39 protein-coding genes and 1 tRNA gene (1 of these 40 cut by a window edge) are annotated in these 57671 nt (G+C 34.2%); 21 read left to right on the top strand and 19 right to left on the bottom strand.

All coding sequences use genetic code 11. The features are described 5' to 3' along the window. The first annotated feature begins 679 nt into the window (after positions 1-679). A complete protein-coding gene (locus tag LNP81_RS10945; protein ID WP_230035751.1) occupies positions 680-1444 on the top strand; it encodes a phosphatase PAP2 family protein in 765 nt (254 codons plus the stop codon). A gap of 122 nt (positions 1445-1566) precedes the next feature. On the opposite strand, the gene LNP81_RS10940 is transcribed toward LNP81_RS10945, so the two are convergent. After that, positions 1567-2340, bottom strand: a complete 774-nt coding sequence (locus tag LNP81_RS10940) for an XRE family transcriptional regulator (RefSeq protein ID WP_230035750.1) — start codon at positions 2338-2340, stop codon at positions 1567-1569. A gap of 85 nt (positions 2341-2425) precedes the next feature. Between LNP81_RS10940 and dinB the strand changes: the two genes are divergently transcribed. From dinB to LNP81_RS10910, 6 genes are all read left to right on the top strand, one after another. Beyond that, complete coding sequence (dinB, locus tag LNP81_RS10935; protein ID WP_230035749.1) at positions 2426-3607, top strand: DNA polymerase IV; 1182 nt, start codon at positions 2426-2428, stop codon at positions 3605-3607. 4 nt (positions 3608-3611) lie between these two features. Next, entirely contained in the window at positions 3612-6671 is a 3060-nt protein-coding gene (locus LNP81_RS10930; protein ID WP_230035748.1) for a DNA polymerase III subunit alpha, read from the top strand. 199 nt (positions 6672-6870) lie between these two features. After that, on the top strand, positions 6871-8250 hold the full coding sequence (locus tag LNP81_RS10925) for an exonuclease domain-containing protein (protein WP_230035747.1): 1380 nt from the start codon (positions 6871-6873) through the stop codon (positions 8248-8250). Between the two features lie 47 nt (positions 8251-8297). Continuing rightward, positions 8298-9098, top strand: a complete 801-nt coding sequence (gene xth, locus LNP81_RS10920; protein ID WP_230035746.1) for an exodeoxyribonuclease III — start codon at positions 8298-8300, stop codon at positions 9096-9098. 7 nt (positions 9099-9105) lie between these two features. After that, on the top strand, positions 9106-9732 hold the full coding sequence (locus LNP81_RS10915) for an alpha-ketoglutarate-dependent dioxygenase AlkB family protein (RefSeq protein ID WP_230035745.1): 627 nt from the start codon (positions 9106-9108) through the stop codon (positions 9730-9732). Between the two features lie 155 nt (positions 9733-9887). Then, on the top strand, positions 9888-10349 hold the full coding sequence (locus tag LNP81_RS10910; protein ID WP_230035744.1) for a DUF1810 domain-containing protein: 462 nt from the start codon (positions 9888-9890) through the stop codon (positions 10347-10349). Positions 10350-10623: 274 nt separating this feature from the next. Here LNP81_RS10910 and LNP81_RS10905 read toward each other — a convergent pair whose 3' ends face one another. Further along, the gene (locus tag LNP81_RS10905; RefSeq protein ID WP_230035743.1) at positions 10624-12036 is read right to left on the bottom strand and encodes an APC family permease; all 1413 of its coding nucleotides are present in this window, start codon (positions 12034-12036) and stop codon (positions 10624-10626) included. Positions 12037-12391: 355 nt separating this feature from the next. On the opposite strand from LNP81_RS10905, the gene LNP81_RS10900 reads away from it, so the two are divergent. The 5 genes from LNP81_RS10900 to LNP81_RS10880 all read left to right on the top strand — a co-directional run bounded on the left by LNP81_RS10900 (position 12392) and on the right by LNP81_RS10880 (position 16317). Continuing rightward, on the top strand, positions 12392-12952 hold the full coding sequence (locus LNP81_RS10900; RefSeq protein ID WP_230035742.1) for a hypothetical protein: 561 nt from the start codon (positions 12392-12394) through the stop codon (positions 12950-12952). A gap of 34 nt (positions 12953-12986) precedes the next feature. Continuing rightward, entirely contained in the window at positions 12987-13601 is a 615-nt protein-coding gene (locus LNP81_RS10895) for a hypothetical protein (protein WP_230035741.1), read from the top strand. A 111-nt stretch (positions 13602-13712) separates the two neighbouring features. Next, entirely contained in the window at positions 13713-14123 is a 411-nt protein-coding gene (locus LNP81_RS10890) for a DUF5958 family protein (RefSeq protein ID WP_230035740.1), read from the top strand. A 513-nt stretch (positions 14124-14636) separates the two neighbouring features. Then, positions 14637-15932 (top strand): sensor histidine kinase, encoded by a 1296-nt coding sequence (locus LNP81_RS10885; RefSeq protein WP_230035739.1) that lies wholly within the window; start codon positions 14637-14639, stop codon positions 15930-15932. Position 15933: 1 nt separating this feature from the next. Beyond that, positions 15934-16317: a response regulator gene (locus LNP81_RS10880; protein WP_230035738.1), complete on the top strand. Its 384-nt coding sequence runs from the start codon at positions 15934-15936 to the stop codon at positions 16315-16317. Between the two features lie 10 nt (positions 16318-16327). Here the strand turns inward: LNP81_RS10880 and LNP81_RS10875 are convergent, their stop codons facing one another. Further along, positions 16328-18052, bottom strand: a complete 1725-nt coding sequence (locus LNP81_RS10875) for a peptidoglycan endopeptidase (protein WP_230035737.1) — start codon at positions 18050-18052, stop codon at positions 16328-16330. Between the two features lie 435 nt (positions 18053-18487). Between LNP81_RS10875 and LNP81_RS27455 the strand changes: the two genes are divergently transcribed. After that, complete coding sequence (locus tag LNP81_RS27455) at positions 18488-19870, top strand: carboxypeptidase-like regulatory domain-containing protein (protein ID WP_230035736.1); 1383 nt, start codon at positions 18488-18490, stop codon at positions 19868-19870. 245 nt (positions 19871-20115) lie between these two features. Here the strand turns inward: LNP81_RS27455 and LNP81_RS10865 are convergent, their stop codons facing one another. Together LNP81_RS10865 and LNP81_RS10860 are read right to left on the bottom strand one after the other, a co-directional pair. Continuing rightward, positions 20116-22380, bottom strand: a complete 2265-nt coding sequence (locus tag LNP81_RS10865) for an aconitate hydratase (RefSeq protein WP_230035735.1) — start codon at positions 22378-22380, stop codon at positions 20116-20118. 129 nt (positions 22381-22509) lie between these two features. Then, positions 22510-25281 (bottom strand): bifunctional aconitate hydratase 2/2-methylisocitrate dehydratase, encoded by a 2772-nt coding sequence (locus LNP81_RS10860; RefSeq protein WP_230035734.1) that lies wholly within the window; start codon positions 25279-25281, stop codon positions 22510-22512. Positions 25282-25725: 444 nt separating this feature from the next. Between LNP81_RS10860 and LNP81_RS10855 the strand changes: the two genes are divergently transcribed. Beyond that, entirely contained in the window at positions 25726-28332 is a 2607-nt protein-coding gene (locus LNP81_RS10855) for an XrtN system VIT domain-containing protein (RefSeq protein WP_230035733.1), read from the top strand. Further along, positions 28332-29567 carry an exosortase N gene (gene xrtN, locus LNP81_RS10850; RefSeq protein WP_230035732.1) on the top strand — a complete coding sequence of 412 codons (1236 nt, stop codon included), beginning with the start codon at positions 28332-28334 and terminating at the stop codon, positions 29565-29567. Before LNP81_RS10855 ends, xrtN begins: the two co-directional genes overlap by 1 nt. A gap of 44 nt (positions 29568-29611) precedes the next feature. On the opposite strand, the gene LNP81_RS10845 is transcribed toward xrtN, so the two are convergent. Both LNP81_RS10845 and LNP81_RS10840 read right to left on the bottom strand, forming a co-directional pair. Beyond that, positions 29612-30565 (bottom strand): AAA family ATPase, encoded by a 954-nt coding sequence (locus LNP81_RS10845; RefSeq protein WP_230035730.1) that lies wholly within the window; start codon positions 30563-30565, stop codon positions 29612-29614. A 78-nt stretch (positions 30566-30643) separates the two neighbouring features. Next, positions 30644-32071 (bottom strand): peptidylprolyl isomerase, encoded by a 1428-nt coding sequence (locus LNP81_RS10840; RefSeq protein ID WP_230035729.1) that lies wholly within the window; start codon positions 32069-32071, stop codon positions 30644-30646. A gap of 538 nt (positions 32072-32609) precedes the next feature. On the opposite strand from LNP81_RS10840, the gene LNP81_RS10835 reads away from it, so the two are divergent. Both LNP81_RS10835 and LNP81_RS10830 read left to right on the top strand, forming a co-directional pair. Next, entirely contained in the window at positions 32610-34049 is a 1440-nt protein-coding gene (locus LNP81_RS10835; protein WP_230035728.1) for an alpha-amylase, read from the top strand. A 156-nt stretch (positions 34050-34205) separates the two neighbouring features. Next, positions 34206-35795: a peptide chain release factor 3 gene (locus tag LNP81_RS10830; RefSeq protein WP_065448355.1), complete on the top strand. Its 1590-nt coding sequence runs from the start codon at positions 34206-34208 to the stop codon at positions 35793-35795. An 80-nt stretch (positions 35796-35875) separates the two neighbouring features. Here LNP81_RS10830 and LNP81_RS10825 read toward each other — a convergent pair whose 3' ends face one another. Beyond that, on the bottom strand, positions 35876-36607 hold the full coding sequence (locus LNP81_RS10825; protein WP_230035721.1) for a hypothetical protein: 732 nt from the start codon (positions 36605-36607) through the stop codon (positions 35876-35878). A 677-nt stretch (positions 36608-37284) separates the two neighbouring features. On the opposite strand from LNP81_RS10825, the gene LNP81_RS10820 reads away from it, so the two are divergent. The 4 genes from LNP81_RS10820 (at position 37285) to LNP81_RS10805 (ending at position 45190) form a co-directional block, all read left to right on the top strand. After that, a complete protein-coding gene (locus LNP81_RS10820; RefSeq protein ID WP_230035720.1) occupies positions 37285-41595 on the top strand; it encodes a PAAR-like protein in 4311 nt (1436 codons plus the stop codon). A gap of 5 nt (positions 41596-41600) precedes the next feature. After that, positions 41601-42725 carry a hypothetical protein gene (locus LNP81_RS10815; protein WP_230035716.1) on the top strand — a complete coding sequence of 375 codons (1125 nt, stop codon included), beginning with the start codon at positions 41601-41603 and terminating at the stop codon, positions 42723-42725. 115 nt (positions 42726-42840) lie between these two features. After that, positions 42841-43992, top strand: a complete 1152-nt coding sequence (locus tag LNP81_RS10810) for a TIGR02594 family protein (protein WP_230035714.1) — start codon at positions 42841-42843, stop codon at positions 43990-43992. Between the two features lie 13 nt (positions 43993-44005). After that, complete coding sequence (locus LNP81_RS10805; RefSeq protein ID WP_230035712.1) at positions 44006-45190, top strand: hypothetical protein; 1185 nt, start codon at positions 44006-44008, stop codon at positions 45188-45190. A gap of 96 nt (positions 45191-45286) precedes the next feature. Here LNP81_RS10805 and LNP81_RS10800 read toward each other — a convergent pair whose 3' ends face one another. From LNP81_RS10800 to tuf, 11 genes are all read right to left on the bottom strand, one after another. Then, positions 45287-45595 (bottom strand): DUF3467 domain-containing protein, encoded by a 309-nt coding sequence (locus LNP81_RS10800; RefSeq protein ID WP_173969914.1) that lies wholly within the window; start codon positions 45593-45595, stop codon positions 45287-45289. An 11-nt stretch (positions 45596-45606) separates the two neighbouring features. After that, the gene (rpoC, locus tag LNP81_RS10795; RefSeq protein ID WP_230035710.1) at positions 45607-49917 is read right to left on the bottom strand and encodes a DNA-directed RNA polymerase subunit beta'; all 4311 of its coding nucleotides are present in this window, start codon (positions 49915-49917) and stop codon (positions 45607-45609) included. 265 nt (positions 49918-50182) lie between these two features. Continuing rightward, on the bottom strand, positions 50183-53995 hold the full coding sequence (gene rpoB, locus LNP81_RS10790) for a DNA-directed RNA polymerase subunit beta (RefSeq protein ID WP_230035708.1): 3813 nt from the start codon (positions 53993-53995) through the stop codon (positions 50183-50185). Between the two features lie 265 nt (positions 53996-54260). Next, positions 54261-54632 (bottom strand): 50S ribosomal protein L7/L12, encoded by a 372-nt coding sequence (rplL, locus tag LNP81_RS10785; protein WP_007807437.1) that lies wholly within the window; start codon positions 54630-54632, stop codon positions 54261-54263. Positions 54633-54723: 91 nt separating this feature from the next. Further along, the gene (gene rplJ, locus LNP81_RS10780; protein WP_056195154.1) at positions 54724-55227 is read right to left on the bottom strand and encodes a 50S ribosomal protein L10; all 504 of its coding nucleotides are present in this window, start codon (positions 55225-55227) and stop codon (positions 54724-54726) included. 22 nt (positions 55228-55249) lie between these two features. Then, the gene (gene rplA, locus LNP81_RS10775) at positions 55250-55939 is read right to left on the bottom strand and encodes a 50S ribosomal protein L1 (protein WP_007807440.1); all 690 of its coding nucleotides are present in this window, start codon (positions 55937-55939) and stop codon (positions 55250-55252) included. A 13-nt stretch (positions 55940-55952) separates the two neighbouring features. Then, complete coding sequence (gene rplK / locus LNP81_RS10770; protein ID WP_007807442.1) at positions 55953-56390, bottom strand: 50S ribosomal protein L11; 438 nt, start codon at positions 56388-56390, stop codon at positions 55953-55955. Positions 56391-56457: 67 nt separating this feature from the next. Continuing rightward, entirely contained in the window at positions 56458-57009 is a 552-nt protein-coding gene (gene nusG, locus LNP81_RS10765; RefSeq protein ID WP_029273444.1) for a transcription termination/antitermination protein NusG, read from the bottom strand. A 10-nt stretch (positions 57010-57019) separates the two neighbouring features. Then, a complete protein-coding gene (gene secE, locus LNP81_RS10760; RefSeq protein WP_041517377.1) occupies positions 57020-57217 on the bottom strand; it encodes a preprotein translocase subunit SecE in 198 nt (65 codons plus the stop codon). A gap of 19 nt (positions 57218-57236) precedes the next feature. After that, a tRNA-Trp gene (locus LNP81_RS10755) sits at positions 57237-57307 on the bottom strand. A 61-nt stretch (positions 57308-57368) separates the two neighbouring features. Continuing rightward, positions 57369-57671 carry the end of an elongation factor Tu gene (tuf, locus tag LNP81_RS10750; protein WP_031456758.1) on the bottom strand. It continues 885 nt past the right edge of the window, so only the last 303 of its 1188 coding nucleotides appear in the window; its start codon lies off the right edge, out of view; its stop codon occupies positions 57369-57371.

Genomic DNA, 57671 nt, shown 5'->3' with positions numbered 1-57671 from the left:
GAGCCAGAGGCTCGACCAATATTGTAGGGCTGTCCCGAAGCTTCGGGATTAATCCAGTTTTTTCGCCACAGATTTCACAGATTAAAAGGGTTTTTTTTGGTTTCCGTTGAAAGTATAAAAAAGAGCCGGAGGCTCGACCAATATTGTAGGGCTGTCCCGAAGCTTCGGGATTAATCCGGTTCCGCATAAAACAGGTCGTTCCTACGGAATTTTAAAAATTTATAAATCTAATTTTCAACGGATTAAAATCCGTTGCTACAATATAAATCATTCCTACGGAATTTTATGTAGTCCCTACGGGACATTTTTACTTGTCGTGATTATTTTTCTGCCAACATTTAACTTCTAATGGAGTATATCTCAAAGGGATTATATAACATAAATATTTCTTTTTTTTTACCAATATTTAACTATTAACGGAGTAATATCTCGGAGAGATTATATATTGGTAGAAAAAATTTACAGCCGATATGTTTGTCCCGTAGGGACTACACATTTAATTGAAAAAAATATTTTTATTTCAATTGATATTGAATATTTTATCCTCTAATATTTAGCGAATCTTAATATAACTACTCCATTTAAAACCAACTGATTAATATTCGCTTAAGGTTCAATTAAGCCCAAAATACCGGAATCGAACATTCGTTATTATTGCAACTTATAACAATAACGAAAGATGTTTTACAAAACGATTTCTCTGGTATTTCTATTCGGATTGTTTTCTGTAAATGCACAGCAAAATGATTCGATAACCAAAATTGACAGTACTTCAAAAAGCCATTTAAAATTCAATTACAAACAATTAATTATTCCGGGAGTATTAATTGGATACGGCGTTATTGGAATTGGAAATGATCAGCTCTTAAGTTTTAATCATCAAATTAAATCAGAAGTTACTGAAGATATTGACGAGAAGATTACGATTGATGATTTCTCTCAATACGCACCTGCAGCTTCGGTTTATGTTTTGAATGCTTTTGGTGTAAAAGGCAAGAATAATATGCGGGATCGATCTGTGATATTTGTGACATCGTACGCTATTATGGCGACAACCGTTTTGGGTTTAAAATCGATTGTACACGAAGAGCGACCGGATGGAAGTTCGAACAACTCTTTCCCTTCAGGACATACGGCAACTGCTTTTGCCGGAGCTGAATTTTTATGGCAGGAATACAAAGACAAATCGATTTGGTACGGAATCGCAGGCTATGCTGTAGCAACGGGAACGGGATTATTTAGAATTTACAACAATCGCCATTGGCTAACAGATGTTGTTGCCGGAGCCGGAATCGGGATTTTGAGCACTAAACTGGCATATTGGATGAATCCTTATATCACTAAAAAACTTTTCAAATCATCTTCTGAAAGTAATTCAACTTCTATGGTAATGCCTTTTTATAATGGCAAACAATATGGGTTGGGTTTTGTGAAGGTTTTTTAGATTTTTTTTCATTGCTATTGTCACCCTGAGCGGAGTCGAAGGGCTTTATACCACAGAAGGTCTTCGACTCCGCTCAGACTGACATTCAGGCTTCAAAATACAAATTTTCATTTCCAGAGTTTCTAAGTATTCGAAGTATTATTCTTAATTTCCATCACTTCTCTTTTAACTTCCAGAAGCAAATCTTTCATACTTTGAGATTCTGTTTGTTCATGGCGTTTATCGCTGCGTCCGATGCTGCATTCGTACTCCCAGATTTCTAAAATATCCGATGCTTTCACTTCATAATTCGGATAAAAACGATTGTCTGATTCCAAAACCAACGCATTCTTTTTGTTTTTGTTGAGACGTTTGTAGACCATTCCTTCATTTTTGGTAATCAGGATATAGGTTCTACCATCCATAACCTCTCCCAACCTTTCGACATAACGGCCAATAATAATAGATCCGTCTTCATGTGGCGGCATCGAATCACCTTCTACAGGAAATCCGCGGTGTTTTCCCGGTCCTAAAAACGGAAGCGAAACTTGTTGCAGACTTTCAATATATTCCGGATCAGCATATCCGTTTAGATATCCTGCTTTTGCTTTTTGAGATACAATTTCGATATAATTCTCCCCAAAACTATCTACTTGTATAGGTAAGATAAGTCGATTGCCTTCTAATTTTATCAGGTTTTCAATGTGTATCTTTCGTATGTCGACAGACAATAATAAGTCAATACTCATATGAAAATATAAAGCAATCTGCTTTAAGATATCGTATGGCGCTTCGGAGGTTCCATCTTCGTATTTAACGTATCTTCCTCGGGTAATTCTAAGGTTTTCAGCTAATTTCTCCTGAGATATTTTATGCTTAACCCTCAATGCTCTGATGTTATCTGAAAATAAGGACATAATTAATTTGTTATAATTTGGAACAACAAATATACAAAAAAATGTTATCATCTGTACTAATTTTGTTTCATACAAAAACAAGGAAATGGCAAGGGCAATTGTACACATGGATTTGGATACCTTTTTTGTATCCTGCGAGAGACTAACCAACTCAGAATTAAGTGGTATTCCGCTTATTATTGGCGGTGGCGATCGTGGTGTTGTAGCCTCATGTTCGTATGAAGCCAGAAAATTTGGAGTACGCTCTGCGATGCCTATTCACATGGCGATGAAACTTTGTCCGCAAGCCAAAATTATCAAAGGCGATATGGAATTATATTCTCGATTGTCACATGATGTTACGCAAGTGATTCAGGAAAAAGCACCGATAATGGAAAAAGCGAGCATCGATGAATTTTATCTTGATATTACCGGAATGGACAAATTTCACGGTAGTTATAAATGGACAGATGAATTGGCCCAATCTGTAATTAAAGAAACAGGATTGCCTATTAGTTTTTCATTATCTGTTAACAAAACTGTTTCTAAAATTGCCACTGGAGAAGGAAAACCAAAAGGAAATTTAGAAATTCCGGAAGGCAATGTACAGTCTTTTTTGAATCCGTTGTCGATACAGAAAATACCTATGGTGGGGAATGTCACTTTTCAGCTTTTATCCCGAATTGGTGTTCGAAAAATTCAGACTTTATCTGAAATGCCTCCCGAAGTTTTACAACAAATGATTGGTAAAAACGGTCTGGACATCTGGAAAAAAGCCAACGGAATAGATCATACGCCTGTAGAACCTTACACCGAAAGAAAATCAATTTCTACCGAACATACTTTTTCTCAGGACACAATCGATATTATCATGCTAAAATCGATATTGATTGGAATGGTCGAAAAACTGGCTTTTCAATTGCGATCTGAGCAATGGTTAACCTCGACCATTACGGTTAAAATTCGCTACGCCAATTTTGATACCGAAACCAAACAATGTAAAATCGCTTATACTTCAGCAGATCATATCCTGACCAAAAATGTGATGGAACTATTTGAAAAAGTCTACCAGCGTCGAATGCGATTGCGTTTGATTGGTATTCGCTTTAGCGGATTGGTTCGGGGAACATATCAAATTAATCTGTTTGAAGATACCGAGGAAATGTTATCACTATATGCCGCGATGGATAAAATGAAAAGCCGTTATGGTTTTGATGCCGTAATGCGTTGCGCCGGAGCTTCTTTTAAACCTAATAATAAAGATGAAATTTTAAAACGTATCAAATAAAATCATGTATCTCAATTGTCATTCTTTTCATTCTCTGCGTTACGGCACAATTCCTCTCGATAAACTCGTTGAGCAAGCCGTTTTGTATGATATAAAAGCTATGGCACTTACTGATATTAATACCGTTACCGGAATTTACGATTTTATGAGAGCTTGCGAATCCAAAGGAATTAAACCTCTTGTGGGAATGGAATTTCGATCTAATCATCAATTCCGATATATTGGCTTAGCCAAAAATGCCAGCGGACTTGGCGAAATGAATCGTTTTTTGACGGATCATAATTTTAGCGGAGAATCTTTGCCATTGATTGCTCCGGAATTTGATTCGGTTTTTGTGATTTATACTTTAGAAAATGCTCCTGAATTTCTTCGTGAAAATGAGTTTATCGGAATTCGTCCGGATGAAGTTTTAAGACTTCTTACTTCGGAACATAAAAACAAAATAGCCAAAATGGTGGTGTTACAATCAGTGACTTTTAGCAATAAAAGAGAATTTAATCTGCATAAAATTCTACGAGCGATTGACACGAATATCATTTTATCGAGATTAACGGAATCTGATTATTGCAGGACTTCGGAGAAAATGCTGCCTTTAGAAGATCTTTTACCATTTTATGAAAGTTATCCTGAAATCATTGCTAACACGCAAAGAATAATCGATTCTTGTAATTTTCAATATGATTTTTCAATTAAAAGAAATAAAAAATTCTTTACTGGAAGTCGCGAGAGTGATCTCAAAAAACTAACAGAATTGGCCGAAAAAGGTTTCGAATGGCGTTATGAAAAAGAAAACACAATTGCTCGAAAACGTGTAGAAAAAGAACTAAAAGTCATTGATGAATTACAATTCAGCGGTTATTTTTTAATCACTTGGGACATTGTCAGATACAGCAACAGTAAGGGATTTATGCACATTGGCCGAGGCAGCGGCGCCAACAGTATTATCGCTTATTGTTTAGGAATTACCGATATCTGTCCAATCGAACTCGATCTGTATTTTGAACGTTTTCTAAACTTAAATCGAAAAAGTCCGCCTGATTTTGATATTGACTGGAGCTGGAAAGAGCGTAATACAATTTTAGAATATATCTTCGAAAAATATGGAAAAGACCATGTTGCTTTTTGCGGAACCAATGTCGAATTCAAACATCGTTCTATTTTTAGAGAAGTCGGCAAAGTGTTTGGTCTTCCAAAAGAAGAACTGGATATGCTGGCCAAAAATCCTATGGCCTTACACGAAACCAATTCTATCGTAAAACTGGTTCAGGAATACAGCCTGATGATGAATAAATATCCGAATCAGCGAAGTATGCACGCTTGCGGAATTATAATTTCTGAAGAACCAATTACGGATTATACGCCGCTTGAAATGCCTCCAAAAGGATTTCCTATCGTACTTTTCGATATGCATATTGCAGAAGAAATTGGTTTTGATAAATTCGATATTCTGAGTCAGCGTGGGATTGGTCATATTGATGACAGCGTAAAACTCATTGAGAAAAACCGAGGAATCAAAGTGGATATTCGCAATACTTCGATCTCTAAAGATGAAGCCGTTTGCAATGTTCATTTGGCACAAGGCCGAACTATCGGCTGTTTTTATATCGAAAGCCCGGCTATGCGCGGATTACTGAGACGTTTAAATTGTGATAATTATAAAATTCTGGTAGCGGCTTCTTCTATTATTCGTCCAGGAGTAGCACAATCCGGAATGATGAAAGAATATATTTTCCGTCATAATCATCCGGATGAGTTTCAATATTTCCATGAAGTTTTTAAGGAGCATCTGGGTGAAACCTACGGGATTATGGTGTATCAGGAAGATGTGATTAAAATTGCTCAGCATTATGGCGGATTGCCCGCTCCTGATGGTGATATCCTGCGTCGCGCCATGTCTGGAAAAGGCCGTTCTATGGAGGCTTTACAAAAAGTAAAAGACAACTTTTTTGCCTGTTGTGCAGAGAAAGGACATCCTGAAGCGCTGAGTCAGGAAATTTACCGCCAAATTGAATCCTTTGCCGGATTTTCGTTTTGCAAAGCGCACTCGGCTTCTTATGCTGTTGAGAGTTATCAGAGCTTGTATCTCAAGATCAATTATCCTGTAGAATTTATGACAGCCGTAATCAATAATCAGGGTGGTTTTTACAGAACCGAAGTATATATACACGAAGCCCGAATGTCTGGCGGAACAATTCATAACCCGTGTGTGAATAAAAGCGAATACCAAACTACGATTTACGGAACTGATATTTATCTCGGCTTTATGCATTTGCAGAGTTTAGAATCTAAAACGGCTCATTTAATAGAATCAGATCGGGAGAAAAATGGAGATTTTCTTTCTTTGGAAGATTTCATCAATCGCATTCCAATTGGGATTGAAAGCATGAAAATCCTGATTTTTATAGATGCTTTTCGTTTTACGGGAAAAACCAAAAATCAGCTTTTGGTTGTTGCCAGTTTACTTTTAAACAATTTCAAACCCGAAAACAGAAGTTTGATGCTGCTGCAGGAACCTGTAAAAGAGTACAAGCTCCCTACTTTAGAACGTTCTTTATATGAAGATGCTTTTGATGAAATCGAATTACTGAGTTTCCCCGTATCCTGTACCGTTTTTGATTTGCTTCAAACCAAACATCGCGGCGATATTATGGCTAAAGATTTAGTGATTCATCATAAAAAACAAGTCCGAATGCTGGCGTATTTAATTTCCAGAAAACAAGTTCCCACCAAAAAAGGCAATATGTATTTCGGAACGTGGATCGATCATGAAGGTACTTATTTTGATACGGCTCATTTTCCGGATTGTCTGGCACAATTTCCTTTTCAGGGCGGAGGTTGCTACCTGCTTTTAGGAACTGTCGAGGTCGATTATCATTTCCCGACGATCACAATTTCCAAAATGGCCAAAATGCCTTTTATTCCTGATCCGCGTTATATGGATGCTAAAGATCAATATAAAACACAGCGTTTAATCAAAGAAGATGTGAGTCCTACGCATCGGGAACCTTATCCGCAAGGACATGAAATTAATTTACCCCGACACCGAATGAAATTTCAAAACTAAAAATCGTTGAACATAATTTTTAAACACATAGAAACATAGTTTTAAAATAATAAAAAAGGCGTTTCACTTGTCTAAATACACATAGCTATGTGAGAAAATCATGATTTTATAAAAGGATCTTATATTTAAAAATTAAACCTATGTTTCTATGTGTTAAACATTTAAACGACACAAGAAGAAATTACGTTATATTAAAAAGATGAAAAAGCAAGAATATGCCATAGTAGATATCGAAACCACCGGTGGAAACGCCAGTGGCAGCCGCATTACAGAAATTGCGATCATCATTCATGACGGAGAAAACGTGATTGATCGTTATGAAACGCTTGTGAATCCCGAAAAAGAAATCCCGATTTCAATTTTTGCCTTAACAGGAATCAATAATGAAATGGTAGCTAATGCACCCATCTTCGATGATATTTCAGATAAAGTGCTGGAAATGCTTACTGATCGTGTTTTCGTTGCCCACAATGTCAACTTTGATTATTCGTTCGTTCGCCATCAACTCGAACAAGCGGGTTTTAAATGGACAGCCAGAAAGTTATGTACCGTTCGCGCAGCTAGAAAAATTAGACCCGGTTTTGCATCGTACAGTTTAGGAAAACTTTGCAATTCACTAGATATCCCTTTAGAAAATCAGCATCGTGCCGGCGGAGATGCAGCGGCCACGGCTATATTATTTTCGCGATTACTCGAATGGGATGATGAAGGGCATATCGAAAAAATGATCAAAAACACCTCACAGGATCAGCGTTTACCACCTAACCTTCCACCGGAAGATTTTAATAATTTACCCGAAAAACCCGGTGTCTATTATTTTCATAATGAAGTCAAAAAGGTAATTTATGTTGGAAAAGCCATCAACTTAAAAAAACGCGTTGCCTCTCATTTTAGCGGTCATAAGATCAATCCACAAAGACAGCATTTCTTAAGGGACATACATTCCATTTCTTTTGAAGTCTGTGGCAACGAATTAATGGCGCTACTTTTAGAATGTACCGAAATCAAGCACCTTTGGCCCACTTACAACAGGGCTTTAAAACGTTTTGAACCGAAATACGGACTTTATCAATATGAAGCCCGCAACGGATACAAATATCTGGCAATTGGGAAACTCAATAAATTTCAATCGTGCATTGAGCATTTCAGCAGCATACACGAAGGAACAAATACATTGCGAAGCCTGGCAGAACGATTTGAAATCGATTATAGGTTTTGCAAATATTTAAGACCTGAAGATGGAGAAATATTTAAAAATAATGATATAACAGATTTACCAGAGGTTTCAGTTCACAATGAGCAAGTCGACAATGCTATTGAGTTTTTATTGGGTAACAGACCCACTTTTGCAATTATAGAAAAAGGAAGAACATCACAAGAACGCAGTTGTATCTGGATCGAAAACGGTCATTTTTATGGTATGGGATATATTCCGCTAGATGTTGCGATTACAGATCCGTCAGAAGTAAAAAATTATGCTACGCCTTATAAAAGCAATCAATACATTGTGCAATTGATTTTTGCTTACGCCGAAAAAAATCCGCGTAAAGTATTCTTTAACAAACAGTTTCTGAAATAAGAATAGGAAGTTGTGTAAATATAAAGGCGCAAAAAGCTGTAAATTTAATGATACAACTAATTAAATCTACTATGAAAATAGCTACTTATAACGTAAACGGAGTCAACGGACGATTGAATGTTTTATTGAAATGGCTTGAAGAAACCACTCCGGATATTGTGTGTCTGCAGGAATTAAAAGCGCAACAGGACAATTTCCCTGTTAAAGCAATTAATGATGCCGGTTACAATGCGATTTGGCACGGACAAAAACAATGGAATGGCGTTGCGATTCTGGCGCGTAATATGGAGATTGACGAAGTAACGCACGTTCTTCCGGGAGACGACGAAGATGTTCAAAGTCGTTATATCGAAGCTTTGATAAACGGAATTGTGGTTGCCTGTCTTTATCTGCCAAACGGAAATCCTGCCCCGGGACCAAAATTAGAATATAAACTAAAATGGTTTGATCGTCTGGCTGATCGTGCAGCAACACTTTTGAGTTTAAAAGTTCCGGTCATATTGGTTGGAGATTATAATGTGATGCCAACAGAACTAGATGTTTATAAACCGGAAAAATGGGTAAACGATGCCCTTTTTCTACCTGAAGTTAGAAAAGCTTTCAAGGATATTGTTTCACAGGGATGGACAGATGCGATTCGAACTTTATATCCTAATGAGAAAATTTACACTTTTTGGGATTATTTCAGAAAGGCTTATGAGCGGGATGCCGGCCTTAGAATTGATCATTTTTTATTAAGTCCGCAATTAGCAAAAAAACTAATTTCCGGAGGAGTTGACCGCCATGTGCGGGGATGGAAAAAAACAAGCGACCATGCTCCGGTATGGATTGAAATTGACACAAAATAACCAAACAATGACACTATTTAGCGATACCGAATTATTTGCCACTGGTCTGGCAGGAAAAAAAGTATTTGACCTGCCGGATGCAGAAATTATTTTGATCGATAATTTCTTCACCAAAGAAGAATCTGATCGCTTTTACGAAAGAATACTCCACAAGACCAAATGGAGAGAATATGAAATGGAAATTTATGATAAAACCTATACTGTTCCCCGAATGATTTCCTGGTATGAAGACAAGGATAATCCCGGTGCAGACCAAAACGGACCTGACTGGACTTATGAATTATTGACTATCAGAGGCAGGGTCGAAAAAGAAACCCAGCTTGATTTTAATAGTCTTCTCCTAAATTTATACCGAGACGGAAATGATGGTGTTGGCTGGCACAGCGACAAAGAACACAATACAGGACCAAACCCGGTTATTGCTTCGGTAACTTTTGGCGAAACCAGAATGTTCAAACTCCGTCATAAATTTAGAAAAGAGATTCCGCAAATAGAGATTCCATTGCATCACGGATCCTTTTTATTAATGGCAGGAACAACCAATAGTTTTTGGCAGCATCATGTCCCTAAAACAGCCAAAAATGTATTGCCAAGAATAAATTTAACCTTTAGAAGAACCAATCGAAGTGAATGATTATAAATCGCTCAAAATGAGTTTTTTTTCATTACAAAACGACGAGGAAAATTCCTCCTCTAAAAGTTAAAATACTCAGTACATGAACCTTTTATTAGGCAGAACCTATCTTTTTTACTATTTTTGCAACCTTTTTTTATATATACATTACCACAATGGCTTATTCAAACAATGATTTATTGCGTTTTTTAGATGCGCAAAACAAACTTTATCTTACTGCTCTTTCTGAAATCAAAAAAGGTAAAAAAGAAACACACTGGATGTGGTTTATTTTTCCTCAGATTAAAGGATTGGGTAAGAGTGATACTGCGAATTATTACGCCATTAACGATCTAAAAGAAGCTACCGAATTCCTTGAACATCCCATTCTTGGAAAACATCTTATAGAAATTTCTGAGCTATTTTTGACTTTCAGAAGAAAATCAGCTGATGGAATTTTAGGAGATCTGGATGCGCGTAAATTACGTTCTTCTATGACGCTTTTTTCTTTGGTAGAAAATACAAATTCTGTATTCCAGGAAGTATTAGAAGCTTTCTTCTCCGGAGAATCAGATCCGCTTACTTTGTCTATTATTAATTCATCTATAAAATCTTCTCTTGAAACTGAAATGGCATAATCGCCACTAACATTCATTAGATTATTTACATTTAAGACACTACATTTTTTGCTTTGGCAAATTGGTAGTGTCTTTTTTTTATTTCTGCCACGAAGACACAAAGGCTCAAAGTTTAATTTTATAAGTTCAACTATATAAGCTTATTTTTTTCAATCATTTTAATCCTTTCATCTGTGGCAAAAATTATTTCATAAAAAAATGCCCTGCTAAAAAAACAAGGCATTTATCTTTATAAAAACTTAGAAACTTAGTATCTCAGCAATTTAGTATCTCTTTAAGATTCTTTTGGTTTCGTCAAGTAATATACAGGAATACCTGTTAGCATAATCAAAACTCCCCAACCACAAGTCGAGAATTTTGTGATTAATAACGAGATACAAATTGCACTTGCAATCACGATGTACAATAAAGGCAGAAACGGATATCCAAAAGCTTTATAAGGTCTTTCTACATCTGGCATTTTTTTACGTAAAATAAAGATTCCGTAGATCGTTAAGATGTAAAAAATCAAAACAATGATGATGACGAAATCTAATAAATCTCCGTATTTTCCTGTAAGACACAGAGCCGAAGCCCATATACATTGCGCCCATAAAGCCCATGATGGCACGCTGAATTTATTTAGGACAGCTGCTTTTTTAAAGAATAAACCATCAGTTGCCATTGTATAATATACTCTCGCACCCGCCATGATTAATCCGTTGTTACACGCAAAAGTCGAAATCATAATCATGATCGCAATAATCAGTGTTCCAATATTACCAAAGATATATTGTGAAGCCACAACTGCTACCCTATCAGATTTTGCTGTTGCAATTTCGTCTAACGGAATCACTGCCAAATACATCAAATTGGTCAAAACATAAATAATGGTCACAATAAAAGTTCCTAAAAATAAACTGAAACCAACGTTACGTTTCGGGTTTTTAATTTCTCCCGCAATAAACGTTACACCATTCCAGGCATCACTAGAAAATAAAGACCCAACCATCGCAGCCGAAATTCCGCTAATCAGAGCCGTTCCGCTAATTGGCAGCCACGAACCGGTATCTTTATTAAACGAACGTGTTGTCCATGCATCTGCCCAGTTGGCATCCCAAACCGAAGCTTTCGCGGCTAATGTTAGTCCGAAAACGATCAAACCCAACAACGATAAAATTTTGATAATCGTTAGAACCGTTTGCAGAATTTTTCCGTTTTTAACACCGCGGCTATTAATAAAAGTTAGTAAAACAATCGTCAGGATCGAAACAATCTGAGCAGCATTAAGTTTAAAAGAACCTAATTCATACAAGATATTTTCGTCGCTAAAAGGTTCGTACAGATACGATGCAAACTTAGAGAAAGCCACACCTACAGCAGCTATAGTTCCAGTCTGAATTACCGCAAAAAAACTCCAGCCATACAAAAAGGCTATTAATTTGTTGTACGCTTCTTTCAGGTAAACGTATTGTCCGCCCGCTTTTGGGAACATCGCACTCAACTCGCCATAACTCACCGCAGCAATAATAGTAATCAATCCAGAGATGAGCCAAATCAGTGTTAGCCATCCTGCAGAACCTACTTGTCTCGCGATATCGGCACTCACGATAAATATTCCAGATCCTATCATAGAGCCTACCACAAGCATGGTTCCGTCTAATAATCCGAGTTCTCTTTTAAAATTTTCCTGATCGTTTTCTTGCATTGGTTTTGTTTTTTTGGGTTGGTTAAAGATATACTTTTTTCTGAAATTTTAGATTTTAGATTGTTGATTTTAGATTCTTATTAAAAGCCTCATTCTGAACGATCATATTACTAAATAAGGACAGTTTTTTTAACCTAAAATTGTCAAATTCCAAAATCTAAATTCCAAAATCCAACAATCTAAAATCTAAAATCTAAAATCTAAAATTGGACGTGTCCCTTCGGGTCGGGCTTTCGGCTAAATTCCCGATTAACAAAAACTACGGCTAAAAAGCCTTGTTTTTCTAAATCGGGAGATACCGCCTCTATCCCTCACGCAAATTCTGGTTTATAATACAAGTTTAAATAAAAATTACATGACTCTTCTTTTACAACTTTATCAATTAAAAACAATAATTCAATACCTTCGGAACTTATTTCAAAAAACAAAAATGGCCTTTACCCTTTTCTTAAATAAAACATCTGTTTTTCAATCAGAACTTCCTTATGAGCAATTAATTCAAGTTTTAAAAGAAAATACTTTTGAAGGGATTTTAAGCAGCACAGCACACCAAACAAATAAAAAATTCATTGGAGAAATTGATAATTACCGATTTAAAATTATCTCAGCTCAACCAAAAACTGCTATGTTTTGTGTTTTTGAAGGAAAAATAGAAGAATCAATCAATCCCAAAATTTCAATTACGAAAAGATTTCATACTAGTTTTAAATGGCTTTATGTATTTTGGGTTATAAGCTTACTTACTGTAATTTTTATCTCTACTCCAACGTTAGAAAAAGCAATTAGCCAAGCTATTCCATTCCTGATAATCGCATTAGCAATCAGATACTTCATTATAAAACTACTTTTTAGAACAGCGGAAAAAAATGGAATTGAAACATTAGAAAATCTTCTAAAACTAAAAGAAATCGATTAAAAATCATATTCAAAAATTAAACAAGTTCTCGCTTATGAATTTCGAAACATTACTTTTAACTGTATTTTTTTTAATGGGTATATTTTTTGTCTTTAAATGGCGTAAAGGCTGGAATCAGAATTACGTACCCAGTAAATTTTCAGCAAGAATAATAAAAGAAGCTGTAGGCTATAATGGCACAAGATTTCTTGTTGGTTTAGTCGGAGCAATTTTGATTATAATTCCTATGTTGATTTTTGCAAACCAGGTTTTAGGAATATCTCTTCCTCATCGGGCAACATCCAAAAGTAATATTGTATTCATAGCTGCTAAACCAGATGAAAATCGATCCTTATATTCTCCTGGTGGAGATCGATATGGAGATTTACAGTCAATTACAGATCACATAAAATATAGCAATCCTGAAATTAGAAATACTTATTTTAAAATTAGTTTTAAAGATAATTACTTAAATGAATTGCCTTTAATAACTTTTGAATTACAAAATCTGGAAGAAATTGATTTGTCTAATAATGATATTGAATACCTGCCAATCGACAAGCTAAAAAGCTTGAAAAAGCTTCGTAAAATAATTTTGACAAATAATCCTGTTTCGCCTGAAAACTTAAATCAAATCAAGCAATTACAGCACATTCAAATTATAAAATAAAGACAATATTTAGTTTTTCTCCAAATTAAAAAAATACAAACTTTGTATTTATGAACTCACCAAAATTAATGTCGATATATTATCTTAATCATAGTAAATAACTGTTTGTGTATGTACCAAATGTCTCAAAAAGAACTAGTAATCAACAAAGTAGCCCAAGATAAAATAGATTTTAATCTTGGCATACAGCTTTTATTAGAAGACCCGGAATATGATTTCAAAGAACTTTTTACAACTTTAATAAATTGTATATTCAACGCTATTCCTGAAAAAACGCATTATAATACAGAAACGTATCAAAATGCCCTGAATACAATTCCTTTAAAACCAACCTATACCCCTATTGTACTTTTAAAAAGGTTCCCAACACGAATTGCTTTTTATAAATTAGCAGCACTTCCTGAAAACGAAAATATAAAAACTATAACTTCATTACTTTGGATTTTTAAAGTAACCGACACTGAAAGAAGAAGTAGGGAATGTAAAAATGGCTGCGGACATTTTTGGCATGAAATGGAATAAAAAAGAATAAATAGTTAAACAAAAAAAGCACTTATTCTAAGATTTTATTTACTTCTGCAATTTTTTCATTTCTAAATTAATCTTTGCTTATTACAATCTGCAATACTCCGCCAAAATTATTAAAAACAACAACAAGCTACACAAAATCAACAAATTAGACTACAAAACAATTTTAAAAATAAATTTAACAAGAAAAAAAAGCTTATTTGTAAAACTATATTCTTTTTTTATTAAATTTATAAAAATGATAATTGATTGATAAACGTAAACATTTCATTAACAATTGTTCACTTTTAAAATACACACATAATCGACCCCAAACGATTATAAATATTGAAGAATAAAACAAAAACAAAAGACTTTTTACAAGGCCACTAACCTACTAATTTGAAAATTATGTCTAAGAATCCGTTTTTTAAAAACATACGTTTTCCTAATGTTTTTATTCTTCTCATAATTGTATTTGTTTCTTGTGCCTTACTTATTTGTATCAATTTTTTTACCATCAAAATTTTGTCTGCCAACAGAGCCTATGTCAATGGAGAATCACATTACTCTAAAGGACAAAAGGACGCTTCCAGACACCTCATCACCTATCTTTATACCAAAGATGAAAAACAATGGAAATTATATTTAGAAGAATTAGAAGTTCCTCAAGGTGATGGCATTGCCCGAAAAACACTTTTAAAAGTGGGCGATAATAAAGTCGCCCGAAAAGGATTTTTAATTGGGCGAAATCATAAAGACGATCTAGATGATCTTGTTTGGTTATTTGTCAATTTTCAGCAGGTATCTTTTTTAGCCAAAGCGATTGACGAATGGGGAAAGGGCGATGAACTTATTTTCAAATTATTTATCGTTGGTCACGAAATAAATGCTCAGATAAAATATAATCTTTTAACCCCATCCAGTCAGAAAAATTTCTTAAACCAAATTAGTTCCATCAGTGATAAACTTACGATTAACGAACGCAACTTCTCGAATACTTTAGGCGAAGGAACTCGTAAAATTAAAAGCCTTTTGATCATTACCAATATTGTATTTATTTTAATTATTGTACTAAGCGTATGCACTTATTATTCTATAATGGTGAAACGATTGCTTGTTTCTAAAAAAGAAATCGAGGTTAAAAATGAAAATCTTATTGTAGTTAATCGTGAATTAGACCGATTTGTCTACAGCGCATCACACGATTTGAGATCTCCTATCACATCCTTAAAAGGTTTAATTGAAATTACTCAGCTAGAAGATGATATTGACCAAATTAAGAGTTATTTGGGATTAATGCACCAAAGCCTGACCAAACAGGATCAATTTATAATCGACATTATAGACTATTCTAAAAACAAAAGAAAACAAGTTGTGATGGAACCTGTGAGTCTACAGGAATTATTTGATGAAGCAATCTCTCAATTAATGCATATCGAAAATGCCAACCGAATCACTTTTACTCAGGAATTATTAGTAGATAAAATTCAGAGTGATGAATTGCGTTTAAAAATTATTATTTCCAATTTACTTTCGAATGCTATAAAATATGCCGACATCAACAAACAGGAAATGTTTATCAATGTTAAAACCTATTTCGAAGAAGGTTATAATAAAATTGAGGTAACTGATAACGGAATTGGAATTAAAGAAGAATTTAAAGATAATATTTTTGAGATGTATTTTGGTACAAACAAAAATAAAGGTTCCGGATTAGGGCTCTATATTGTAAAAGAAGCTGTCGAAAACATACAAGGAAATATTTCTGTATTCTCTGAAAGTACTATTGGAAGCAAGTTCACTGTAACAATTCCTAATTAATATGCAACTGAAGCCTATATTTCTGGTTATTGAGGACAATTTAATTGATCAGCTTGTGATTACTCAATTATTAAAAAAAGTACTGGAAATCGATCAAATTGTTATGGCTAATAATGGCAAAGAAGGAATTGAGTGGCTTATTGCTCAAAAAAAGATTGAGTCTTTAATTATTTTATTAGACATACAAATGCCAATAATGAATGGTTTTGAATTCCTGTATGCTTTTGAGAAACTAAATAAAGAGATCAGGAAAGAAATTCAAATTTACGTGCTTTCATCTACCTTAGATCCTGACGAACTTGAACACATTAGTAAAAATGATAATGTAACAGGATTTTTGAATAAACCTTTTCCAATTGAGGAATTTAAAAGAAAATTTACCTGAAAATTTTACTTTATTGTAAAATACGATTTACCTGAGTAAAGGTTCTTTGATAATACGGTTCTTTTGTCGAAGAAATTATTACACCGCCATGAGTTGAGGAATGTACAAATTTAATTTCTCCATCGGCTACTTCAACCACCATTCCGACATGATTGATTTGTCGTCTTCCGTTGGTTCTAAAGAAAATTAAATCTCCTTTTTGAGCTTCCTCTGTACCGACTTTAAAACCAACACGAGATTGCTCAATAGAACTTCTTGGCAATTTTATATCAAAATTATTAAACGTACAAATCATTAATCCTGAACAATCAAAACCAGCTTTTGTGGTTCCGCCCGACCGGTAACGAGTTCCTATGTTTTCGGTTGCATTAACCACCAATTGATTTACTAAATCTGAATGATTGCTAACTCTAAAAATTGTAGTTGTATCTTTTTCAACTGCTGAATTATCTGCCACCTGCGAAGCATCTGATAAACCGTCATTACTTTGTGGGGTTGTTATTGAAGATGCCGCATCGGCCTTTTCTTTTGAGGTATTAATCTTCAGCATATAGCCAACAGGCAATTTCCCTTTAATAAATGGATTCTGTCGCTCTAATTCTGCAACAGTTATTCCGTATTTTTTTGCAATGGCATATTTTGTTTCTTTTGGCTGTACCTCAACCACTACTTCAACATTTTTTGCAGGTACAATTTCCGGCTTTGCTTCATCAGTTTTAATCTTATTATCTGAAGTAAGAACAGGGTTTTCAGCAATCTGAGTTTGAGATGCAATAGCAGTATCTTTTATTTCCTGATTGGCTTTTTCTTTTGAAGTTTTAATTTTTAGAAGATAACCAACCGGAAGTTTTCCTTTGATAAATGGATTTTGCTTCTCCAGTTCTGCAACAGTTATCCCGTATTTCTTGGCAATGGTATATTTTGTTTCGTTTGGCTTTACCTCAACAACTATTTCGGCATTTTTGTCCGATACAATTTCCGGCTTTACTTCACTCGTTTTACCTTTATTCTCTAAAGTTGTGGCGGTTTTATCAGCGATTTGAGTTTGAGATGCAATAACAGCATCTTTTACTTCCTGATTTGCTTTTTCTTTTGAAGTTCTAATTTTCAGAAGATAACCAACCGGTAGTTTTCCTTTAATAAATGGATTTTGCTTCTCTAGTTCTGCAACCGTTATTCCGTATTTTTTGGCAATCAGATATTTTGTTTCTTTTGGTTTTACCTCAACAACAACTTCTACATCTGTTGAAGGAATTATTTCCGGATTTTCTATGTTCTGATTTTTCTTTGTATTCTTTTCAGTCGCTACAACAGCATTAGACGGAATAGCAAGCTTCTGTCCTATTTTTAGATCTTCACTTTCGAGCGATGGATTTGCTTTTTTTAAATCATCAACAGAAACATTGTATTTTTTTGAAATTAACCAAAGATTTTCTTTTTCCTGTACTTCGTGCAGACCTGAATTTGAAGTTGTTGCGGGAGTTGTATTGGCAACTATTTCAGTTTTTTTTGTAGTAACCTTTTTATTGGTATTCGGAATTAAGAGAACCGAATTTAATTTTAAAACTTTAGGAGCATCAGGGTTGGCATCTTGAATATCTTTGGTTTTTACACCATATTTTTTAGCAATTACAGATAGGTTTTCTCCTTTTGATATTTTGTGCTTGATAAACTTTTCCTGAGAAAAAACACCAACACTGAAAAAAAACAACACTATAATTAATCTAACAACCATACCTATTAAAGTTTAATGAATACTTCTTTAAGTTTAAATAATATAACTTTTAGTCTGAATAATATAAACTAGAAAAACACAAATATATTACCTAAAAGGCGAATTTAACTTTTTAATGTAAAAGATACACGTTTTTTAACAACAAATTTACCCCGAATTAATCCTCTACTATTAAAAATCACGCCAACTCTTTGAAATCAGGTCTTTTATAAATAATCTCTTTTTTTATAAAAGCTAACACAAATTAGGCAAGAGAAAAAAAATATTCGTCTCAAAATATATTCTTGTATGTTGTTGAGGAATTATTACGCTGTAATTTATTAAAATTTCGAACTAATTTTATCTCACCGTACTTTCTCGGCACAAAATTTGTGCGAATATTTTTAGAAATACCAATTAACTTTTATCAAAAACTAACCTTAATCTGAAAACAGTGTGAAAAAACTACTTTTATTTTTTATTCTTTTTCCTTTATTATGTATTGCTCAAAATATAAACGGAACAATAGTTTCGAAAAGCACTAATCTCCCACTTGAAAACACCAATATCCTGGCATTATCAAGTAAAGTTGGAACAATATCAGATGAAAACGGGAAATTTTCTTTAAAACTTTTATCAAAATTTAACGATGACGAGGTATTAGAATTCTCTCATATTGGTTACGCTACGACAAGAATTTCTTTAAGTTATCTGACTAAGCAAAGCTTTATAGTTTCGCTTGAAGAAAATATTGAAAATTTATCAGATGTAATTATTCCTGCGGATCAAAAACTACAATCTAAACTTTCATTTACCCAATTAACTTCTTTAAAACATCTTATATTCTCATTTGGCTCTCTTCTGCAAGATGACAAAATTTATGTTAGTGGCGGAGATGCTTATCCTGAAATCAACCAACTCGAAAAAGCACGAGCAGAAAAAGCTGATATGGATATGGTGAAATTTTTAAGTGAAGAGCAATATACGTCGGCTAAACGACATTATAAACAAGACCTTTGTATATATGACATCAAAACTGATACATGGGAATTTTCGAAATTAAAACTTCAAAACAGGGCTTATCACAACATTCATTTTTACAACAATTTGGTCTATATCGTAGGCGGAAAAAAAATGTTTGTAAACAAAATAAGTAGCTGGGAATACCTGCAAGATCAAATTGAAGTTTTAGATTTGGAAAAACAGACCATTAAAACTGATAATACAAATCCGCATAAGGCTGCTGATTTTGCTTCATTTACTTATAAAGATAATATTATTGTAATGGGAGGTTCTGTAAAATCGACCGAAAGTGGTGTCAAGGATTTTACCGATAAAGTACATTTATACAACATTTCTTCAGGTTATTGGTACGAACTTGCTCATATGCCAATAGCAAAAGAAACGACAGGCGCTCTGGTCGATGATAAAATTTATCTTATTGGAGGTAATAATGGAAAGCCAATCTCACAAATAGAATCTTTTGATTTAGCAACGGAAAAATGGCAAAATGAAGGAGAATTATTCTCACCATTAGAAAGGCCTGCTGTAACTTATCATGAAAATATTATTTATTTTTTTGAGGATCAAAAAATGTATGTTTATGATCTAAAAACAAAACAATTAAAAGAATATGAAATTGGATTACCTCTGAAATATTCAGTCATGCATTATTACAATGATAAATTATACATTTTAGGTGGACGTGTTGACAATAGCTACTCGAAATTACCTTCTTCGAAAGTATTTAGTATTGATGTAAATGAATTTGAAATTACCAAACCTACCAGAACTAAGACTTTATCACAAGAAGTACGTGTCACTAAAAACAACGGATAGATTATTTTTTATTTTGAATATGAAATTATATCGAAAGATCTAAGGTCACACTAAGAAAAAAAAAAAACTTCTGATAAAAACGAGTGCCCTAGCCCAGATAGAAGCGGCATCTCCCGATTTAGAAAAACAAGGCTTTTTAGCCGTAGTTTTTGTTTATCGGGAATATAGCGGATAGCTGGAAATAGCTCCTAATAAAAAACGCCCTGTTTACACAGAGCGTTTTTAGTATAATTGAATCTTAACGATTAAGCTTTTCCGGCAGCGATTAAGTTTAATGCTGAACCTGCAACGAACCAGCCAATCTGACCTGCGTTATAAGTATGGTTTGCCAGGATGATATCTTTTGTACCATTTGCATGAACGAACTCTAATGTCAATGGTTTTCCAGGAGCGAACTCGGTTAAATCAGTAAAATTGATAGTATCGTCTTCCTGAATTTTATCGTAATCTGCTTCGTTTGCAAATGTTAATCCTAAAAGTCCTTGTTTTTTAAGGTTTGTTTCATGGATGCGGGCAAAAGATTTCACCAATACCGCTTTAACTCCTAAGAAACGTGGCTCCATAGCAGCATGCTCACGAGATGAACCTTCGCCATAATTGTGATCTCCTACAACGATAGACGGAACTCCAGCAGCTTTGTATGCACGAGCTACAGCAGGAACTGCATCATAAGTACCTGTTAATTGATTTTTAACAGAGTTTGTTTTTTGGTTGAATGCATTTACCGCACCAATCAACATATTGTTTGAAATATTATCTAAGTGTCCGCGGAAACGTAACCATGGTCCAGCCATAGAGATATGATCTGTAGTACATTTTCCGAATGCTTTGATTAATAATTTTGCTCCAGTAATATTTTTACCATCCCAGGCATCAAACGGAGCTAATAATTGCAAACGTTCTGATGTTGGGCTTACCACAACCTGAACTCCTGAACCGTCTTCTGCCGGAACCTGAAATCCCGGATCTTTAACATCAAATCCTTTTGGAGGCAATTCGTCTCCTGTTGGCGCTTCAAGCATTACTTCTTCTCCATCTTCGTTGATTAAGGTATCTGTTAACGGATTGAAACCTAAATCTCCTGCGATAGCCATAGCGGTTACCAACTCTGGAGAACCTACGAATGCTAAAGTATTTGGGTTACCATCTGCACGTTTTGAGAAGTTACGGTTAAAAGAGTGCACAATAGTGTTTCTTTCTTCTTTCTCTGCTCCGTCTCTGTCCCACATACCAATACATGGTCCGCAGGCATTTGCAAAAACAGTTGCTCCAATTTTTTCGAAAGTATCGATAAATCCGTCTCTTTCGATGGTATAACGCACTACTTCAGATCCTGGAGTAATGGTGAATTGAGATTTAGTTTTTAAGTTTTTAGCACTTACTTGTCTTGCCAAAGAAGCTGCACGTGAGATATCTTCGTAAGAAGAGTTGGTACAAGAACCTATTAAACCTACCTGAATTTGTAATGGCCAGTTGTTTTTGATCGCAGTTTCTTTCATCTTAGAAATTGGAGTCGCTAAATCCGGTGTAAAAGGACCGTTTAAGTGTGGCTCTAATTCAGTTAAGTTGATTTCGATAACCTGATCAAAATATTGTTCCGGGTTAGCATATACTTCTGGATCTCCTGTTAAGTAAGGGGCTATTTTATCTGCAGCATCTGCAACATCGGCTCTGTTTGTAGAACGTAGGTAACGACTCATAGAATCATCATATCCAAAAGTTGAAGTCGTAGCTCCAATCTCTGCTCCCATGTTACAAATAGTACCTTTACCGGTACAAGACATAGAAGTTGCCCCTTCTCCAAAATATTCAACGATTGCACCAGTACCACCTTTTACAGTAAGAATACCGGCAACTTTTAGGATAACATCTTTAGGAGCTGTCCAACCTGATAATTTACCAGTTAGTTTTACTCCAATTAATTTAGGGAATTTAAGTTCCCAAGCCATACCGGACATAACGTCTACAGCATCTGCTCCACCAACACCAATGGCAACCATTCCTAAACCACCTGCATTTACAGTGTGGGAATCGGTACCAATCATCATTCCTCCAGGGAAAGCATAATTTTCAAGTACTACCTGATGAATAATTCCTGCTCCCGGTTTCCAGAAACCAATTCCGTATTTATTAGAAACTGACGACAGGAAGTCGAAAACTTCATTACTTTGTATTTTTGCTCTGGCCAAATCGGTTGCTGCATCTACTTTTGCCTGAATCAAGTGATCACAGTGCACTGTTGTAGGCACTGCTACTTTAGGCTTACCGGCGTGCATAAATTGCAATAATGCCATTTGAGCAGTTGCATCCTGACATGCTACACGATCCGGTGCAAAATCAACATAATCTACTCCTCTGCCAAAAGCCTTTGTTGGATTTCCGTCCCAAAGGTGATTGTATAAAATTTTCTCTGTTAATGTAAGTGGACGACCAACAATCTCGCGTGCTTTATCAACACGATCCGGCATGTTCTCATACACTTTTTTTATCATTTCAATATCAAAAGCCATAAGTATAATTGTTTTTGTTTTTTTTATTTTGAACATGACAAGTTACAAAAAATAGAGTAGCCAGAAAAGAAAAAGCCCGAGTTTATCAACTCGGGCTTTTTATATATAATGATTATAACTAATCGTAAATTACATTACAAGCAATTTATGAGAAGGTGCAAATCTTGTTAAGCTAATACCATCTACTGCTGCTGTATATTCAGCAAGTGTAGGAGTTCTACCTAAAATTGTAGATAAAACTACTACCGGTGTAGAAGAAAGTAAAGACTCTCCTTTTTTACCTTCAGTATCTTCTACAACTCTTCCCTGGAAAAGACGTGTTGAAGTTGCCATTACAGTATCTCCTTTTGCCGCTTTTTCCTGGTTACCCATACAAAGGTTACATCCCGGACGCTCTAAATACAACATGTTCTCATATTCAGTACGTGCTGCTCCTTTAGGTGCATTATCGTTGAATTCGAAACCTGAGTATTTTTGTAAAACTTCCCAGTCACCTTCGGCTTTAAGTTCATCTACAATGTTGTAAGTAGGAGGCGCTACTACAAGAGGCGCTTTGAACTCCACTTTACCGTGTAGATCTTCTATATTTTTAAGCATTTGAGCCAAAATCTTCATATCTCCTTTGTGAACCATACAAGATCCGATAAATCCTAAATCTACTTTTTTCACTCCACCATAGAAAGATAAAGGTCTGATAGTATCGTGCGTATATCTTTTAGAAACATCAACGTTATTCACGTCTGGATCTGCAATCATTGGTTCGATAATCTGATCAAGATCTACAACAACTTCAGCATAATATTTTGCATTTGCATCTGGAGTCAACGCTGGTTTTTCAGCTGATTTGATCTCTGTAATTCTCTTATCCGCTTTATTGATCAATCCCTGAAGAACTTGTTTTTCATTGTCCATCCCTTTGTCGATCATGATCTGGATTCTGCTTTTTGCAATCTCCAATGATTCGATTAAGGTATCATCTTCAGAAATACAGATAGAAGCTTTTGCTTTCATCTCTGCAGTCCAGTCTGTAAATGTAAAGGCCTGGTCAGCAGTAAGAGTTCCTAGATGAACCTCGATAATTCTTCCCTGGAAAACATTTTCTCCACCAAACTTTTTAAGCATTTGAGCTTGTGTTGAATGCACTACGTCACGGAAATCCATGTAGTCTTTCATTTCACCTTTGAACGTCACTTTTACAGATTCCGGAATTGGCATTGAAGCTTCTCCAGTAGCCAATGCAAGAGCAACTGTTCCTGAGTCAGCACCAAAAGCAACACCTTTTGACATTCTTGTATGAGAGTCACCACCAATAATGATAGCCCACTCATCAATAGTAATATCGTTAAGTACTTTGTGAATTACGTCTGTCATTGCATGATAAACACCTTTTGGATCACGAGCTGTGATTAATCCAAAATCGTTCATGAATTTCATCAATTTTGGAATGTTTGCCTGCGCTTTTTTATCCCAAACTGAAGCTGTATGACAACCTGATTGGTATGCACCATCAACGATTGGCGAAATTACTGTAGCAGCCATAGACTCTAATTCTTGAGCAGTCATAAGACCAGTAGTATCCTGAGAACCTACGATATTTACTTCTACACGAACATCTGATCCGGCGTGCAATACTTTACCCGCAGTTATACCAACAGCATTTCTGTTGAAGATTTTTTCTACTGCTGTAAGTCCTTGCCCTTCAACTGAAATTTCTTTTGATGGAGCAAATACAAGAGGAGCTTCGATATCTAAAACTTTTGCTGCTAATGTTTGAAGTTTTTTACCAAATACAATCGCGTAAGATCCTCCAGCTTTGATAAATTCCATTTTCTGAGGCGTGAATGCCTTAGAAATGTCTATCAATTCCTGATCACCGTTGTATAATTTTTTTGTTTTTGTATTTATTGTAAGTACAGTTCCTGTAGCAACAGAGTATGCTTCTTCAAGAATTGGCTCATTATTCTCATTTCGAATAATATTACCTTCTGCATCCAGCTTTTTTACCCAGTTTTTAAGGTCTAAACCAATACCACCAGTAACATCTACAGTTGTTAGGAAAATTGGAGAAATTCCGTTTGTTCCTGCAACGATTGGAGCAATATTAATAAATGGAACATACGGGCTTGCTTGTTTACCTGTCCAAAGTGCCACGTTGTTTACACCTGACATTCTTGACGAACCTACACCCATTGTACCTTTTTCAGCAATCAACATAACGCTTGCGTCTGGATGTTTTGCCTGCAATGCTTTGATTTCTTCTTGTGCCTGAGGCGTAATCATACATTTACCATGAAGTTCACGATCAGAACGTGAGTGCGCCTGATTACCCGGAGAAAGTAAATCTGTCGAGATATCTCCTTCACCAGCGATATAAGTAACTACTTTAATTTCTTCTACTACTTCTGGCAGTGCAGTAAAGAACTCTGCCTGTGCGTAACTTTTAAGAATCTCAATAGCAATTGGATTACCATTTTTAAATGCTTCTTTAAGACGGTCTGTGTCTGCCTCATAAAGATAAACTTGTGTCTTAAGAACATCTCCTGCTTGTTTTGCAATAGAAGTATGATCACCAAGTGCTAAATCCAACAACACTTCAATCGAAGGTCCGCCTTTCATGTGTGATAATAACTCAAAAGCAAAAGCAGGTGTTATTTCTTTTACTTCGGATTGACCCAAAATAATTTCCTTCAAAAACTTAGCTTTCGTACCGGCTGCACTAGTAGTACCTGGTACAACATTATAAATAAAAAAGTTCAGAGAATCTTGTCTGTACTCGTTATTCAAATCTTTAATTTGTTCAATGATTTCGCCTAATAATTCAGCGCCATCAATTGGTTTCGGGTTAAGCCCTTGACCTTTTCGTTCTTCAATTTCTTGGATGTAATCCTGATAAATATTCATAATAAAAGTCTTTTCTAGGTATTTTATTTTTTTTGTACGCAAATTTAGGTATTAAAGCCGACAATTAAAAAAAATATAATAGAAGTCGCCTTTTCAAAAATTATTATTGCTAAAAAACGATTTTGACTGCTTGTTTTTGTCAAAATATCAATTTTGAATAGAAAAAATAAATTATTGATATTTTAAAATCTTTTCTTTAACAAAGTCGGAATTTGCTGTTATAAATGAAGTCAGAATTTACCTCTGTTTTAACAAAGAACGGTTCTAAATAAGAAATTATAACGTTATAGTTGCTCTTTTACACCACTTTTTCTTCTCCATTTTAAAAAACCAATTCCAAGATTAAACTTTCATCCACTTTCAAAAAAAATCCTAATAAAAAAACTTGTAATTCAAATTATTTAATAGCTTTGCAATTCAAAGTACTTTTAAATAAATACAACTATGAAACACAAATTAGATATTTTAGAATCTTACACTCAAAAAACCGGAGTAGTAATTAGTTTAATTGTAACGCTGTTTAGCAGCATTTTCCTTATTATCGCTCTTCTCTCTAAAGAACATTATTGGCGTGGTTATGAATCAATTGATTTACTAAGTCTCATATTCGAATTTGTATATGGAGTTGGAGTTTCCTTCTTAATTCTTAGAAAAAGGGAAACGTACATTCACTTAGCTCCTTTCCTGATCCTAAACTGGTTCATTGGCTGTTTTAGCTTAAATACATTTATTCCTGTTTTTCAGAATCTTCCTGTATGGGTTTATTTAGCCACTCTGGCTTTTTGCCTCTCTAATTTTTTTATTTACAGAAATTCAGATGAAAAGGGAAATACATCTATCGCCTTTTTTATAAATGGCGTATCGTTTTCAATCATCTTATATTTTGCGCTTTACCTGATTCCAATTATGCCATTCTCTTTTATGGGACTTATAGCTTTAGGAGTAGGTTTCTATGGCTTGGTACCGGCACTTGTTATCATTATCCATACAATCACAATTATTCGATATCTCAGTAACAATAAAATTTATGCTGTTTCTTTTAGCGGAGGTTTTTTAGTGGTTTTAATTAGCATGATAGTCTTTACTGTAGGATTAAAAATTGAAAGCAGAAAAATAACTCAATTGGCCAGAATCAATTCATTTGATCAAAACAATGAACTGCCTTATTACATCTCAGTTTCACAGAATTTAAAACCTAATTTTTTTAACGAAATTCTATTAAAAAAAGACATTGTCTATATTCCGCTTCACGATATATTTTCTTTTAGCTCTTTTAATTCCTTTGGCAGCAAACAATTTAATGAGCGTAAAATTAATAATCCGTTCATATCTATTGCCTATTTGTTTTGTGAAGACCTAACTCTGGATAACGACGATAAAATAAATATTCTAAAATCAAACTTTGATAAACGATTAGAAACCGAAGAACAATTATGGAGTGGCGACGATTTATTTACCAAAAGCATTAAAGAAGATGTGAAAATTTATCCGGAAACGCGTTTGGCTTATACTGAAATCACAATGAAAATTGCCTGCGAGCAAGAATCCGGGAGAAACAACAAGGAGGCTATTTATTCTTTTCAATTACCGGAAGGTTCTGTTGCAACATCGTTATCATTATGGGTAAACGGAATCGAAAGAAAAGGAGTTTTGACTACAAAAGAAAAAGCGAAAGCAGCATATAAACAAATTGTTGGTGTAGAATATCGTGATCCTTCTTTAATGCAATGGAAAGAAGGAAATAAAGTGGTTGTTAGGGTTTTCCCGATTAATTATAAAACGCCACGAACCTTTAAATGTGGTTTTACAACTCCTTTAAAAGTTGAAGACAATCAAATGAAATACCAGAGTCTTTCTATAAAAGGCCCGAATATTTCGAATGCCGAAACAATATCAAGAATCCAGACCGTTGGAAATACAAAAATAGAAACCAGTAAAGATTTTGAACTGAATAAGAACTACTACATCAATCAATCAAAAGGACTAGACGATTGGGAAGCTACTATGCCATTATCTAAAACTCTACAATCAAATTCATTTGCATGGAAAAATAAAGTGTATGAAGTCACGGAAATTCAGAAAACAGCTATTCCGTTTACACCTTCAGAAATTATATTAGACCTAAACAGCAGCTGGACGACCAAACAAATCGAATCTTTTGTGGACTTAAATAAAAAGAATTTGTTTGTTATTATAAACGGAGAAAAGAAAGCAATCGATAAAGACAATTTTAAAGCTATCGAATTAGAATTTGAAGATCTGCACTATTCTTTATTGCCTCTTTATAAAATGACTCCGAACAGCTTAATCATTACAAAATGCGGTACGTTTTCTACTAATTTTGAAGAACTTGAAGATTCCCGTTATTTAAAGAAAATAAGAACCGGAACGAAAGAGAGAAATTTAAAAGTAATTAATATTTCATCTGATATTAATCCGTTCTGGCAGACTGTCAAGGAGCAAAAATATGTAGATTACTTTCAGACCAGTTTAAAAAACAGTTTAGAACTGATTGATAAAAATCAATTTATTCTATTTAAAACAGCACCGAACACGGTCAATATAGAACCTGCAAATATTGCGATTCAAGAAATTCCGCAAACCAGCGTTACTAAAACCAATGGACCAAATCATATTTACAGAATGTATGCTTTTGGAAAAGTATTAGACGAACAAGTAAAGATTCAAAGTAATTATTTGTCACATTATAAAAATGAGCCTATTTCTCAAGATACTGCTAGCGTTACAGTGGTTTCGGTTGACGAATTGCGCGAAGAAGAAATCAAAATTAAAAATGATTCCCTTTTTTATAATAAATATTTGAATTTAGCAAAAGATGCCAATATTGTAACACCAATATCTTCTTTAATCGTTCTTGAAACTGATGCGGATTACAAAAATAACGGAATCGAAAAAAATGTCGACACTTTAGGAAATGCCTCTATAAACAATGATGGCGCTGTTCCTGAACCACATGAATGGTTATTAATTATTTTGGGATCTACAATACTTTTCTTCTATTACAGAAAAAACAAAAAGCAAACTATCTAATGAATTTTATATTTCAATACAAAAACGCAATTGCCCTATTGATTCTGGCTTGTTTACTGGCTATGAACTCGAATATAGTGATGTCCGGGCTTGATAGTAATCTCTTCGGAATTGTATTTTCAATCGTATTGTTTCTAATTGGAGGTAGAAAAACTTCATTTAATATGAACTACCCTCTTTTAGTTTTAATTTTTGTATTAGAATTTATAAGCTTTCGTTTGCATACCAAATCTTTGCATTTTTTAGCTTTAGCATTGCTAGCCTGCTTTTTATATTATAGTCTTACCAGAAAATTTTCGTTCATCGCCTTTATCTGTATTTTATTATTCTCATCTGTTTTTAGTACTTTTTTTGATTATTTGACAGTAGAAATCAAACAAACTCTTTGTTACGGAGTATACCTCACTTTAAAAGATTTCATCCCAATAACAAAGATCGAAGGTGTTAATTTTTATATCAACAATGCGAAAATCACCATCGATACGGCATGTATGGGATTGTCGATGTTTAAAACCGGTTTACTTGTTGGAGCATTTTTACTGACTCTGGAAGAACGAAAACAACATAAATATTTCAATATCAAACAAATCTTTCTGTTCTGTTTTATGGTGATTTTATTCAATATCATTTCGAATTATTTCAGAATCGTAACTTTAATTTTATTTAATTGCACAGAAGAGAATACTTTACATTACACGATTGGTTTACTTTGTTTTGTATTTTATCAAATTATACCAATGTTATTCTTCATTCGTTTTTTTAAACCTAATCAGGAAGAAACACTCCATTCAAATTCTAATAAATTTACCTTCTTTCTTATTACAATAGCATTTTCAATTGTACTCGTAACCAGCTTAGAAATCAAAAAAGAATTGAAACATAATTTGCTCGAAAATTTAAATGCAACTTATAATCTTAAAAAAGGAATCTGGATAAGTACTGAAGTTTTTAAAATTGTAACTCCTGAAAAACTTATCTATATTAAAACTCCGTCGCACAATCCTTTGATTTGCTGGACAGGAACTGGGTATAAAATTATCGAATCGAAAGTGATCAAAAAAAACAACGAAGAAATATGTTTTGTTCAAATGGAGAAAAATAACATTCAATATCACTCTTATTGGTGGTACGAGTGCGACAATAAAAAATATACTTCACTTGCAGAAGTACTTTTAATAAAACTTTTTCAAAATAAATCTGTTAGATTAATCAATGAAACCAGGATTCCAAAATAGACAAAAAAAGTCTGATATTTACTTAATATCAGACTTTTATATATTTACATCAACTTCTGGATAATAACTTCTTCGGTTATTCCTTCCGCATCTGCTTTGTAGTTTTTAATAATTCTGTGTCGCAAAATTCCTGTTGCAACTGCTTTTACATCTTCAATATCCGGTGAGAATTTCCCATTAAATGCCGCGTGGGCTTTTGCAGCTAAAATTAAGTTTTGAGACGCTCTTGGTCCTGCTCCCCAATCCAGGTAATTCTTTACAAAATCATTTGACAAAGCATTATCCGGACGCGTTTTGCTTACCAACGTTACAGCATATTCAATCACATTATCAGCTACAGGAATTCTACGAATTAAATGTTGGAAATCGATAATCTCCTGAGCCGTAAACAACGGATTAATGGTTGTTTTAACATCAGAAGTTGTGCGTTTTACTACCTGAACTTCTTCTTCAAAACTTGGATATTCTAATTTAATAGCAAACATAAAACGGTCTAATTGTGCTTCCGGCAACGGATATGTTCCTTCCTGCTCAATTGGGTTTTGCGTTGCTAATACAAAATAAGGCAAATCTAACTTATAATTTTGTCCTGCAATAGTAACCGAACGTTCCTGCATGGCTTCAAGCAAAGCTGCCTGCGTTTTTGGCGGTGTTCTGTTGATCTCATCTGCCAAAATAATATTCGAGAAGATTGGTCCTTTTATAAATTTAAACTGTCTGTTTTCATCTAAAATTTCACTTCCTAAAATATCAGACGGCATTAAATCAGGCGTAAACTGAATTCTTTTAAAATCTAATCCTAAGGCTTGCGCCAAAGTATTGATCATTAACGTTTTTGCCAATCCCGGAACACCTATTAAAAGCGCGTGTCCGCCGGAAAATATACAAAGTAAAATTTGATCTACAACTTCATCCTGGCCTACAATGATTTTTGCTATTTCGGTTTTTAATTCATTTCGTTTCTGAACTAAATTATGAATTGCTGCTACGTCAGACATTTAGATATATTTTTAAAATTGAAAAGAGTTAGCTTTATGAATTCATAAAACTAACTCTTTTTATTTATTTAATAAAACTTATTTTTTCAACCAGTTGTATACAAAGTTACAATCTCTGTACTCTCCAATAATTTTAATGTAAGTATCTTTTATTTTAGTATCAAACCACTTTGAGATTGTTGTAATTTGTTTTTCTTTCAATGCTAATTCTTTAATCTTAGTATAATCTTTAGCATAATCAGCAGTATGCGCGTCAATTCTATTAGTGATAGTGATTAACTTGTAAGTCTTTTTACCTTTATCATCTGTATTTAAAACCGGCTGAGAAATCTCATTATCTTTCAGGTTAGAAACCTGGCTATATAAAGTTGGATCCATTTTAGTCAACTCAAAACGTGTATCCTGAGTATTAGGATTTATCAATGTTCCACCGTTTGCTCTTGTTTCTTTTTCGTCAGATTCTGTTCTTGCAGCTTCAGCAAAAGTAATTTCTTTGTTTTCTATTTTAGTTCTGATATTCGCAATTCTTTCCTTAGCATCTTTCAAAGCTGTCTCAGAAACTGTAGGCGAAATCAAAATATGACGTAGTTCAACTTCCTGCCCTTTGATTTTTTCTACTATAATAATATGGTACCCAAAAATAGTTTTAAAAGGTTCTGAAACTTCTCCTTCTCCTAAACTAAAAGCAACATCTTTAAATTCTTTTACGAATGGAGTTTTTCTGGTCATTTTATAAAACCCTCCATTTGGTGAAGATCCGGGATCTTGCGAATACAAAACTGCTTTGGTTGCAAAACTAGATCCTTCAAGAACATCTTTTCTTATGGCATTTAATCTGTCTTTTACCTTTTGCTCATCTTCTGCAGAAACTTTTGGCTCTACAACGATTTGAGCTACTTCCATCTCAGCTCCAAAAGTCGGCAATTCCTCTTTTGGTATTTTCTTAAAGAAATTACGAACTTCTTCCGGAGTAATTTCTACTGCGTCGACAATTTTCTTCGTCATTTCAGAAGCTAATTTTTGCTCCTTTAAGATATCCGAAAAATAAGTTTTGAACTCCTCTACCGAATTTTTTTTGTAATAAGCAACTACTTTATTGATATCTCCTACCTGTTGAATCATATAATTCAATCGATCATCCATCATGCCTCTTATTTCTGCATCACTTACTACGATACTATCCTGAATCGCCTGGTGTGCGTACAATTTATCTTCTAAAAGTTTACCAAGCATCTGGCATCTTGTAATATCTTTTACAGAACCTCCCTGAGCACTAATTTCTAAATATGCTTTATCAATATCTGAATCTAAAACAATGTAATCTCCCACATTGGCTATAATACCGTCAATTTTTTGCTTTTGTCCAGTTAGTTGAACTGGTTTCTGGATCACAGTATCTTTAATAATTTCCTGAGCCGAAATGATTGAGTTGAAAAAAAATAAAAAACACATTGTCAACACTAATTTGTAATCAATTGTTTTTAACTGTAATTTTTTTAATAACATTATTTTAAATTTAATTTGAATGTAAAGATCTTGCTTTAGAATTTCGTTTTAAACCACAATCACTTTAAATGTATTCCCCGATATTGTACTGAAAATACTAAATAATTAAGATCTAGTTCTTTTTAACTTATAACGAACAAAAATAACAATTCAATTACATAATACAACTATCGGCTATACTATTAACAAAAAATTATATGGATGGTAGCTGAATTTCATATAGAACAACTGTTTCCATGAGATTAATCTCTTTAAAAAAAGGTGGTAATCCTTGCCACAACACTCACAAATACCGATTTAAGAAATATTTTACACCAATTTAAAAGAAGTAACTTTTGATGAAATAAAAAAAGTTATCAATACTACAACGTTTTCGTAGTATAACTATTTTCTTATAAAAACAAACCAAATCAAAAAACACATACTTTAGATGAATAATTGATAATTATTGAGTGAAAAAATTACGAATACACATTGCAAAACCTCTGATAAATATCAAATTACAAACTTTATTATCTAACCTAAACCAAATCTTATTATGAAAAAACCTATTCTAAAGATTTATTTACTTGCATTAACAACTGCATTCTTCTATTCGTGTTCTCAAAACGAAACCAGCGAAGCAGACTCAAGAGCTGAAAGTCATCAGTTTGAAATCATTAATGTTACACATCACGACGGAAAACCTTTTAGTACAGGAACTTCTAATTCATCAACAGGAAAGTATGTTGACAATCCCGGAGGTGGCGTTATGATGCAGGCTTTTTATTGGGATGTACCTGCCGGAGGAAACTGGTGGAATACCGTAAGTAGTAAAGTAACTGCCTGGGGTAATGCAGGAATTGGATCTATTTGGCTTCCACCAGCTTCTAAGGCTCAAAACGGAGCTTTTTCTATGGGATACGATCCAACAGATTATTTTGATTTTGGAGATTATAACCAAAATGGTTCTGTAGAAACCCGATTTGGTTCAAAAGCTGAACTTGTAAGTTTAATTACCAATGCGCATACCGAAAATATAAAGGTATATGCTGATATCGTGATTAATCACAATAGTGGCGGACAATCTGAAGCGAATCCGTTTACAGGAACGAATACCTGGACCAGCTTTAGCGGAGTTTCTTCTGGAAAATTTCCACGTACTTACAATGATTTTTACAAAAATAGCTACGGTAATAACGACGAAGGCTCTTTTGGAGGTTTTCCCGATTTATGCCATGCGGCTCCAAATGTTCAAAATTGGTTGTGGTTAAGAGCCGACGGTGTTGGTAAATATTATAAAAATACCATGAAATTTGACGGCTGGAGATTTGATTACGTAAAAGGATTTGGTGCCTGGGTTGTTAACTCCTGGAATGCTAATGTAGGTGGCTTTTCGGTGGGAGAATTATGGGATTCGAATGTAAACGTATTAAATGACTGGGCAAATAATGCCAATAGTTCTGTATTCGATTTTGCGTGTTACTATAAAATGAATGATGCATTCGACGGAAATAATCTTGCGTTATTAAACGACGACATGATGTGGAAAAGAAATCCATACAAAGCCGTTACATTTGTTACCAATCACGATACAGATGAAATTTCGAACAAATTACTAGCGTATTCTTATATCCTAACTCATGAAGGATATCCAACAATATTCTACAGAGATTACGAAGAATGGCTGGATAAAAATAAATTAAACAACCTGATCTGGATTCACAACAACAAAGCTACAGGTACAACTTCGATTTTATATGCTGATGATGATGAATATATTGCCAGAAGAAATGGGTACAACGGAAACCCTGGATTAGTGGTTTACATCAATAACTCTAACTCCTGGCAAGAACGATGGATTCAGACCAATTGGGCAAATGCACAGATTAAAGATTTCACAGGAGCATCGACCTGGTTTCCAACAACACAAGCTGATAAATGGGTAAAAATTCAATGTCCGCCAAAAGGATATTCTGTTTGGTCGCTTAACCAATAATTTTAAAATTAATAATTCTAAGGCTGTTCTAAAAAGACAGCCTTATTTTTTGCTTACAACTTCGCTTTAATAAAACAAAAGACTTCCTAATTTAAGAAGTGAATATTTTTATTAAGCCGTAATTAATAGTACTTTTGCAACCTATTTATACGAAATATGAGCTTTTTAAAAGAAATACAACGCAGAAGAACATTTGGAATTATATCGCATCCCGATGCCGGTAAAACAACATTAACAGAGAAGTTATTGTTATTTGGAGGGGCAATTCAGGAAGCAGGAGCTGTAAAAAACAATAAAATAAAAAAAGGAGCAACGAGTGATTTCATGGAAATCGAACGCCAAAGAGGTATTTCGGTTTCGACATCTGTACTTGCTTTTAATTATAAAGAAAAAAAAATCAACATTCTTGATACTCCGGGACACAAGGATTTTGCCGAAGATACTTTTAGAACTTTAACCGCTGTTGATAGTGTTATCGTTGTAATCGACGTTGCAAAAGGGGTTGAGGAACAAACTGAAAAATTAGTCGCAGTTTGTAGAATGAGGAATATCCCGATGATTGTTTTCATCAATAAATTAGACCGTGAAGGAAAAGATGCTTTTGACTTAATGGATGAAGTAGAACAAAAACTTGGACTTACAGTTACTCCTTTGAGTTTCCCTATTGGTATGGGTTATGACTTTCAGGGAATTTATAATTTATGGGAGCAAAACATTAATCTTTTTAGTGGAGATAGCCGTAAAAACATCGAAGAAACTATTGCCTTCTCTGATGTTCAAAGCCCTGAACTAGAAAAAATTATTGGTGCAAAACCAGCTGACAGATTACGTGAAGAATTAGAGTTAATTGACGAAGTATATCCAAAATTTGATCGTCAGGATTATTTAGACGGAAAATTACAGCCTGTATTTTTTGGTTCAGCTTTGAATAATTTTGGAGTTCGCGAATTATTAGATTGTTTCGTAACGATCGCTCCGTCTCCTAGACCAAAAGATTCTGAAACTCGTTTAGTAGATCCTACTGAAGAAAAAATGACCGGTTTTGTTTTTAAAATCCACGCTAATATGGACCCAAAGCACAGAGACCGTTTGGCTTTTATAAAAATTGTTTCAGGAACTTTCGAAAGAAACAAACCTTATTACCACGTTCGCCAAAAGAAAAATTTAAAATTCTCCAGCCCGAATGCCTTTTTTGCTGAGAAAAAAGAAATCGTCGATATTTCGTATCCAGGAGACATTGTAGGTTTGCACGATACAGGAAACTTTAAAATTGGTGATACTTTGACAGAAGGTGAAATCATGAGTTTCAAAGGAATTCCGAGTTTCTCTCCAGAACACTTTAGATATATCAATAATGCTGATCCTATGAAAGCTAAGCAATTAGAAAAAGGAGTTGATCAGTTGATGGATGAAGGTGTGGCGCAGTTGTTTACTTTAGAAATGAACAACCGTAAAGTGATCGGAACTGTTGGAGCACTTCAATACGAGGTTATTCAGTATCGTTTAGAGCATGAATACGGTGCTAAATGTACTTACGAAAACTTCCCTGTTCATAAAGCGTGTTGGGTAAAACCTGACGATGCTAAAAATGATGAATTTAAAGAATTCAAACGTATTAAACAGAAATTCTTAGCTCATGATAAATACGGTCAATTAGTTTTCTTAGCTGATTCTGACTTTACAATTCAAATGACCCAAAATAAATATCCAAGTGTGAAGTTATTCTTTACTTCAGAATTTGATTAATTTTTTTTAAAGAAAAACATTAAAAAGGCTGTCTAAATTACTTTAGACAGCCTTTTTTATTTCGACATAATTCCAAAATGTTACTTATAGTTGATCCCTAATCCTCCGGCAATCATAACTTTAGCAAGTTCTCCTTCTCCTACAATTATATCTTGTACCAAAACATTATTCTTAACGGACTCTATCGCAAAAGGTATTTCTTTTGAAAGATAATAATCATCGCCAGTAATTGTAACTATAAGACTTTTGTTGCTTTTTAAAACTTTTACAGGAATAGAAAATTCTCCCGTCTTAGCATTTATTCTAAATGCATTTTCAGAATCATTAATTCTAAGTTCTAAATTTGGATACATTTTACGGGAAAATGGTTTATTTGTTGTAGCATCCAATAATTTTCCTTTAACAGTGATTACCAGTTCCTGTCTGGAAGTATGGTTATAGGCAACTTTACCCATTAAATGTTTGCTTGGTTTTGGGCAATTTACTTCAGTTTTAATCGGTGTTTTTTCCTGTCCGGACACATTTGAAGCTAATAAAAGTGACGCCGCAACTGCTGCATATTTAAGGTTATTAATTTTAGAAACTTCATTATATTCAAACTCATGATCTAATTGTGTTACTTTCAAACGGGCACAAATATTTGTATCTTTTGTTTCTGCAATAAATTTAGCCACTTCAGTATTCGACTTTTTACTTAAATCGATTACATTTTTCGCACATGAATTACAAAATGATCCGGTTGCATTGGGTATCATTTTATTAAAATTTTCAGAACAAGGGCTTGCTATCTTTAAGGTGAATTTCTTTTTCATAATGTACTTTACTAAGTTAAGATCTTTTCGAAGATGCTTATTTACTTACATAGAGTACATTTTTCGTAAAAAGGTTGGGATGAAAGCAAAATAATTTTCAATCCTGAATTATTGCTCAATAAAAACGTCAGAAAAAAGCATAAAAAAAGCGCTAATGTATCATTAGCGCTTTTTTTTAATTTGAATTAATGCAACCTTAATAGTTTATTATATCCAACAAATTAATCCCATTTTATTAGGAGAATGAAATTTAGACTAATAAATCCCAAACACGAAATTTAGTCGACGAAAGTAAAACTAAATCGGTTGAAATGCATATGTCCTAAATTTGTTATTTACAAACCCGATTTGATTCTCTCTTCCTTAAGTTAAAACTTTTTAATCTAAAAAGACAGATTTTACATAATCTAAAGCTTAGATTATTTCTTTTTGCTTATTGCCATATTAAAATAAGTTTTTTATCACAAACAATAAATCATTTAACAGTATTTATTGTATTATTATAAAAATTATTAAATATTTTTATAAGATTTTTACACCATTAATCATATGGCAATTTTAAACTTTTACGAACGATAAATATAAAATACAATTCTCGAAATTCAGGCAGATACTTTATTTCATTATAAAGAGGAAACATTTTTAAATATAAAAAGAGAAACTAATTCTAAATAATTATGGCAAAAGGAGAAATAATAGTAGAAGGAGCTAAATGTTTTTGCTCTAATTCTGTAATAAATAACAGTAAGGCTAATACAGTGCCATTAACAGTAAAAAGTCAGATTAAGTATTTTGCTCAGGAAAAACCCATTGCTACCAACCTTGATGATAACTCAGATTGCTTTGATAACGGAAATGGTTTTGGCGAATGTTATCTTCCTAACAAAAATACAACAAAACCCTGCAAAGCAAAATGCAGCATCAAATACAAAGATTACTATAAAAACGTAGATTTTGATAAAAGAATGAAAGTACTGCTGGATATCTCTACAGGCACCTGCCCTGGTTATGGTCCAATGGGTGCTACAGCCGGTATCATTCAATTTGCTACCACCGGTCAAAAAAAAGCAGTAAACACTATTGATGTTCTCGAAGCAGATGCATTTATGGTCGAAAATACTTCTTCGCAATGGGAAATCTCAGATCCTACCAAACAAGATTCTGTTTCTGAAATCACTATTCTTGCTCCCCTTGCAGAAAAACCAACAGGAAAATATTATTTTATAGAAAAACCAACCAACACAAATATTTTTCAATTAGCAAACCCCCTTTTAGAAACAAAACTCGAATTGAAAGCCATTTGCAAAGGAGATTCTTCAAAAGTAATATGGGCAATATTTAAAGGTGAAGGAGTTACAAATAAACTAAAAACCTTTGTAGGCATTGGAGCCAATATCGAATTTACCCTGGATAAACTTTTTAAAGATTATGAAGAAGGTATCTATAGAATTGAAGCCTATGCCAACACTGCCGGATCAGATAAATGCTTCATACTGATCGAATATGTAAAAGATTATGTCGAAGGCATTACAGCGCCAGGTAAAACATTAGTAAAAAACACGCCTATTCCTTTAACCTTAAAATTTAAGGCAAGCTCTTTTGCAGAAAAATTAAAAATATTAAATCCGCCTAATACACTTATCGAAACCTCCCCTATTGCCCATTGGAGAGTAAAGCACAAAAATATTGTAACAAATCAGGAAACAATAATTTACAACAGCCCGATAAATACTAATTCGGATCTGGTAAAGGTAGAAATAGCTACAGGGCTTTTAGGCGTTTTTACTTTTAAAAACCCCGGAGACTACGAAATCGAGGCCTATACATCTCCAGATGATCCAAGTCCCGTAACAACCAAATTAACCGTTCATGAATCCTTACAAATAAATACCGTAAAAGGAACCTCTAACCTACTCTTGCGATATAATGAGCACCTCAAAGTAGAGGTCAGTAAGTTTAATGTTGATTTTTTGCCTGACAATGGCACTAAAATGCAATGGTATTTGCAAAAAGACGCAGTACGGCTAACTGCTTTTGAAAGTGCTGCAATTTCAAAAGAAAAAATCATAAACAAACCTATCAATCAAATTCTCTTTAATGATGCTCGGGCAGGCAATAACTACTTTGGTAAATATGTTATCGAAGCCTATGCAAAATCCGGTAACACACCTATATTTAATGGGGCTGACAGTTTTTTCTTTGAAGTGATAAGAAACGCTGTAGACAAATTTACTATGCCTCAATTGATTCCTAAAGGAGCTAAAGTAAAATACGAAACTGCAGCCCGAATCATGCCTCTTGTGGGCGATGAAAAAATCAATTTAGAACTCCCAAATAATGTGACCGACAATCACGACGGAACCCTTACTTTCAACACCGAAGGAGAGTTTGAAATAGCGGCCTATCTTACAGGAGAACAAACCCTTGAAACCAAAGCAAAGGCAAAAATAAAAGTAGCCAACCCAGAACTCAAACGTGCATCATGGGCTTATGGAACGGGCTATAAACGTACCGAAACAGGCTATAATGAAGAAACCCATGCCTTTGTAGAAATTGCAGGGTTAGAAAACCAACCCATCACCATAAAAGTCTGGGTAAAAGGAGCAAATGAATCTTTTTACTTAGAGCCCGCAAAATACATGCTCGAAGAAAAAAAGATCACCCTTAACGATAAAGGCAAAGGCTCTTTTAAAATCACTACTGATGACAAGTACAAAGAAAAAATAAAAAATGTATTGCCCGCAACAAGCGAAGCGCCAAACCCAAACATAATTTTGGTTTTCACTGTAGAAATGCCGACAGGAAGCCAGGGAGCAATAACGCTTCCTGAGACTATGACCCTTAAAAACGGCAAGCCGGTAGCAGGAACAAAATTTATAGAAGTATTAGACAGTAACGAAGAACTGGCAGTAACCAATAATAAAAGTATAAAACATATATTTTTTTCGAAAGAAGATGGCAAGGGGGTTCAGCAAACCCTTACCCATAAAGGCAAAACCCATAAAATATGGGTACATACCGCCAATATGCAGGAAGAAGAGTTAAGGGTCGACGTTATGACCCTGGTACATTCTGAGTGTATCGAAGAAAAAAACGGCATCATAACAGTACTGCAAAGCATACAGGAATACAAAGAAAAAGTGGGCAGTGACGGGCTTTTAGAATTCTCTTTCACACCCGAAGAAAAATACCTGACCGATGCCGAAGTAAACCCCGTGCGCTTTAGTGTACAAGTAAGTCGAAAAGTAAAAGATCCTAACGATGACAAAAAAGAGATTTATGTTTTTGAAGATGATCAATTGGCTGCTATGTCCTATCCTAACGCAAGTTTGGTACGAAGCCCTGATATGAAAAGCATTGGGATAAAAGCCACCAAACAAGACGAGACTCCTTTTACTAAAGAAGAAAAAATTGCCTTACGAAAACAACTCATCTGTTTTAAAAATACAGCATTGATAGTCGAAAAAGGTTTTTTAACCCCGGAAGCTATCGACAATTGTACCGTTCCTGTAATGGTAGATATGGAAATGGCAGAAGTTCAGACAAATAAAGATTGTCCTAGATGTAAGGAGAAAATTATTTTATCAGATTTACAGCAAGTATTTTTTAATGGCAATAAATCAATCATGGAAAAATGTTTACCGTATATAAATGAATATTTTGAAAAATTTCAAATAAACACCTGTAAACGCAAGGCACATTTTTTTGCTCAAGTTAGAACAGAAACCGATTTAGTAATACTAACTGAAAGTTTAAAATATAAAGAGGAAACATTATTTAATAGTGATTTGGCATATTATAGTGGAAATGCAGAGAGATGTAGAAGAGATGCTTTGAATGATAGAGCTATTGGAATTAATGCTTATGGAAGCAGATTAGGGAATAGAGCTGGAACAGAAGACGGATTTAATCTTAGAGGAAGAGGTTTTATAATGGTTACAGGTAGAGATAATTATGAAGAATTTCAAAAATTTTATAATAAACACAGAGAGGCATTAAGACTGCCACAGGAAAAATTTATAACATTGGATGGAAATTACTCAGGAGAACATCCTGAAAAATTGGAAGAAGAAAAATATGCAGTTCTCTCAGGCGTTAGTTTTTGGGTAACAAACAGATTGAATGAAATCGTTACAGCAGGAACAGATGAACTTAAAGTAATAGAAGAGCTAGTGGATCATATAAATTCAAAAACTCATTCAAGAGATAAAAGAAGAGGGTCATATCAAGGAGGTAAATATACCTACAAAGGAAAAGAAGGTAAATATGATACAGGGACAAAAATAATTTTTAAAGTTGATGAATGCGGAATAAATAAAACAGTTACATCTTTAAATTTAGAAAATTCTGATTTGAAAATTAAGGAGGGAATTGAGTGGCTTTTAACAAAAGCTATTTCTCAAGATGATGTAGCTAATGGTGTGGCCTATAAAGTTCCTTATGAAAATGACCAGAATAGAACATTAGCTACTGGTGAAAATACCATGGATTGTTCCGAACTTATATGTAGATACCTCGCAAAAATAGAATGGTGTTCAAAAGGATGGGCTGCAGGTACCGCAGTACTTTATGACTACACTCAAGATAAACTTAGCTATTTAGTAAAACATGATAGTTTAACTTACATACCACAAGTAGGAGATATTTTTATATGGAAAAATTTAAGTGGAGGAATGGGGCATACTGGAGTAATTACAGGTTATGATGAAGAAAATGATGTGGTTACAACAATTGAAGCTATCTCTTCCAAAGAGCAACCATTTGGTTTAAGTAGGTCAATATCGATGAAAGGTGTTACTGAATTAAAATGGAAAAGAAACTCCAAACATTTGCTTTCACACCCTCTAACAAAAACGAATAAAAATGGAGGTACAGATAGTTTAACTAGTTGTAGATTTTATACACCTATGTCTCATTACTCCAAAGTGGATAAATTAATGAAGTGGACAAGTGGTACAGCATATAAAATCGAAATTATAAAAAAATAAATATTATGAATACCAATAAATTATTTATTCTATTATTTGTACTAAACTATTGTACTAGTTGTTCACAAAGCAAAGAGAATCGTAGTAAAACACAAAATAATACAGAAATTATGAGAAATGATAAGAATGATATAAATGTGAAAGACATTGAACATCAAATAAAGCTACAAAGAAACTATACTTGTGATGATGTTGCTGAATCCAATGAATATACTTTTAGTAAAAAAGATTTGGATTTAACTCTTCCATTAATAGGAGAAATGCTTCAATCCAGTGGATATATAATACCTGATTATTCAAGTTTTAAAGAATATATTAATAAATATTTCCACATTAATATCGACGAAACTTCTGATGAAATACATGTCGTCAATCGGAATGACTTTATTCAGTATAGAGGAAGTTTGGATAAAGATCTATATGACATTTGTTTAAGCAATCTCTTTATAGATAAAAAAAGAAGATTTATATCTCCTATGATTGCATTTGAAGATATATATGATATAAAATCAAAACAAACGAAACAAAATCTCAAGTTGTTGCTATTGAATAAATATTTGTTTAATAATGATAAATCAGGAGTATTATATTTAGTAGCTAATGAATCTAAATTCATGTATGATATGTTGGTTTTATTTCGTTTTGATGGCATTGAAAAATCTAATAAAAAGTCAATCAATATGTTTTACGAAAACAATGAAAAGTATCAAATAGGAGATATTATATTTAATAAAAATAAAAAAGATGTTTTATTTATATGTGATAACCTATTGTTAGCTTTTTTTAATTTATTCAACGAGGGTAATGATATTCAAACAATCCTTCCTTTGAAGTATTATAGTTCAAGAATTATTGATAATCAGAGGAAAGATATTTTTAAAGATAAGGAAAAAATGAAAATTATTGCTTTTTTAGCAAATACTTATGATCCGTTATTTAAACAATATCATCATGATGGACAACACTGGGGAGAATTGACAATCTTGGCTGATTATAGAGACTATCTTGATAAAGAAGAATGGGAAAAAGTAAAACAAGAGTATAAAGAAAATAATTATTATAATTTGCCAAATTTAAAATCTATGGTTGAATATGCTGATATGTTCGACAGTGTTGGCGCACCAGATTAAATAAAAAAGAAGAAGATCTAATAAAAACCATAAAAGGCAGAGAGATTATTGGGGTGGTGAAGGTTGCAATATAGATGACAAAAGCTATAAATCACTAACTCTTCAGCTTAATGCAATGTTTCGTAAATACAACATTAACGAATGTATCCAAAAAATTGCATTTTTAGCAATGACAAGTGTCGAAACAGGATTTTTTCAAACAGCTGGAGAAGCCCCCGCCGCTACTTCCTCAAGTAAATACTTTTATAAAGGAAGAAGTCTTATGCAATTAACGAGTCATGGAAATGATCCTACTATATATGCTGAATATCAAAAAGTAATAGGATCTGCAAATAATATTATAGCAAATCCAAATTTAATATCTCAAAAACTATTTCTGACTGTAGATAGTGGTGGATGGGCATGGAAAAATGTAAAATCATTAAAGTGGAATCCAAGAGCAAGAGACTATAGGGATAAAGATCAAGCTGAGTATGAGGCAAAAATGAAAGCTTATGAGTGGAAAAGAAATAAATTCCCGAAAGGCTTGTCAAAAAACTTAAACGAAATTGCATTGTTGATGAAAGAGGAAGAAGAACTTTATTTCTTTTTTATCTGTCGCTTACTACAAGGATATGAGCCCGTAAGTACAAGCGATTATCCAACAACACTGCATCTAGACAGGCGAAAAGAAAATTTACAAAAATTAAAAACTTGGTTTAAGTATGATAAAAATGTTTGTAATAGCGGGGGGATTGTTCCTGAACTGTCCGGTAGAGCACCTTGGATGGTATTAGCATGGATTGAAGAAGCAAAAAAATTAGTTGAAACAGGAAATAATAAAGAAATACAAAAATTCTTTGACAGAACTCCATATGAAAAGAGCATGAAAAATAATACCACAAATGAAACCAAAATTTCATGGTGTGCAACGTTTGTAAATTGGATTATTACAGCCTATGGTTACAAAGGTTTAGAAAATTATGATGCTGTAAGAGCATTATCGTGGGCTAAATGGTCTGAAGGAAAAGAATTGAAAAAACCAGTATATGGAGCAATTGCTGTTAAAACTAGAATAGGAGGTGGTCATGTTGGTTTTGTCGCAGGCAAGAAAGGAAATAAAATTGTTATATTAGGAGGTAATCAGGGCGATACTTTATGCTGTTTAACATATAGTGAATCTGACTTTTTTTCTTATTTGGTTCCAAAAGACTATCAGATATTTGAAGAAGATTATAATTTACCCGAATATAATGGTAATCCAGGAGAAAAAGGTTCAGAAAGTTAAAAGTTAAATAATTATGAAAAATTTAGTTATAATTTTATGTTGTGGTTTTGTTTTTAGCAGTTGTAATGGACAGCAAAATAAAAACATTGATGTAAAAAAAGATGAAAATGAAAAGAATATGAAGGATATATTGAAAAGACAATTACAGTATGGGATACCAAATTACAGTAACCCATATGAATATAGTAGTTCAGATTTTAAAGTTATTATGCCGATAACAAAAGAGGAGTTAAAAGCATATGGGTTTAAATTTCCAAACGATGATGAGTTTAATAGCAGAATCAAAGTTATTTTCGATAGAATAATAGATTTAAAATCGAATTCAAACTACATATATGTCAATTTTTTAGACAAATGCAATAGAACAGCCATATATTTTCCAAATAATATATATGCTTATTTTGGCGTATTTGTAATAAAACAAGATAAGTACATATCAGAAAGTTATGCAATACCGCAGATTATAGATTATCAAAAAAAGTTCTTAGATATTTCTATGTATGAAAATTCACTACCTAAAAAATCTATGTTTGAAAATCGAGAAGAAGTTACAAGATACCTATGGAAAGATGATAAAAGATTAAACGAAGAACTAAAAAAAAATATCCAAACCCTTGTTGCCCGCAACATGTATTTATTCAATGATAGCCGTTCTTACTTTAAATGGCTAATATTAAACGATGAATATTTCATGCAAAGCCTGGTTACGACTTTCGGCTATTATGATGATAAAGAATTATTGAAATGGGTTGTTGAAAACACAAAATTCGACAGCAATAATCCTGCTGAATTAGACAAACTATTCTGGAATAAAAAATGCAATGGAACTGTAAAATTAAACTTAGCAATTTTCCCTATTTTAAAAGAAATAATTACTCCTGAAGAAACTCAATATCTGGAAGCTTTAAAAGAATATGTCATGTATCTTTTAGAAGACAAAGAAAAAAGGAATGAACTATCAATTGCAGATAGATCTAAACTTTTGGCACACTTGGTTTACTTTGGAGAGCAATATCGATATGATGAAAACTACAATGATCAAAGCTTTTTTATGCAGCGAATATCCTTGTTCGTTTTAGATGGATCTATAGAAAAAGAAATCGAACGTAATAATTTCTATAATTTACCTAATTATCAAAATCTTTATAAAAAATCACAGGAATATAGAAGTAAACTTGTTGATGAAAATGGAGGGTAGAAATGTCGAGTAATTCCGAAAGTAGGTGTTAGTCTTTCTAATGATAGATTTAGAAACTTAAAAAAAGCCCCATTTAAAAAATGGGGCTTTAGTACTTTATGCTTGTCCTGCCGGACCAAAATTAAGCGGTATTGGTGCTTGTTCAGTCTCTTTGATTTCGCCATGAGCGCTTTCAAAACGATGAATGTTTTCTCCAATTGCTTTTAATAATCTTTTAGCATGTTGTGGTGTCAAGACAATTCTTGACTTTACTTTGGCTTTAGGAATACCAGGCATAATGCTCACAAAATCTAAAACAAATTCTGATGATGAGTGGTTGATAATTGCCAGATTAGAATAAATTCCCTCTGCGACAGTTTCGTCTAACTCAATATTAATTTGTTCTTGTTGGTTCGAATTACTCATAGTTTCCTAATTTAATAGATATACTCTTCTTTATTAGCCATCATTTCATTGTAATCGTCTTTAGATCCTACGATAGTATTATCGTATTCTCTCATACCAGTTCCAGCAGGAATTCTGTGTCCAACAATTACATTTTCTTTCAATCCTTCTAAATCATCTACTTTACCAGCTACAGCAGCTTCGTTAAGTACTTTTGTTGTTTCCTGGAAAGAAGCAGCAGAGATGAATGATTTAGTTTGTAGCGAAGCTCTTGTAATACCTTGTAAAACTGGCGTTGCAGTTGCAGTAATTACGTCTCTAGCTACAACTAGATTTTTATCATTTCGTTTCAACAATGAATTTTCATCACGTAAATCACGAGGAGAAATAATCTGACCTGGTTTCAATACCGCAGAGTCTCCAGAATCTTCAACTACTTTCATACCGTATAATTTATCGTTTTGAACGATGAAATCTTTAGTGTGAATTAATTGATCTTCTAAGAATAATGTATCTCCCGGATCTTGCACTCTTACTTTACGCATCATTTGACGAATAACTACCTCAAAGTGCTTGTCATTAATTTTTACCCCTTGTAAACGGTATACCTCTTGAATTTCATTTACCAAGTACTGTTGAACAGCAGCTGGTCCTTGAATTCTTAGAATATCATCTGGTGTAATTGCACCGTCAGACAATGGTACTCCCGCTCTTACGAAGTCATTTTCCTGTACTAAGATTTGGCTAGAAAGTTTAACTAAATACTTTTTAATCTCACCAAATTTAGATTCGATAACAATTTCACGGTTACCTCTTTTGATTTTTCCAAAAGAAACAACACCGTCAATTTCAGAAACAACTGCTGGGTTTGAAGGGTTACGAGCCTCAAGCAACTCGGTAATTCTTGGTAAACCTCCTGTAATATCTCCTGCTTTAGAAGAACGACGTGGGATTTTTACTAATACTTTACCTGCTTTAATTTTCTCTCCATTCTCAACCATAAGGTGGGCTCCTACTGGTAAGTTATACGAACGAATCAATTCACCTTCTTTACCGTAAACCAATAAAGTTGGGATTAATTTTTTATTTCTTGCTTCAGAAATTACTTTTTCCTGGAATCCTGTTTGCTCATCGATCTCCACCATGAACGATTGTCCTTGCTCTAAATCCTCGTAAGCAATCTTACCAGTAAATTCAGAAACAATTACACCATTATATGGATCCCATTTACAGATCACAGATCCTTTAGTAACTACTTCACCATCCTTAACGAAAATACTAGATCCGTAAGGAATATTGTGTGTATTTAAAACGATTCCAGTTTTCTCATCAACTAATTTTAATTCAGTTGAACGTGATACTACGATATCTACCGCATTACCTTCACTATCCTCACCTTTTACAGTTTTTAAATCTTCAATCTCAAGTCTACCGTTGAATCTTGTAACAATACTAGACTCTTCAGAAATACCTCCAGCAACCCCTCCAACGTGGAACGTACGAAGTGTTAACTGTGTACCTGGCTCTCCAATAGACTGAGCTGCAATAACTCCTACAGCTTCACCTCTTTGTGTCATCTTACCAGTAGCTAAGTTTCTACCGTAACATTTCGCACAAATACCTTTTAAAGCCTCACAAGTTAATGGAGATCTAACTTCTACTCTTTCAATCGGAGAAGCTTCGATAACTCTCATGATTGCTTCAGTAATTTGTTGTCCGGATTCAACCAAAACTTCATTAGTAAGAGGATTAATAACATCTTGCAATGCAACACGTCCTAAAATTCTTTCTCCTAAAGATTCAACAATTTCCTCATTTTTCTTCAAAGCAGAAACTTCAACACCTCTAAGAGTACCACAATCTTCGATGTTTACAATAACATCTTGTGATACGTCATGAAGCCTTCTTGTCAAGTATCCGGCATCGGCAGTTTTAAGAGCCGTATCCGCAAGTCCTTTACGAGCACCGTGAGTAGAAATGAAGTACTCAAGGATCGAAAGACCTTCCTTAAAGTTAGAAAGAATCGGGTTTTCAATAATCTCACCACCACCGGCAGTAGATTTTTTAGGTTTAGCCATCAAACCACGCATACCAGTTAACTGACGAATCTGTTCCTTAGAACCCCTCGCCCCAGAGTCAAGCATCATATATACAGAGTTGAAACCTTGTTGGTCTTCTCTAATATTTTTCATTGCTAATTCTGTTAACTGAGCATTTGCAGAAGTCCAAACATCAATAACCTGGTTGTAACGCTCGTTATTGGTAATAAGACCCATGTTATAATTCACAGAAATACCTTCAACTTGTTCTCTGGCATCTGCAATTAATTTTGTTTTTTGTTCTGGAATTCTAATATCACCAAGAGAGAATGATAAACCTCCTCTAAATGCGAATTTATAACCCATATCTTTCATATTGTCCAAGAAAGCAGCAGTAGTAGGTACATTAGTCACACTTAAAATGTGTCCAATAATATCTCTAAGGTTTTTCTTAGTCAATACATCATTGATATATCCAGCTGCTTCAGGTACTACTTCGTTAAATAATACACGTCCTGCAGTTGTTTGGATAATTTTATAAACTAATTCTCCAGCTTCGTTAAAATCTTTTGCTCTAATTCTTACACGAGCATTCAATTCTAATCTTCCTTCGTTTAATGCAATATTTACTTCTTCAGCAGAATAGAAAGTTAAGTCTTGACCTAAAATTATGTGTTCTGGTGTAGAGATACGTTCTTTGGTCATATAATATAGACCCAAGACCATATCCTGAGAAGGTACAGTAATTGGCGCACCGTTTGCAGGGTTAAGGATATTGTGAGAAGCCAACATTAATAATTGTGCCTCTAAAATAGCCTCTGGTCCTAATGGCAAGTGAACCGCCATCTGATCCCCATCAAAATCGGCGTTGAAAGCCGTACATACTAATGGGTGCAATTGGATCGCTTTTCCTTCAATTAATTTTGGTTGGAAAGCTTGAATACCAAGTCTGTGTAACGTAGGAGCACGGTTAAGTAATACTGGGTGACCTTTAATTACATTTTCAAGGATATCCCAAACTACAGGCTCTTTTTTGTCTATAATTTTCTTAGCAGATTTTACTGTTTTAACAATACCTCTTTCTATCAATTTACGGATAACGAAAGGTTTGTATAACTCAGATGCCATATCTTTTGGCAATCCACATTCGAATAATTTTAATTCAGGACCAACAACAATTACCGAACGAGCAGAATAATCCACACGTTTTCCAAGTAAGTTTTGACGGAAACGTCCTTGCTTACCTTTTAAGGAATCAGATAATGATTTTAATGGTCTGTTAGATTCTGTTTTAACAGCAGAAGCTTTACGAGTGTTATCAAATAATGAATCTACAGATTCTTGTAACATACGTTTTTCGTTTCTTAAGATAACTTCAGGAGCTTTAATCTCCATTAATCTTTTCAAACGGTTGTTACGGATGATTACACGACGGTATAAATCATTCAAATCTGAAGTTGCAAAACGACCTCCATCAAGTGGCACAAGCGGACGTAATTCTGGTGGAATAACAGGAACTACTTTCATAATCATCCACTCAGGACGATTTTCGCGGTTTAAGTTAGACTCACGGAAAGACTCAACAACTTGTAATCTTTTTAAAGCTTCAGTTTTACGTTGTTTAGATGTTTCATTATTAGCACTGTGTCTCAATTGGTAAGACAACTCATCTAAGTCGATACGAGCTAATAAATCCATAATACATTCTGCTCCCATTTTGGCAACAAATTTATTAGGATCCATATCATCTAAATATTGATTTTCTTGCGGAAGAGTATCTAAGATATTCAAATATTCTTCTTCAGTTAAGAAATCTAATCTTTGTAAAGATTCTCCATCTGCATTTTTAGCAATACCAGCCTGAATTACTACATATCTTTCGTAGTAAATGATCATATCTAATTTCTTAGATGGAAGACCAAGGATATAACCAATTTTGTTTGGAAGAGAACGGAAATACCAAATGTGAGCGATTGGCACAACAAGGTTGATGTGTCCTACTCTGTCACGACGTACTTTTTTCTCAGTAACTTCAACACCACAACGGTCGCAAATGATACCTTTGTAACGAATTCTTTTATATTTACCACAAGCACACTCAAAATCCTTAACAGGTCCGAAGATTCTTTCACAGAAAAGTCCGTCACGTTCTGGTTTGTGCGTTCTGTAGTTGATAGTTTCTGGTTTCAAAACCTCTCCTCTTGATTCTTTCAAGATAGATTCAGGTGAAGCCAATCCAATTGAGATTTTGTTGAATCTTTTAACTGGATTTTTATCTTTATTATTATTTCTATTATTCATCATAGTTTTTACTATTGATTTATCTGCAATTAAAAAATTGATTTTAACTTAATTCTACTCATCGAAAATTATTAAGTTGCTACCACGGATTACTTCTCTAAACTTCAAACGTCAATTTTGAAGTGCTAATTATAAAACTTTTCAGGTTTAAATAAAAAATCGGAACGGGTTACGGGTATAAATCCTAAAAACTTTTATTTTCATAAACAGCTTCAGTCTCAGCTTTCAGTGTTGAACTGAATACTGAGACTGTAACTGAAAACTTTATTTATTCTTCTAAACGAATGTCAAGTCCAAGACCTTTCAATTCATGCATTAATACATTGAATGATTCTGGTAATCCTGGTTCTGGCATAGACTCACCCTTAACGATAGCTTCGTAAGTTTTAGCTCTACCAATAACGTCATCCGATTTAACTGTTAAGATTTCACGAAGTGTACTTGATGCTCCATAAGCCTCAAGTGCCCAAACCTCCATCTCTCCAAAACGCTGACCTCCAAATTGAGCTTTACCTCCAAGTGGTTGTTGAGTGATCAACGAGTATGGTCCGATAGAACGTGCGTGCATCTTATCATCAACCATGTGTCCTAATTTAAGCATGTAAATTACACCCACAGTTGCAGCCTGATGGAAACGCTCTCCAGTACCACCATCGTAAAGATGTGTATGTCCGAAACGTGGTACTCCAGCTTCATCAGTTAATTCATTAATTTGATCTAAAGAAGCACCATCAAAAATTGGAGTAGCAAATTTTCTACCTAAATTTTGACCAGCCCATCCAAGAACAGTCTCATAAATCTGACCAATGTTCATACGTGAAGGTACCCCAAGTGGATTCAATACGATATCAACCGGTGTTCCGTCTTCAAGGAAAGGCATATCTTCATGACGAACGATTCTTGCAACAATACCTTTGTTACCGTGACGTCCTGCCATTTTATCCCCTACTTTCAGTTTACGTTTTTTAGCGATATAAATTTTCGCCAATTTCAAGATTCCAGATGGTAATTCATCTCCAACTGTAATAGTGAATTTTTCTCTTCTTAAAGATCCCTGTAAGTCATTCAGCTTAATTTTATAGTTATGAATTAAATCATTAACCATTTTATTAGTAGCATCATCAGCAACCCATTGACCTTTGCTTAAGTGAGCAAAATCTTCTACTGCGTAAAGCATTTTTTGAGTATATTTTTTACCTTTTGGTAAAACTTCTTCACCCAAATCATTCATTACACCCTGAGATGTTTTTCCGTTCACGATCAGGAATAATTTTTCAACCAATCTGTCTTTTAATTCAACAAATTTAGTTTCGAATTCCATTTCTAAAGCGCCTAAAGCATCTTTATCCTGAGTACGTTTACGTTTATCTTTTACGGCTCTTGCAAATAATTTTTTGTCAAGAACTACACCGTGTAAAGATGGAGAAGCTTTTAATGACGCATCTTTTACATCTCCTGCTTTATCCCCGAAGATTGCACGAAGCAATTTCTCCTCTGGAGTAGGATCTGATTCTCCTTTTGGTGTAATTTTTCCAATCAAAATGTCGCCAGGTTTAACCTCTGCTCCAATTCTGATCATACCGTTTTCATCTAAATCTTTAGTAGCTTCTTCAGAAACGTTAGGAATATCGTTTGTTAACTCTTCATTTCCTAACTTAGTATCTCTAACCTCTAATGAGTAATCATCAACGTGGATAGAAGTAAAAATATCATCACGAACTACTTTTTCAGAAATTACAATCGCATCCTCAAAGTTATACCCTTTCCATGGCATGAACGCAACTTTTAAGTTTCTACCTAAAGCTAATTCACCATTTTGAGTAGCATATCCTTCTGATAACACTTGTCCAAGAATCACTCTGTCCCCTTTTCTTACGATTGGTTTCAAGTTGATACTTGTACCTTGATTGGTTTTTCTAAATTTAATTAAGTTGTATGTTTTTTCATCAGCATCAAAACTAACCATTCTTTCATCTTCAGTACGGTCGTATTTGATAGTAATGATGTTTGCATCAACATATTCTACAGTTCCATCTCCTTCAGCATTAATCAATACTCTAGAATCTGAAGCCACTTGACGCTCTAAACCTGTACCAACAATTGGTGCTTCCGGACGGATCAAAGGAACCGCCTGACGCATCATGTTAGATCCCATCAAGGCTCTATTCGCATCATCATGTTCCAGGAAAGGAATCAATGAAGCCGAAATCGAAGCGATCTGGTTAGGTGCAACGTCTGTATAATGTACTGCAGAAGGCTCAACAACCGGGAAGTCACCTTCCTCACGAGCAATAACATTTGTTGCCGTGATTTTACCAGTAGCATCCATTTCAATGTTTGCCTGAGCAATCATTTTTCCTTCTTCTTCTTCAGCACTTAAATAGATAGGTGTACTTTCTAAATCAACTACACCATCAGTTACTTTACGGTATGGAGTTTCGATGAATCCCATTCCGTTAACTTTTGCATAAACACCAAGAGATGAAATCAAACCAATGTTTGGTCCCTCTGGAGTTTCAATCGGACATAAACGACCATAGTGTGTATAGTGAACGTCACGAACCTCAAATCCAGCTCTCTCTCTCGAAAGTCCACCAGGTCCAAGGGCAGAAAGTCTTCTTTTGTGTGTAATCTCAGCTAATGGATTCGTTTGGTCCATAAATTGAGACAACTGGTTCGTACCAAAGAAAGAGTTGATAACCGATGATAATGTTTTAGCATTAATCAAATCGATTGGTGTAAACACCTCGTTATCTCTAACGTTCATTCTCTCACGAATAGTTCTTGCCATACGTGCTAAACCAACACCGAATTGTTGAGACAATTGTTCTCCAACTGTTCTAACACGACGGTTTGATAAGTGATCAATATCATCAATCTCTGCTTTAGAGTTGATCAATTCGATCAAATATTTTACAATGGTAATGATATCTTCTTTGGTAAGCACTTGCTTTTCCATTGGGATATCCAAACCAAGTTTTTTGTTCATTCTGTAACGACCAACTTCACCTAAGTTATAACGTTGATCAGAGAAGAACAATTTATCTATAATACCACGAGCAGTTTCTTCATCAGGCGGTTCTGCATTACGCAATTGTCTGTAGATATGCTCAACAGCTTCTTTTTCAGAGTTTGTTGGATCTTTTTGTAACGTGTTGTGGATAATAGCATAATCTGCCTGATTATTATCCTCTTTGTGTAACAAAATAGATTTTACGTTAGAATCAATGATTTCTTCAACATTATCTTTGTCGATAATAGTATCTCTATCAAGGATGATTTCGTTACGTTCGATAGAAACTACCTCACCGGTATCTTCATCAACGAAATCCTCGTGCCAAGTGTTCAATACACGTGCAGCAAGTCTTCTTCCAATATATTTTTTAATACCTGTTTTAGAAACTTTAATTTCTTCAGCAAGGTCGAAGATCTCAAGGATATCCTTATCTCTTTCGAATCCAATTGCACGGAATAAAGTTGTAACCGGTAATTTTTTCTTTCTGTCGATATAAGCATACATTACGCTGTTGATATCTGTAGAAAATTCTATCCAAGAACCTTTAAAAGGAATTACTCTGGCAGAATAAAGTTTTGTTCCATTTGCGTGGAATGATTGACCAAAGAAAACCCCTGGAGAACGGTGTAGTTGAGATACTACTACACGCTCAGCACCGTTGATAACAAAAGTACCGCTTGGAGTCATATAAGGTATTGTTCCAAGGTAAACATCTTGTACAATAGTTTCAAAATCTTCGTGTTCCGGATCTGTACAGTATAGTTTTAACCTGGCTTTTAAAGGCACACTATAAGTAAGACCTCTCTCTATACATTCTTGAATTGTATAACGTGGCGGATCTACAAAGTAATCTAGGAATTCCAATACAAAGTTGTTTCTTGTATCTGTAATTGGGAAGTTTTCCATGAAGGTGTTGTATAACCCTTCGTTGCCTCTTTCATCAGATTTAGTTTCTAATTGAAAAAAATCTTTAAAAGATTTAACCTGAACGTCCAGAAAATCCGGATAGTCAGGAATATTTTTTGTAGAGGCAAAATTCAATCTTTCAGTCTGATTTGTTATCATCAATGGACAAAATTTTGATTAAAAAAAAGTAATTTTTTGTGTAAACACACACTGTTTAATCTATACTTTCTTATTGTAATCAATACATCTTTAAAAATAAACCTGTAAAATTTGGTTCAATTTTTTTTCTTCGTATTGATCAAAAACTTTTTCGTATTTTAAACTATTTGATAATAAAACTTGATCTATTTTATTATACGAAAAATGGTTTAGGCCATTGAGCGTTCACTCAAGACCTAAACCTAGTTCTTAAAACTGAGTTGAATTATTTAAGCTCAACTACAGCTCCAGCTTCTTCTAATGATTTTTTAAGACCTTCAGCCTCTTCTTTAGAAACACCTTCTTTAACGTTACTTGGAGCACCGTCAACTACATCTTTAGCTTCTTTCAAACCTAAACCTGTAAGTTCTTTAACTAATTTTACAACTGCTAATTTAGAAGCACCAGCTTCTTTTAATACAACTGTAAATTCAGTTTGTGCTTCTTCAGCAGCACCTTCTCCACCACCAGCAGCAACTACTACAGCTGCAGCAGCAGGCTCGATACCATACTCGTCTTTTAATATTGTTGCTAATTCGTTAACTTCTTTAACTGTTAAGTTAACTAATTGTTCTGCGAATTGTTTCAAATCTGCCATTTTTTCTATCGTTTAAAATGATTTGTAAAATATAATTTATTTATTGTGCGCTAATTAAGCTACCAGGAAATTAAATTCCTCGTACGAATTATTATGCTTCAGCTTCTTCTTCGCTACCAGCGAATTTGTTTTGTAAAGCAGAAATAATTCTTTGTGCTGGTGATTGCAATAATCCAATAAGTTCTCCAAGAAGTTCTTCTTTAGATTTGATAGTTGCTAATGCATCTAATTGATCATCTCCAATGTAAATTTCAGAATTAATATAAGCCCCTTTTAATACAGGTTTTGCTGATTTTTTTCTGAAATCTTTAATTATTTTTCCAGGTGCATTTGCAACATCTGAAATGAAGATAGCACTATTACCAGTCAATACTGAAGGTAAATCACCATAGTCATTAGCAGAAGCTTCCATTGCTTTTGCAAGCAAAGTGTTTTTTACAACCTCTAATTTTATACCTGCTTTAAAGCAAGCTCTTCTCAAGCTTGAAGTAGTTTCTGCGTTTAATCCAGAAATATCAGATACATAAATAATATTTGTACCAGCTAACTGTGCAGTTAAATCTTCAATCGCGATTGATTTTTCTTCTCTAGTCATACTAAAAATTATTAACTACCAATTATACTGCTTTAGGGTCCAATGCAATTGCAGGACTCATAGTGCTTGTAAGGTGAATACCTTTAATATAGGTACCTTTAGCAGCAGTTGGTTTAAGTTTGATTAATGTTTGAATAATTTCGTGTGCATTGTCATAAATTTGCTCAGCTCCAAAAGAAACTTTACCAATTCCTGCATGTACGATACCAGTTTTATCAACTTTAAAGTCAATTTTACCAGCTTTAACCTCTGCAACAGCTTTTGCAACATCCATAGTTACAGTACCTGTTTTAGGGTTTGGCATTAAACCTCTAGGTCCTAAAATACGACCTAATGGACCTAATTTACCCATAACAGCTGGCATAGTGATGATCACATCAACATCTGTCCAACCATCTTTAATTTTTTGTAAATAATCGTCAAGACCTACATAATCAGCCCCAGCTTCTTTAGCTTCCGCTTCTTTATCTGGAGTAACCAATGCTAATACTTTAACGTCTTTACCTGTTCCGTGAGGTAATGTAACTACACCTCTAACCATTTGATTCGCTTTTCTTGGATCTACACCCAAACGAACTGCGATATCAACAGACTCATCAAATTTTGCAGAAGCTATAACTTTAATTAATGCAGCTGCATCTTTTAAAGAGTATAGTTTGTTCTTTTCAATTTTTGAAGCAGCCTCTTTTTGCTTTTTTGTTAATTTTGCCATTTCTTTCTCTTAATTAAAAAGGAGCATCTCCTGATACAGTTATACCCATAGATCTAGCAGTTCCAGCGATCATGCTCATTGCAGATTCGATTGTGAATGCATTTAAATCTACCATTTTATCTTCAGCAATAGCTTTGATAACGTCCCAAGTAACACTAGCTACTTTTTTACGATTTGGTTCACCTGATCCAGACTTTAGCTTTGCAGCTTCCAATAATTGGACAGCAGCTGGAGGAGTTTTTACAACAAAATCAAATGATTTGTCTTTATACACAGTAATTTGTACTGGGCATATTTTGCCAGGTTTATCTTGTGTTCTAGCATTGAACTGCTTACAGAACTCCATGATATTAACCCCAGCAGCTCCTAAAGCAGGTCCAACCGGTGGCGACGGATTCGCAGCACCTCCCTTAACTTGTAGTTTAACTACCTTACTAATTTCTTTAGCCATTTTTTAAAAAATTTAACACCCTAATCATTGGAAGCGATTATGGTGGTTATTATAGATGTAACAAAAATTATACTTTTTCAACTTGCATAAAACTTAATTCTAATGGAGTTTTTCTTCCGAAAATTTTCACCATTACTTCAAGTTTACGCTTTTCTTCATTGATTTTTTCAACTGTTCCGTTGAAGCCATTAAATGGACCATCGATCACCTTAACAGTTTCGCCTAAGTTGAAAGGAATAGCACGAGTATCTGTATTTACAGCTAACTCATCTACTTTACCTAACATTCTATTTACTTCAGAAAGCCTCAAAGGAACAGGTTCTCCACCTTTGATCTCACCTAAAAATCCAATTACACTAGTAATAGACTTAATAATATGAGGTATCTCACCAACCAAATTGGCTTCGATCATAACATATCCAGGGAAATAAACTTTATCCTTAGACATTTTCTTTCCTTCTTTTACAGTAACTACTTTTTCTGTAGGTACTAAAACTTGGGAAACATAATCACCCATACCTAGTCTGGCAATCTCAGTTTCGATATAAGCTTTGACTTTGTTTTCCTGTCCGCTTACTGCTCTAACTACGTACCATTTTTTCACATTATTATCTGCCATCACAAAAAAATTATCCTTTTAACCAGTTAAAAAATCCAGCCAAAGCTTTTGCAAAAAATTCGTCTACTCCCCATGTTGCCAAGGCGAATAATACCGAAAATACAGCTACAACAATTGTCAATTTTTGAACCTCAGCCCAAGCAGGCCAAGTAACATTTGACTTTAACTCTTCGAAAGCCTCTGATAAATAATTCGTAACTTTTGTCATTTGATATATTTTTTTATTGCACGGGCGGAGGGATTCGAACCCCCATCAACGGTTTTGGAGACCGCTATTCTACCCTTGAACTACGCCCGTAATTAAAAGCCAGTGATTTCAGTCATGAAAATCAACTGGCTTTTTATAAATTTTTATAGGATTATCCTACGATTTCAGTTACCTGACCTGCACCTACTGTTCTACCACCTTCACGGATAGCGAAACGTAAACCTACGCTCATTGCGATTGGGCTTAATAAAGCAACATTGATAGTCAAGTTATCTCCTGGCATTACCATCTCTACTCCTTCTGGTAAAGTAATAACTCCTGTTACGTCAGTTGTACGTACGTAGAACTGTGGACGGTAGTTATTATGGAATGGAGTATGACGTCCACCTTCTTCTTTTTTCAAGATATAAACCTCAGCTTTGAAAGTAGCGTGTGGTTTTACTGATCCTGGCTT

Source organism: Flavobacterium piscisymbiosum (assembly GCF_020905295.1).
Taxonomy (GTDB): domain Bacteria; phylum Bacteroidota; class Bacteroidia; order Flavobacteriales; family Flavobacteriaceae; genus Flavobacterium; species Flavobacterium piscisymbiosum.
This window is presented reverse-complemented; position numbering and strand designations above follow the sequence as displayed.

Coding starts and splice junctions, on each gene's coding strand:
- LNP81_RS10810 (WP_230035714.1), top strand. CDS start 42,841: ATGTTTCGTAAATACAACATTAACGAATGTATCCAAAAAATTGCATTT.
- LNP81_RS10835 (WP_230035728.1), top strand. CDS start 32,610: ATGAAAAAACCTATTCTAAAGATTTATTTACTTGCATTAACAACTGCA.
- LNP81_RS10930 (WP_230035748.1), top strand. CDS start 3,612: ATGTATCTCAATTGTCATTCTTTTCATTCTCTGCGTTACGGCACAATT.
- LNP81_RS10915 (WP_230035745.1), top strand. CDS start 9,106: ATGACACTATTTAGCGATACCGAATTATTTGCCACTGGTCTGGCAGGA.
- rpoB (WP_230035708.1), bottom strand. CDS start 53,995: ATGATAACAAATCAGACTGAAAGATTGAATTTTGCCTCTACAAAAAAT.
- LNP81_RS10865 (WP_230035735.1), bottom strand. CDS start 22,380: ATGGCTTTTGATATTGAAATGATAAAAAAAGTGTATGAGAACATGCCG.
- LNP81_RS10820 (WP_230035720.1), top strand. CDS start 37,285: ATGGCAAAAGGAGAAATAATAGTAGAAGGAGCTAAATGTTTTTGCTCT.
- LNP81_RS10800 (WP_173969914.1), bottom strand. CDS start 45,595: ATGAGTAATTCGAACCAACAAGAACAAATTAATATTGAGTTAGACGAA.
- secE (WP_041517377.1), bottom strand. CDS start 57,217: ATGACAAAAGTTACGAATTATTTATCAGAGGCTTTCGAAGAGTTAAAG.
- LNP81_RS10940 (WP_230035750.1), bottom strand. CDS start 2,340: ATGTCCTTATTTTCAGATAACATCAGAGCATTGAGGGTTAAGCATAAA.
- rplJ (WP_056195154.1), bottom strand. CDS start 55,227: ATGACTAGAGAAGAAAAATCAATCGCGATTGAAGATTTAACTGCACAG.
- nusG (WP_029273444.1), bottom strand. CDS start 57,009: ATGGCAGATAATAATGTGAAAAAATGGTACGTAGTTAGAGCAGTAAGC.
- LNP81_RS10840 (WP_230035729.1), bottom strand. CDS start 32,071: ATGTTATTAAAAAAATTACAGTTAAAAACAATTGATTACAAATTAGTG.
- LNP81_RS10845 (WP_230035730.1), bottom strand. CDS start 30,565: ATGTCTGACGTAGCAGCAATTCATAATTTAGTTCAGAAACGAAATGAA.
- LNP81_RS10945 (WP_230035751.1), top strand. CDS start 680: ATGTTTTACAAAACGATTTCTCTGGTATTTCTATTCGGATTGTTTTCT.
- LNP81_RS10805 (WP_230035712.1), top strand. CDS start 44,006: ATGAAAAATTTAGTTATAATTTTATGTTGTGGTTTTGTTTTTAGCAGT.
- xrtN (WP_230035732.1), top strand. CDS start 28,332: ATGAATTTTATATTTCAATACAAAAACGCAATTGCCCTATTGATTCTG.
- dinB (WP_230035749.1), top strand. CDS start 2,426: ATGGCAAGGGCAATTGTACACATGGATTTGGATACCTTTTTTGTATCC.
- LNP81_RS10875 (WP_230035737.1), bottom strand. CDS start 18,052: ATGGTTGTTAGATTAATTATAGTGTTGTTTTTTTTCAGTGTTGGTGTT.
- LNP81_RS10815 (WP_230035716.1), top strand. CDS start 41,601: ATGAATACCAATAAATTATTTATTCTATTATTTGTACTAAACTATTGT.
- LNP81_RS10880 (WP_230035738.1), top strand. CDS start 15,934: ATGCAACTGAAGCCTATATTTCTGGTTATTGAGGACAATTTAATTGAT.
- LNP81_RS10830 (WP_065448355.1), top strand. CDS start 34,206: ATGAGCTTTTTAAAAGAAATACAACGCAGAAGAACATTTGGAATTATA.
- rplL (WP_007807437.1), bottom strand. CDS start 54,632: ATGGCAGATTTGAAACAATTCGCAGAACAATTAGTTAACTTAACAGTT.
- LNP81_RS10910 (WP_230035744.1), top strand. CDS start 9,888: ATGGCTTATTCAAACAATGATTTATTGCGTTTTTTAGATGCGCAAAAC.
- LNP81_RS10895 (WP_230035741.1), top strand. CDS start 12,987: ATGAATTTCGAAACATTACTTTTAACTGTATTTTTTTTAATGGGTATA.
- rplK (WP_007807442.1), bottom strand. CDS start 56,390: ATGGCTAAAGAAATTAGTAAGGTAGTTAAACTACAAGTTAAGGGAGGT.
- LNP81_RS10825 (WP_230035721.1), bottom strand. CDS start 36,607: ATGAAAAAGAAATTCACCTTAAAGATAGCAAGCCCTTGTTCTGAAAAT.
- LNP81_RS10860 (WP_230035734.1), bottom strand. CDS start 25,281: ATGAATATTTATCAGGATTACATCCAAGAAATTGAAGAACGAAAAGGT.
- LNP81_RS10925 (WP_230035747.1), top strand. CDS start 6,871: ATGAAAAAGCAAGAATATGCCATAGTAGATATCGAAACCACCGGTGGA.
- LNP81_RS10900 (WP_230035742.1), top strand. CDS start 12,392: ATGACTCTTCTTTTACAACTTTATCAATTAAAAACAATAATTCAATAC.
- xth (WP_230035746.1), top strand. CDS start 8,298: ATGATACAACTAATTAAATCTACTATGAAAATAGCTACTTATAACGTA.
- LNP81_RS10855 (WP_230035733.1), top strand. CDS start 25,726: ATGAAACACAAATTAGATATTTTAGAATCTTACACTCAAAAAACCGGA.
- LNP81_RS10890 (WP_230035740.1), top strand. CDS start 13,713: ATGTACCAAATGTCTCAAAAAGAACTAGTAATCAACAAAGTAGCCCAA.
- rpoC (WP_230035710.1), bottom strand. CDS start 49,917: ATGATGAATAATAGAAATAATAATAAAGATAAAAATCCAGTTAAAAGA.
- rplA (WP_007807440.1), bottom strand. CDS start 55,939: ATGGCAAAATTAACAAAAAAGCAAAAAGAGGCTGCTTCAAAAATTGAA.
- LNP81_RS10905 (WP_230035743.1), bottom strand. CDS start 12,036: ATGCAAGAAAACGATCAGGAAAATTTTAAAAGAGAACTCGGATTATTA.